This window comes from Pandoraea cepalis (assembly GCF_902459625.1).
Classification (GTDB): Bacteria; Pseudomonadota; Gammaproteobacteria; order Burkholderiales; family Burkholderiaceae; genus Pandoraea; species Pandoraea cepalis.
This window is the reverse complement of record NZ_CABPRY010000013.1, coordinates 55,822-111,518: the sequence shown is the minus strand read 5'-3', so window position 1 is coordinate 111,518 and position 55,697 is coordinate 55,822. Positions and strand designations below refer to the sequence as shown.

The window sequence follows — 55,697 nt, the reverse complement described above, 5'->3', positions numbered from 1 at the left end:
AAGTCTCCGGCGATCGAACGTCGCCCATGTCGGCCGCTTGCTGGATACCACCGGCCTGCACGTCGGCAATGCCGCTCGCGACCTGCTTTGCACCGGCCTCGCGCAACAGCTGCTGGATCACGCGTTCCGACTCGGCGTAATTGCCTTCGCCGAAGTGGTGGTAGCGCACGCGGCCCTGGGCATCGACGAAATAGTGTGCCGGCCAGTATTGATTGTGAAAGCCGCGCCAGATGGCGAAGTCGTTGTCGATGGCCACCGGGTAGTCAACGCCCAGATCGTGTACGGCCTTTTTCACGTTGCCGATGTCGCGCTCGAACGCGAATTCGGGCGCGTGCACGCCGATGACGACAAGGCCCTGGTCGCGATACTTCTGCGCCCAGGCTTTGACGTAGGGCAACGTGCGCAGGCAGTTGATGCAGGAATAGGTCCAGAAGTCGATGAGCACGACCTTGCCACGAAGCGCCTGCGCCGTGAGCGGAGGCGAATTCAGCCATTGCACGGCGCCGTCCAGCGAGGGCAACTGGCCTTCGACCGGCAACGGCGCTGGGGCATCGGCGGTGGCGGGCACCATCGTGCCGCGCACGGGCATCATGGTCGGGCCAGCGGCGTGGCTATCGGTGCTGGCATCGGCCTGGGCGGCGGCGCGGCCTGCGCCAAGCCGGTCGACGAGCCGCTGCTCGATACCGCCCGTCGACGCCGTCGAGAGCTGCGCCAGCGCACCGGTGTCGAGACCGAGGGCGATGGCGGCGACGCCCGCGAGCATCAGCCCGCCGAGCCCGCGGCGAACCCATTCACCTGCGCCGAGAGAGCGTTTCATGGTGGCGAAGACGCGTCCGCCGACCAGGAGGGCCAGCCCAAGCGACGTGGCGGCGCCGGCCGCATAGGCGGCGAGCAGCAGCGTGGTGCCGACGCTGGCGCCTTGCAGCGCCGCGCCCGTGAGCACCAGCCCGAGAATCGGGCCGGCGCAGGGCGCCCAGAGCAGGCCGGTGGCGATACCAAGCAGGAACGACGCGCCGGGACGGGCCCCTGTGTTCGCATCGCCCGTGGTGGCGGTGCTCCCTTGCGCGGACTGCGACAGACGATCACCCAGCGACACGAGCGGATGCGTGAGCCGTTCGGCGAGTTTCGGGAAGAGGAGCGTCGCACCGAACAGGGCAACGAGCGCGAGCGCTAGCCAGCGGCCATACTGGTTCGCCTGCACGACCCAGCTTCCGCCAACGGCGGCGAGCGTTGCCACCAGCGCGAACATCAGCACCATGCCCGCAAGCATTGGCAACACGCTGCGCGAGAACGATTGGCCAGCCCGCGAGAAAACAAACGGCAGCACCGGCAGGATGCACGGACTAACGATTGTCAGAATCCCGCCGAGGTAGGCGAGGATGAGCAAAGTCATGAAGCGCTCCTTGAGCCGCACCCGTTGGCCGGGCGAAGCGGAGGTGGGTAACTTGACGACGGCTGACGCATGGCGCTCAGGCGGGTTGCGGCTGGAACGTCATCGCAAGGCCGTTCATGCAATAGCGCAGGCCGGTCGGCTTCGGACCGTCGTCGAACACATGGCCGAGGTGGCCGCCGCAACGTCGGCAATGGACTTCGGTGCGAACCATGCCGAAGGTCGAGTCGGTGTGCGTGCCCACGGCATGATCCAGCGGCATCCAGAAGCTGGGCCAACCCGTGTGACTGTCGAATTTCGTGCGCGACGAGAAAAGCGGCAGCGCACAGCCGGCGCAGGCGAACGTTCCGGCGCGGTGTTCGTCATTGAGCGGGCTGGAATAGGGACGCTCGGTGCCCGCCTGACGCAAGATCTCGTACTGGGCGGGCGTCAGACGCTTGCGCCATTCGGCATCGCTGTAGGCGACCTCGAAGTGCTCGGGATCCGTGGCGCGACGGGCATCGTCGGCGTGCGCGGGGCGCATGAGGCGCGGCACCAGCCCGGCGGCGACGGCGGCGGCTGCCGCAGTGGCGCTCAGCAGGAACGCGCGGCGCGACGGCGTCGGGGCAGCCTTCGCGGCGTGCGTGCGCGACGGTTTGCGCGGTGGGTTATCGGACAAACGCATGACATCCTCCGGTCAGTAGGGCGATCCGGCGCGGAGCTGGCCCGCCGCCGCGTGTTCAGGGGAGCGCGACGGCCGTGGTTCGGCTCAGCAGACACAGCAGGCGTTCGCGCCGGATCGATAATTGAAGGGTAGTGCGCCAGCGATGGCAAAGTCCTCACGTAAAATTAAACAATTCGTGATACCTCGCGGTGCGGGAACTGCGCACAATGGGGCCCTCAAGACCCACTTTTCCAGGAGCCTTTCCTGCGATGGAATCGCCGCGCCGTATTCTGCTCGTCGAAGACGACGTGCATATCGCCGACCTGCTCGCGCTGCATCTGCGCGACGAGCGGTTCGAGGTCGTGCATTGCGCCGACGGCGACGAAGGCCTTCGGCGATTGTCCGAGGGCGGGTGGGATGCGCTGGTCCTCGACCTGATGCTGCCCGGCGTCGACGGATTGGAAATCTGCCGTCGCGCGCGGGCGATGACCCGCTATACGCCGATTATCATCATCAGTGCGCGCGCGAGCGAAGTGCATCGTATTCTCGGGCTGGAATTGGGCGCCGACGACTATCTGGCCAAGCCGTTTTCAGTGCTGGAGCTGGTGGCGCGGGTCAAGGCGCTCATGCGGCGGGTCGATGCGCTGGCGCGCAACGCGCGCATGGACGCGGGCAGCCTGGCGATGGCGGGGTTGTTCATCGACCCGATTGCGCGGGAGGCATCGCTTGGCGGCAAGCGGCTCGATCTCACGCCGCGCGAATTCGATCTGCTGTACTTCTTCGCTCGCCAGCCCGGCAAGGTGTTCTCGCGCATGGACCTGCTCAATGCGGTCTGGGGCTATCAGCACGAGGGCTACGAGCACACCGTCAACACGCACATCAATCGCCTGCGTGCCAAGATCGAGGCCGATCCGGCGCAGCCCGCGCGTATCCTCACGGTCTGGGGACGCGGCTACAAGTTCGCCAATGACGGTGGGCCCGACGGCACGGGTGCCGAGGCAGGAGGCGCATGATGCGTCGCTGGAATCTCACCCTCACGCAGCGCCTGTCGCTGGTATTCGCGGGACTGCTGCTGGTGTGCTGCGGCACGTCGGCGTGGATGCAGGTGCGCGCCAATCGCATGCACGAAGCCGAAGTGATTCAGGGACTCTCGCGCGGACTGGCGGAGCATATCGCCGCGAATGCCCAGCTCATGGACGCGAACGGCATGAAGCCCGACGCCGTGAGGCGTCTGTTCGGGCAACTCATGGTGGTGAATCCGAGCGTCGAAGTGTATCTGCTCGACATGCAGGGGCGCATTACCGGTCACGCGGCGCCTGAAGGCCATCTGCGGCGCATGCAGGTCGATCTGGCCCCCGTGCATCGGCTGATCGATGGCGAGGCGTTGCCGATCTATGGCGACGATCCCCGTAACGCCGATGTCCGTAAGGTATTCAGTGCCGCACCGCTGCGGGTGGACGGTCGCGAGGTCGGCTACGTCTACGTCGTGCTGGTCGGCGAGGCGCACGACCGCTTCGCGGCGCGCGGCGCGACGAGCGCGGCGCTCGATACGGCGCTATGGTCGATCGGCCTGGTGGCGGCGCTGTGCCTGATTGCCGGTCTGACGGCGTTCGCGCTGATTACGCGTCCGTTGCGCCGATTGACGGATTCCGTGCGCGAGTTCGATATCGACGCGGCCCCGGTGCCGCTGCCTGCCGTCTCCGCGGATGAACTGGCGTCGCAGCAGGCGCGGCCGAACGACGAGATCGTGGTGCTCGAACGTGCCTTCCGCCAGATGGTCGAGCGGCTGGGCACGCAGTGGCGCACGCTCACGCGTCAGGATCAGGAGCGGCGCGAACTCATTGCCAACATCTCGCACGATCTGCGCACGCCGCTCTCCTCGCTGCACGGCTATCTCGAGACGCTTTCGCTCAAGGACGCCACGCTCACCCCCGCCGAGCGGCGGCGCTATCTGGGCATTGCGCTCGATCAGAGCCGCAAGGTCGGCGCGCTGGCGCGGTCGCTGTTCGAACTGGCTCGTCTGGAACATGGCTTCGTGCAGCCCGAGGCCGAGCCGTTCTCCGTGACGGATCTGATCCAGGACGTCTTTCAGAAATTCGAACTGAGTGCCGAGTCGCGCGGCGTCGCGTTGCGCGCGCAACTCGCGCCGCAAATTCCCGTTGCGCGGGCCGACCTCGGCCTGATCGAGCGCGTGTTCACGAACCTGCTCGACAACGCGCTGCGCTATACGCCGTCGGGTGGTGAGATCACGGTGGCGGTGGCGCCGGTGGGCGCCGACATCGAAGTGTTGGTGAGCGACACGGGTCCCGGCATTCCCGAGACCGCGCGCGAAGGCCTGTTCGAGCGGCCATTCACGGTCGGCGGCGCCCGCCGCGAGGGCGGGCTGGGTTTGCGCATCGTGCATCGCATTCTGCAACTGCACGGACGGCGCATCACGTTGGTCGACACGCCCGGGCAGGGGGCGACGTTCCGTTTTACTTTGCCGACGTGAGTTGGTTGGACGCCGGGGCTGCCGGCGCCGCGTCGAAGTAGGTCAGCTTGCGCACGAAGACATTGGCGAACGGGTCGACCTTCTCGCCATGCGCGGCGGGCGAGGTGATCACGACGCGCACGATATTGCCGTGCGCGTCGTACTTGTAGTGGTACTCCGACACATGGCGCTCGCCAGTGGCGGCGTCGGTGCGGGTCACGCGCGTGAGTTCGTGACGCGGTGAGTATTGCGCGACCTCGTTGTCCCACGCCAGCGCGAGCCATTGGCCGTCGATGAGCGCGGCGGCGCCGTTGTCGCGGACGATGCGCCCACCGTCCGGCGTGCGCTCCACGCTGGCGAACGTCCGGTAGGAGACCCGCTTCGGCGCTGGACGCACCTTGCCGTCGGCCGTGACGACCTGACGTGCTTCGTTGGGCGCCGACCATTGACGCGAGAGCGCGAAGCACTCGTCGTCGAACCGTCGCGCCTGCAGGCTGCCCGTACGGTGGTGATGCGCGCCGTTGGCGGCAGCGATGAGGCTACGGGTCCATTCCCACTGCCCGTTGTTCTCCTGGCGCACCTGCTCCTTCCATGTGGCGCGACGTCCGGGACCGCGCACGATCCAGGCGTCGGCGCTCTGCCACTCGACGGGGGCGCCATCGATGCTCTCCAACCGGCCGCTGGCGTCATACGAATAGTGGCCGCGGTCGGTGTTCGCGAGCAGGTGACCTTGTGCGTCGAAATCCATCACGAAGCGATTCCCGTTGTCGAGCGGCCCGACCTTGCCGGTGGCGCGATCGTAGCTGGCGATGAAGCGGGTTTCTTCGATCCGGCGAACGCCGGCGGGAATGCCGCCGAAGTTGCGCATCAAGTCGTCCTCCTCGCGCAGCGAGGTCTGCACGCACCACGGCAGCGCAGCGGCCTCCTTCGGCGCGTCGGCGGCGGGCGATGGACTCGAGGAAGCGGGGGGTACCGCGCTGGCGCTCGGCGGGGTCGCCGGCGTGGCCTGCGACCGGGGACCCGCGCAGCCGGCCAGCGCGGCCGCCAGTGCTGCCAGGACAAGCGCTGCCCGGACAGGGCGAGCGGAAGGGGCTGAACGGATGAGGCGGATGGATGAAACTGACATCATCGGAAGGGTTTGGCGAAGGTATTTTGTCCCGATTGTACCGGCTCCGGGCGACGCACCCGCCGGCATCGCTCGGAACAGTACCTGACGTCGTCCCACACCCGCGCCCATTTCTTGCGCCAGGCAAAGGGCCGGCCGCAAGCTTGACACACCTTGCTGGGCAGAAACGCCTTACCGTGCTGGGTCATTTGTCGGGATCGACGCGGTCATGAGACACCCAGACAAGCGACGCCGTATCGACCCCCAACGCTTGCGCACGCGCCACAATGCGCTCCAGCTCGCTCGCGCCGAGATGCTTCTGCCTCGCGAGAATCCAGCAGTAACCGGTATTCGGCCCCACCACCAGCGCCCAGCGATAGTCGGGGTCGATGGCGGCCACGTGGTAACCGCCGTAGAACGGCCCGAAGAACGATACCTTCAGCGATGCGACAGACGGCGACCCGGTAAACAGCGCCTTGCCGGTCACCGCTTGCCACCGACCGTTCGACGTATCGAAGCCTCGGTTGAGCACGCGAATACTGCCATCTGACTGCGGCGTGTAGGTGGCGGACACGTCCGTCATGCCGCGCTCGAACGCATGGTCGAGGCGAGCCAGTTCGTACCAGTGGCCCTGATAGCGACTTACATCGAAGGGCGACACGGGGGAGACCCCAGGCGGCGGACTCGTGCTGGCGCACCCGGAGAGCAGGAAGAACGCGAACGAGAACGAGAGCGCGCTCAGCAACCGCAGCGCGACGGATCTTTTGGCGGGAACAGCGTTTGTCATATCAGTCCCTGTGTGGGTGAAGGGGAAATCTGCGTTTGCGCCCGTCGTTCATCACGGACGCCGACATCGAATGTCGGTATCGTCGACCGTGATCGATGGCGCGAATTTTCAGGACTCGAGCACATCCCGTAGCTTGGCGAGGCCTCGACGAATCCAGCTTTTGGCAGTGCCCTCCGGTACACCCAGCGTTCGGGCAAGTTCCGTGTAGGTGAAACCGCCGAAGTAGGCGATCGTAATGGCCTGCCGCTGTTGCGCAGAGAGGGCGGTCATTGCCACCGAGAGTCGTTGCCTTTCGCGATCTTTTTCGGTCAGTTCCGGCGGCGGGGCGGTATCCGCGGCGATGGACGACATGAGGGTCTCGTCCAGCGGAATCGGTTGTCGTTTGCGTAGATAGCTGATGGCTCGGTTCCGGGCAATGGCCGACATCCACGCAAGCACGTCGCCGCGTTGCGCATCGAACACAATACGACGCTGCCACAACGCCATATAGACGTCCTGAAGAATATCCTCGGCTTCGGCGCGATGATGGATCACGCGGAGGATGACGCCGAACAGCACGGACGAGGTATGCCGGTAAAGCTGCGCGAACGCGTCCTCGTCGCCGAGCTGGGCAAGCGTCACCAGACCCGTCAGGTCGGCGCAATCGCCGAGGGAAGGACGAGCCGACACGCGGGCGGCACCCGCGCTGTCACCGGCCGCGCTCGAGCACGCACTCGCGGGCGCGTTCTTCGACACGCTACCCGCGACGCCCGCGCCCGTTGGACAAGCGTATTGACTGATGTCGATGGTTGTCATCGCGGCGTCTCCAGGGAGGATGCTGCGGGATCGATGCCGTTACTGCGAGCGGTCGGGCATCAATGCCAGAAACTCGCGGCGCAACGCGGGATCTTCGAGGAAACGTCCCCGCATGACGCTGCTTACCATGCGGGCCCCGTCGTCTTTGGTCCCTCGCCAATGCATGCAGAAGTGGTCCGCCTCCATCACGACGGCGAGTCCGTCGGGGGCGATTTTTTCTTCGAGCAAGTCGGCGATCTGCTTGACGGCTTCTTCCTGAATCTGCGGTCGTGCCATGACCCAATTGAGCAATCGGGCGTATTTGGACAGACCGGGCAGGTTCGAATTTGCCGCAGGCAAAACGCCAATCCACGCGCGACCCATGATCGGGCAGAGATGATGCGAGCACGCGCTGCGCACGCGAAGTGGCCCGATCAGCGTGAGTTCGTTGAGTTGCCCGATGTTTGGGAATTCCGTGACCGCGGGCGGCGGCTCGTAACGTCCCGAGAACACTTCCCGGACGAACATCTTCGCCACGCGCTTCGCGGTTTCACGCGTGTTGTGGTCGTTGTCGACGTCGATGACGAGCGCGCGAAGCGCGTTCTCGATATGCGTCGCGACTTCGCCCTGCAATGTCTCGACATCGCCTTCGCGCAGGTAGGGGGCGATATTGTCGTTGGCGTGAAACCGGACACCGGCGTTGCGCAAGCGCTGCCGGACGACTTGCGACAACGGGACGCCCTCTGCGGCGCCCTTCGTGATGGCCGGTTGCGAATCGATAATCGCGCCCATGAGGTTCTCCGGAAAAGAAATGCGCCGATGCGTCCCGACGTTCAGCGGTCTCCGGGCGTGGTCGCCGGAATGGGCCAGCCTTCATGCTCAGCCACGGCGGCGAGGGCCGCTTCGAACATGGCAACGGCCTTGTTGGCCGCGTCGCCGAGGTGTCGATGGAGCAGCGCGTCGGCCGGTGAACGCGACTCGCATTCATCGCTATAACGCTCGAACGCGGCAATCTGCAGCACCAGTTCGGCGAGATGCTTGGGACACTCGCAAGCGATGGTCGTCGAGCGGGAAACCGCGCTGATCAGTGTCTCGTTGTCGAACCGACGCGGCGTCCTGCGCCAGATCCGTTCCTGGCCTTCGTTGCTGGAATCGCTGCGGTGCCACGTCTGCAGGTACTCGGCGAGGAGGTCGTTCGCGTGCAGCAGGGCGTTGGGGGCGCGCTTGAGGTTGATGCCCTCCAATCGCGCGAGTTCTGCGGCCCGCGTCGTACCGAATGCGTACACGACGAGCAGGTCATCGCAGTGCAGTCGCTGCGCGGCTGAGACGATCGCCAGGACCACGTCTTCGTGAAGCGCCTCGACCCGAATGACGACGCGGTTCTCGGTGGACTCGTCGCCGTCAGAGGGAGGGATCTCCTGAACGGTTTCGAGCCGGACGGTATGGATACCCTTCGGCATCTCAAGCGTCACGCTTTCACCAAATCCCACGATGAAGAGGTTCGTGTCACGCATGGGGGCGGTCGTAAGCGTGCGGATGCTGTCTCCGCTCGCCAATTGTCTCAACTGATCGCTATCCAAGTGGGCAATTGAGCTGATGGCGTGCCCTCGGTTCACCAGTGCCTTGATCGTCTTCAGACGATGGACATCGACATCGGAATATAAGCGCTGACCCGAGGCGCTGGTCGGCGGCGACACCACGCCATACCGTTGCTCCCAGATACGCAATGTCGCCGCAGGCATGTCCACGAGCTTGGCTGCCTCGCCGCTTCGATACCGTCGAACTGTGTCCACCGTCTTCTCCCCCCTGAGGCCGTTGTCGTGCAAAAGCGACTCAATGAGCCGTAAATTAACTCAAATTACCTTGTGAGTCAATAATACAAACTCAATACACGGTATTTGCCATATATGAGTCTGAATATCGACTCACATCGTCTATCTGCTTAGCCTGCGGTCGAAACACGGCGTTGTCGCTACTACGCCGATGGATTGGCACGCAGCTAATTTGTGGTTTTCGATCGCTTGATTTTGGGTTCGGCGCGCCGATGCGTCCCGCGCCCGGCGCCTGATTTACGGACGGCCTCTTCGCCGGGCGTCGAGATTGGGGGCAAGCGTTCGGCGGTCTCACGAAACAGCGACCGCAGCCAGGCGATGGCCGGATCACGTTCTTGATACTTGTGCCACTGAAGGTTTTCGACGAAGGCCGGGATGCCGACAGGGCATTCCAGCACGCGAAGGGGGAAACGTTGCGCCATCTGATGCGCCAGCCGGGAGGGGAGCGTGGCGATGCGCGAGGTACCCACGAGCAACGCGGGCACCAGCGTGAAGGTCGGCGCGATCACCGTCTGGCGCCGTGTGCGCTTGCTCGTGGACAGTGAGCGGGCGTCGAAAGTAATGCGACGCCCGCCCCCCCATTCGACACCCACATGAGCGGCGTCGAAGTACTCGTCTTCCGTCAACCGGTCGCCCGCCAATTGGTACTCGGCGCACACGAGACACGAAAACGTATCGTCGAACAAAGGCTCCGCCGGATGGCCGGCAACCTTGGCGAACTCTGGTGCGATCAGCAGTTCTGCCTCGCCGTTCTCCAGATGCTCGGGCGTCTGCGGACTGATCGCGCGCAAATCGAACTGCATCAGGGGCGCCAGCGTTGTCGCGCGCTTGACCACTTCCGACAGGAACACACTGATCACGTAGTCGGACGCCTCTATCGTGAAGCGACGTGTCGATGTCGCAGGATCGAACGTGGGACGTGCGCGCGTGATCGTCTGGATTTGGAGCAGGACGTCCCTCACGGGTTTTGCCAACTCCTCGGCTAGTGGTGTGAGTACCTGCGTTTTTCCCACCGGCACGAGCAACTCGTCCTCGAAATACTCGCGCAGGCGGGACAGCGAGCAACTGGTCGCGGGCTGGCTCAAGAACAAACGCTCGGCGGCTTTGCCGACGCTGCGAGTGGATAGAAGGGCATCTAGCACCACGAGTTGGTTGAGATCGAGTTTATTGAATCGCATGACCTGTTTGATATTTACGGTATGGATGCACCGTATTTAAACAATAAATTATATAAATGTCATGCGATACCTATAATCGGCTCATCAGGCACCCATAGCCTGGAAACCAACAAGCATCACGGAGACATGAACCTATGCAGGCGTATCGTAAGGCGGGCTCGCGGCTTGCCCAGTGGGGGCTGGTCGCCACCTTGACGCTGATGACCATGCTGGCCCAGATCGACAAGAACATCCTGGTGCTCATGGTCGCGCCGATCCAGCGTGATTTCGGTGTGAGCGACGTGCAAATCAGCTTTTTGATTGGGGCGGCATTTGCTGTGGCCAATATCGTGGTGGGATTGCCGGCGGGCTGGCTGGCCGATCGATTCGACCGTCGTCTGATCATTGCCGCCGGGGTGTTGGTGTGGTCACTGGCAGTCGCGGCCAACGCTGCAGCGACCACCTTTGCCGTCCTGGTGGCCGCGCGCGTCATTGTGGGTGGGGCCGAGGCGTTGATTCCCCCGTCGTCGTATTCACTGATTCGCGACGGTGTGGACGAGGACCGGCGCGCGCGAGCGCTCTCCGTCTATACGATGGCGTTGATGCTTGGCACCGGACTGTCGCTGGTCCTTGGCGGTCCGTTGATGAGCGTGATTCAGTCGTCCGGCATGAACACCATCCCGTTCCTGGGAAATGTGACGGCCTGGCAGATGACGCTGTTCCTGATTGGGTTGGTCGGCGTGCCGATGAGCGTGATGATTTTCCTGAGCAAGGATCCGGGGCGTCAACGCGACGGCGCGACGAACCAGCCGCGGCGCACGCACCACCTCGCCACCTATCTCTGGGCGCATCGTGCCATCTTCGGACCGTTGTTCCTCTTTGTCGTGGCGAACGCCATCATCACGTTCGGCCTGGCGGCGTGGCTCCCAACGGTGATCGTTCGACGCTTTCATCTCGGCATGAGAGAGATTGGGCTGATTCAGGGGGCCGTGCTGCTGACCATGGGGCCGCTCGGGCTCTGGTTGGCGGGAATGGCGATGGAGCGCAGAGCGGCGGCGCTGACCAGCGTTGCACGGGTGGGCATGGTGACGAGTATTGCCGTTGCGTTACTCACGGTGGCGCTGGTGCTGACGGGAACGCTGCAGACGTTCTGGATCGTCGATGCACTGGTTGTTCTTTTCTCCTGGACCTTCATGTCCGTCACGTCGACGATCGTGGCGCGCGTCGTACCCACGCAGTCGATCGGCATCGTCATGGCGATCGTGCTCGTGTTGAATGGGTTGCTTGGTCAGGGCCTTTCGCCCACGCTCATCGCCCTCGTCGGGCGACTCCTGTTCGCCGGTAGTGCAGATGCCTTGCCCAATGCCATGGCAGTTGTATTCGCCGTGTCAGGGGGGATCGCACTGGTGGCGTCTGCAGCGCTGTACCGGAGTGTGTCGCGTACCGAAAGCGTCATATCGAACGTTGCGACGCAAGTGGGTGCGCCTTGATTCGCCGTTGATCGTGCTTAACATCGCACCCGCGTGCGACCGCGCATTGCGACATGCGTGAGGTGGGAAACAAAAAACAATAGCCAGGAGACGTTTCAATGAAGCTCGTAGAAGTAAAATTTATTAGTACTGCGATATTGTTATCGGCAAGCGCATCCATTCATGCTCAATCGAGCGTGACGCTCTCTGGGCTGCTTGGTATGGGTGTCTCGTACACCAGTAACGCCAGCCCAATCGGTAGTGGAGCACTGTGGCAAGCCACCAATACCCACGCCGTGCCGTTCTTTGCGATCTCGGGTAAGGAAGTGATCGACAGCGACACCTCCGCGGTATTCCGCTTGAGCCGCTACGCTTTTCTCAATAACGGAGCCGACGCGCCATTCGAGAGCTTCGTCGGGTTGAGTTCCGCGAGCAAAGGTACGTTGACCATGGGTTCGATGTACGACTTGCTGGCCGATCTGGTGCCCTTTACCTCCGAGCGGTTTACGTCACTTCTCGCGACGCATCCGGGAAATCTTGACAGAACGGTCGGCAACGCCCTGAACAACTCGTTCAAATACAAGTCACCCCTCTATGGCGGATTTCAGTTCGGTCTGATGTACGGGATCGGGCAGGCAGGCTCGACCACCAACACGGGCCGCGTCGTCGGTGCCGAAGTGGCTTACACGGCAGGGCCGTGGCAATCCGTTGCCGTTTGGGAGTCCGTCAATGGCGTTCCGTATGCGCCGGGGCTCAAATTGGGAGTGTCGCACCTGTACGGTCTGGATTTCACGAAGGCGCCTACGGCATCGGTATTCCAGAACCAGAACACCAGCACGGTGGGCGTCGCATACGTGAACGACGGCTGGCGCGTGATGGGTAACTACAGCTACACGCGCCTATCGGCTGCTGGCGCATCGGCCACGGCGCAATCGATTGATGTGGGCGCCTACAAGTACGTGACGCCGCAGACGCGAATTGGCGGTGGCTACTCGTACACAAAACTCGAGTCTTACAAGTGGAATCAGTTTCACGGGCATATCGACTATGCCCTTTCGAAACGCACCAGTCTTTATCTCCTCGGCGTGTTTCAGTTCGCTGGGTCAGGCCAGTTTGCCGTGCTTCGAAATCAACCGCCGGCTTCGGCATCGCACCAGGCGGTGCTTGAGGCCGGTGTCACGCACTTCTTTTAACCGGCAACGTGAACATGTCGGCCGGTTCAGTCTCGGGTTCTGATGGAGAAAATGCAATGCAGTGGGATGTGATTGTTGTCGGTGGTGGCCCGTCGGGTTTGACGATGGCTGCCGAGTTGGCCGGCGCCGGCGTAAAGACGCTTGTCCTTGAGCGACGCACCGAAGGCGTGCAGTCGCGCGCAGGCACGATTTTGCCACGGGTTCTGGAGCTGTTCGATACCCGAGGCGTCGCTGATCGACTGATCCGAAAGACGCGTGAAATTGCGGACTATCCGTATCGACCATCGCACATTTGGGCGGGATTCCATCCGATCGAATGGAAGTACCTCGATACGCGCTTCGGCTTCACGCTGGGTTTGCCCCAGAACAAGACCGAGGAAGTACTGTGGGAGTGGGCCGCTGAATCGGGAGCGGTGATCCGGCGAGGCGAGGAAGTCCGTGACGTCCGCGAGGTGAATGACGGCGTGGAGCTTGCGCTATCCGATTCCACCGGCAATCTCTCGACGCTGCGCGCCCGGTACGTTGTCGGCGCGGATGGCGGGCGCAGCGTCGTGCGTTCAAAGCTGGGTCTTCCGTTCGACGGGCATTCGGGGACGTTTCGCGGCATTGTTGTCGACGCTGAGCTTGAGGCGCCGTGGCCGGGGGGGCGTATCAATGTGGACAACGAGATGGGGTGGGTGCGCGGCTACGTATTCGGCGAAGGCATTACGCGATTCAATATCGTGCATCGTGATCGCCGGCACGCACCGAAGGACGAGCCGGTTACGCTCGATGAGGTGTTGCAGTGCATTCGTGACGTGCATGGCACCGATTACGGCATCAAGGGATACCGCTGGGCTTCGCGTTTCGATGACCAGATGCGCGCGGTGCCAACCCTTCGGCAGGGGCGTGTGTTTCTGGTAGGGGAATCCGCCCGTATTCACTATCCGGCCAGTGGCGTAGGCATGAACTTCTGCTTGCAGGACGCGTTCAACCTTGGCTGGAAGCTGGCCAACGTCATCAACGGCGTGGCGGACGCCGAGACCCTAGACACCTACGATGCGGAACGCCTTCCGGTCATGCGCCGGCTGCTCGAGAGCGTAAAGGCGCAGTGCGCGTTGCAATTCAACTTCGGCCCCGAGGCCGTCGCGCTCAAGCGGCGGATGCAGGAGCATCTGATCCCGCTGCCGGAGGTGCAACGCAAATTGGTGCTCGAACTCAATGGTCTGGAGACGGCCTATCCGTGCGATCCCGGCAGCCATCCGTTGACCGGGCAGCGGTGCCCAGATATCGACCTGGTCTTGCTTGATGGCCGGTCAGTGGCGATCACGCAGGCGTTGCGCGAGCGGAAATTCTTGCTGATCGATCTGGACGGCTTTGCACGTCAGTTCGAATCGATCGACGTTACCGGTCGGCCGGTGAGCGTGCTCAGGGCTCGTGTCGCACGCATTCCTGCGGTGCTCGAAGGTGTCAAGGGATTGCTGGTGCGTCCCGATGGCTATGTCGCGTGGGCAAGCGAGGCGTTGGCTCGCGAAGAAGACATCGACGTGCAACTTGGCAAATGGCTGAAGCGGTGACCCCATGAGCGAACATCGACGATTACTGACGGGCGGCTGGGTGCTGAGCATGGACCCGGCGATCGGCGATCTGCGCGTGGGTGACGTGCTGATCGAGGGCGAGCGCATTCTGGCGGTGGCGCCACGCATTGACGCAGCGGATGCCGAACGCGTCGACGCAAGCGGCATGATCGTCCTGCCGGGGTTTGTCGATACCCACCGCCATACCTGGCAGAGCTGCGTGCGGCATCGCTACGCGGATATCGATCCGCAAATTTACTTCGCCGAAATGCTGGGCGCGAAGGGGGCTGCGTTTCGCCCGGAAGACGTTCATGTTGCCACGATGCTTGGCGCAGTGTCCGCGCTTGACGGTGGCATCACCACGATGCTGGATTGGTCTCATGTCCAGAACAGCCCCGATCACGCGGATGCCGCGATCCTTGGGCTGCGCGAGGCCAACATTCGTGGCGTGTTTGCACATGGCTGGCCGCTAGTGGACGGTGCGTCGTGGATGTTCGACAGTCAGCGGGGGCATCCGGAAGATATTCGCCGGTTGCGAACGCGGTATTTTTCGTCGGACGATCAACTGCTCACGCTTGCCATGGCGGCACGGGGCCCAGAGATGACGCGGCGCGATGTCTGGCTGGAAGATCTGCGCCTTGCGCGCGACCTCGGAATTCGATCGAGCATTCACATGGGGGCGTATGCGCGAAACGCCTCAGTACGAGCGATCGCGCAGATGCATGACGCGGGCGTGTTGGGCGACGACTTGACGTTCGTGCACTGCTGTTTTTCCGGCGCCGACGAGATCGCGATGATGGCGGACGCCGGCGTAAGCGCTTCGCTCGGCGTGCACTGCGAGTTGAACGCACAAGGCATTGGCGATATCCCGTTTGATCGCTTGCTGGCGGTGGGCATCCGGCCTAGCTTGAGCGGCGATACCGAGACCAAATGCTCGGGCGATATGTTCACGCAGATGCGTCATGCCTTCGCGTACTACCGTTCGTGGATGGGCGGGCAACACTCGCGGGTCCAGAACGCACCCGCAACGCTCTCGATGCGCGAGGTGCTGGAGTTTGCCACGCTGGCGGGGGCGCGCGCCAACGGGCTGGATCACAAAGTCGGCTCTCTGACGCCTGGCAAACAGGCCGACATCATCATGATCCGTGGAGAGGACCTCAACCTCACCCCGGTGTCGGACGCCGTGGGCGCTGTCGTGCTTGCCGCGCATCCGGGCAATGTGGACTCGGTGTTCGTCGCCGGGCGCGCAGTGAAGCGACAGGGCCGAATGATCGGTGTCGACCTGAACGTTCTGCGACAGCGTGCTGTTGCGTCCCAGCAATACATTCTTGAATTGAAATGAGTGACGCTCAATTGCCTCAGCCGTTGGACCGCGAGCTGGCGGATCTCGTGTCAGCGATGCGTGCAGCGCAAACGCTTCCGCCGTTTTCCGGAACGCCGCAGCAAGCCCGTGAACGTATGCGCCGCGGCATTATGGCAGCGCGTGAACGCAATCCATTGCCGAAGGTCGGCGCGATGGAAGATGCGATCGCCGAGTCTGCGGGGGCGCATGTCCCAGTACGCGTCTACCGTCCCTTGGATCCGAGCGCGGTGATGCCTACGGTGGTGTTTTTCCATGGTGGCGGATTTGTTCTCGGCAGTGTCGAGCTGATGGATGACATCGCGCGCAAGCTCTGCCGCGACATGCGGGCGGTGGTGGTGTCGGTTGACTATCGACTGGCCCCGGAGCATCCGTTTCCCGCCGCACATCACGACGCGTTGACCGCGACGCGCTGGGCGGTCCGCCATGTCGCGGTACTTGGCGGGGATCCGTCGCGGGTCGTGCTGGCGGGGGAGAGTGCCGGCGCCAATCTGGCAACGTCGGCGGCACTGACGTTGCGCGATTGCGGCGTCGGTATCTCCGCGCAACTGCTCGTTGTGCCCGGCGTCGACATGGCTCGCGACGTCGCGCGCATAGAGGCGAAGGGCATCGACTTCCCGATGCTTTCGCCATCCGACCTGCGAGACATCTCGCGGCTTTATATGGGCTCGGCTTTGGCGCGTGCGCGGGAGTTCCCCCCGTCGCCGCTGCGCGCTGCCGATCTGCGCGGCATGCCTGCCGCGTTGATCGCAGTCGCTGGCCATGACCCGCTACGCGACGAAGGTATTGCCTACGCGCGGCGTCTTGAGGCGGCGGGTGTGCCGGTGCAACTCCTGTGCTTCGAAGACATGTTTCATCCGTTCTTTGGCTTCTTCGAAGCCTCACGTTCGGCGCGTCGCGCCAACGACACCATCTGCCGCGCTTTTTCAGCGTGGCTCGAACAACATGCGCTGCCCCGCGATCGGTGAGCGGGCGCGCCAACCCTAAAGTCTCTGGAGAACACCCATGCGTTATGTATCGTTCGTAAAAAATGGAAAGGCGACGTTGGGCGTTCGCGATGGCGACGCCATTCGCGTGCTCGGCGAGGACACCCTGGAATCGTTGTTGGCGAGCGGGGTCGATCTCGTCGCTCATGGCCGCGCGCACGCCGGGCAGGAAAAGGTGAGCGCCGAAGGTCTCGTGTACCTGCCGCCGCTTGCCCGTCCCCCCAAGCTCATCTGTGTCGGCCTCAACTATGCTGACCACACGGAGGAAAGCCCATACGAGCAACCGGATTACCCGACGATTTTTTTTCGCGTTGCAACCAGCCTGGTGGCGCATGAACAACCGTTGGTGCGCCCGGCAGTATCCGATAGCCTGGGCCTCGACTTCGAAGGCGAAATCGCGGCCGTGCTGGGCAAGGGCGGTCGCCACATCCGCAAGGAGGATGCGCTCGAATGCGTTGCGGGCTACGCGCTCTTCAACGACGGGTCGGTTCGGGAGTACCAGTTCAAGTCACCGCAATGGACGGTCGGGAAGAATTTCGACGGCACAGGTGCATTCGGTCCCGACCTCGTGACGGCCGACGAGTTGCCACCCGGCGCCAAGGGGCTGCTTCTGGAGACACGTCTGAATGGTGAGGTCGTGCAGTCCGCCAGTACCGACGACATGATCTTCGACGTCGCTCAACTGATCAGCATCGTCAGCCAGGCCATTACGCTCGAAGCGGGCGACGTGATCGTGACCGGTACGCCTTCAGGTATCGGCTGGGCACGCACACCGAAACTTCTGATGAAGCATGGCGACCTTTGTGAGGTCAGCGTGGCGGGCATCGGCGTGCTGCGCAATCCCGTCGTTGACGAGGCCATCCGCTAAGGTGTTTCATGAACGATCGACCAACGAGTTGTCGCCGATGATTTCCGAGGAGCGAGTCATGACCGAATTCTCATCGACGCATCCGCGGGCAGCGGTGCATTCCATCGACCATTTCGCGCTGAATGTCCCGTCGATCGACGAAGCCCATCGCTTCTTCGAGGCTTTCGGCCTGACGGTCAACCGCGCCGGACTGCAGGGCGACGAACTCGAGATCAGGGCGACTGACGGCCATCGTTGGGGACGCGTGCTCGCGGGGGAGCGAAAGGAGATGGCATACCTTAGCTTCAACTGCTACGAGGACGATCTCGCGGACCTGCGTGCCCAGACGGTCGCGGCGGGCGCGAGCGTTGTCGCTTCGATGGCGGGAGGGGGCGGTGCCGGTTTTGAGTTCCGAGATCCCGACGGTAATCTGATTCAAGTGCGGGTGGGGCCGAAAACCAGCCCGAATAGCAAGACGGCGAGCCAGGCTGTCGTTGTCCCGGCGGACGCCCGCGGCGCTTGTACTCGGGCGGAGGTGGTGCGGGTGAAGCCGCGACGGCTATCGCATGTGTTGCTGTTTTCGCCAGATGTCCTGGGAGCGGTCTCGTTCTACGAACGCGCGCTGGGTCTTCGTTTGTCCGATAAATCGCTGGATCTGATCGCGTTCACGCACGCGCCGCATGGCTGCGACCATCATTTGGTGGCGTTTGCCAAAAGTCGCGCGCGTGGCTGGCATCATTCGTCGTGGGATGTCGAAGGCGTCGATCTGGTTGGGGAGGGGGCTGCCCAGATGCTGGCCGCCGGCTACGCGAAGGGATGGGGGACCGGGCGGCATGTGTTGGGGTCGAATTACTTTCATTATGTCGAGGATCCATGGGGATCCTTTTGCGAGTACTCGGCCGACATTGATTTTGTTTCGGCCGGACGAGATTGGCCCGCCGGGGATTTCGCGCCGGAGGATTCGTTGTACCTATGGGGGCCGAACATCCCGGAGAATTTTATTCACAACACCGAGGCCCAGGACTGACGAGACCCATGCCGCCGCGGTCTTGGCGCAGCACATGCCGGCCCTGAACGGTCCCGGCGTGCGGCCGTAAGCCCAATACGTTGCTCACCGCTGCGCCAATGTATTGACGGCGCTCGACCTGACCCGGCCGAAAGGGCGGCAACGATGGGCAGCGATTCGGTGGCCCACTTTTGATTGTTAAGTAGTTGATTTTGAATGTTTTGTGCGCTGCATTGGGTGTGAAAGGTTCACTGCGACATGAGCCAGACTCATCGCGACATGAATCTCGACACCCGAAATTCACCTCCGGGAAAACCCCGCGTCTTGAAATCGTCAAACCCCGTCCCTATAATTAGCACTCGTTGGCGCAGAGTGCTAACGCCATGAATTCACCAGATATGCAAATGTTTGCATATTTAGGTTTTGTCGATCTCACAGAGAGAAAGAGGAGCTTGTAATGAACCTTCGTCCCTTGCATGACCGCGTGATTGTCAAGCGCCTGGACAACGAAACGAAGACCGCATCGGGCATCGTGATCCCTGAAGCCGCTGCTGAAAAGCCGGACCAGGGCGAGATCCTGGCCGTCGGCCCGGGCAAGAAAGACGATCAAGGTAAGTCGATCGCACTCGATGTGAAGGTGGGCGACCGCGTTCTGTTCGGCAAGTACGCCGGCCAAAGCGTGAAGGTCGATGGCCAGGAACTGCTGGTCATGCGCGAAGAAGACATCATGGCCGTCGTGGCCGCCTAAGACTGTCTCCCCCAGACATCTACGTAAAGTATTCAAGGAGTTAATGCAATGGCAGCTAAAGAAGTCGTTTTCGGCGATGCCGCTCGTGCCAAGATGGTCGAGGGCGTCAACATTCTCGCCAACGCCGTCAAGGTGACCCTGGGCCCTAAGGGCCGCAACGTCGTGCTCGAGCGCAGCTTCGGCGGCCCGACCGTGACCAAGGACGGTGTGTCGGTCGCCAAGGAAATCGAACTCAAGGACAAGCTCCAGAACATGGGCGCGCAAATGGTCAAGGAAGTGGCTTCCAAGACCAGCGACAACGCCGGTGACGGTACCACCACCGCCACGGTGCTGGCCCAGTCGATCGTGCGCGAAGGCATGAAGTACGTTGCCTCGGGCATGAACCCGATGGACCTGAAGCGCGGTATCGACAAGGCCGTTGCCGCCGCCATCGAAGAACTGCGCAAGATCAGCAAGCCCTGCACGACGAACAAGGAAATCGCTCAAGTCGGCTCGATCTCGGCCAACAGCGATACCTCGATCGGTGACTACATCGCCAAGGCGATGGACAAGGTCGGCAAGGAAGGCGTGATCACCGTCGAAGACGGCAAGTCGCTGCAAGACGAGCTGGACGTCGTCGAAGGTATGCAATTCGACCGCGGCTACCTCTCGCCGTACTTCATCAACACCCCGGAAAAGCAAGTCGCGATCCTGGAAAACCCGTTCGTCCTGCTGTTCGACAAGAAGGTGTCGAACATCCGTGACCTGCTGCCGGTGCTCGAGCAAGTCGCCAAGGCTGGCCGTCCGCTGCTGATCATCGCCGAAGACGTCGAGGGCGAAGCCCTGGCTACGCTGGTGGTCAACAACATCCGTGGCATCCTGAAGACCTGCGCCGTCAAGGCCCCGGGCTTCGGCGACCGCCGCAAGGCCATGCTGGAAGACATCGCCATCCTGACGGGTGGCCAGGTCATCGCCGAAGAAATCGGCCTGACGCTGGAAAAGGCCACGCTGCAAGAGCTGGGCCAAGCCAAGCGCATCGAAATCGGCAAGGAAAACACCATCATCATCGATGGTGCCGGCGAAGGCGTGAACATCGAAGCCCGCGTCAAGCAAATCCGTGCCCAGATCGAAGAAGCCACGAGCGACTACGACCGTGAAAAGCTGCAAGAGCGCGTGGCCAAGCTGGCCGGCGGTGTTGCCGTGATCAAGGTCGGCGCTGCGACCGAAGTCGAAATGAAGGAAAAGAAGGCACGCGTCGAAGACGCGCTGCACGCTACCCGCGCTGCCGTGGAAGAAGGCATCGTCCCGGGCGGTGGTGTTGCACTGCTGCGCGCTCGCGTGGCCGTGGCCGACATCAAGGGTGCCAACCCTGACCAGGACGCCGGTATCAAGATCGTGCTGCGCGCCATGGAAGAACCGCTGCGCCAGATCGTCGCCAACGGCGGCGAAGAAGCCAGCGTCGTTGTGGCCAACGTGATTGCCGGCAAGGGCAACTACGGCTACAACGCTTCGAGCGGCGAGTACGGCGACCTGGTGGAAATGGGCGTTGTGGATCCGACGAAGGTCACCCGCACCGCACTGCAAAACGCCGCTTCGGTGTCGGGCCTGCTGCTCACGACCGATTGCGCCGTTGCCGAACTGCCGAAGGAAGATGCTCCGATGGCTGGCGGCATGGGTGACATGGGGGGTATGGGCGGCATGGGCATGGGCATGTAAGTCTCGCAAGAGACGGCATGACGGGGTGCCGCAAGGCACCCCACCTGTCTGGTCGCCGGACTTCGCCACGGAATCTTCGATTCGGCGGCGCAAGTCCGCACCGGAAACGGCAACGACTTCTTCGGAATTCGTTGCCGTTTTTTTATGCCTGGGCGATCGGCACGTCGCCGTCGCCGCGCCGCAGACCGGGTACGGCAAGCGGAGTCGTGGCCGCAATCTCATCCTGCATCCACTGCCAGAAGGCGTGAATCGCGCGCTCGCGCGGATGGTTTTCCCGCCAGCTCACGTGATATTCGAGGCTCGGCGCAATGCGGACATCGCCAATCTGCACCAGCTCGCCGCACGCGAGCGCATCGCGAACGAGCAAGCTGCGTGTGGTGGCGACACCTTGTCCGGCCATGGCGGCACGCAGGAGCAACCCGGAGTCGTCGAAAATCGGCCCGCGCGTTGGCTCATGTGGCGCCAATCCGGCGGCGACCTGCCAATCGCGCCATGATCGATAGGCGAAGCGCAGCATCGGCAGTTTGTGCGTATCGGCCACCGTGAACCCGGGCACGCGCGCGATCAGATCGGGGTGGCACACGGCGATCACATAGTCATCGAGCAGCTTGCGCGTGACGAACCCGGTCGCTTCGACCCGTTGATGCCAGATGCCGACGTCGACCGAATACGGATCGGGCGCGGCAATATCCGCGTGAATTCGCACCACCAGATCGATATGGGGCTGCTGCTCGCTAAAGCGGCCCAGCCGAGGAATCAGCCATTGGGCCGCGAGATCGGTCATGACGCTGATTTCCAGACGAACGACGGCGGGCGACGCGCCCGACGCCGTGCCCGCTCGGGCTTCATTCATCGCCTCAATGAGTTCCGACATCCCAATGCGTACTCGCTCGGCCAGACGCGCCCCGACACTGGTCGGGATCATGCGAGCCCCCACGCGGCGAAACAGCGCCGTGCCGAGTTGCTGTTCTAGCGAGCGCATGTGATGACTCACGGCGCTGTGCGTCAAATTCAATTCGTCGGCCGCCCGCGTAAAGCTACGGTGGCGGGCCGCAGCTTCGAGTGCGCGCAGCGATTGGAGGGGCGGGAGGTGAGGAATCATGATGTCAAATTCTACTCACAATACGGGCGCAAAGGTTTCGTTGGCTTCACGCCGGCGTTCCACCGACAATCGATACCCGAGCAAATGACTAAGGTATAGCTTCATGTCGAAGGCACTTCGCATCTTCGTCCTGTTCGCCTGCGGATACTTCGTCTCCTATGTGTATCGCGGCGTAAATATTGGGTTTGCGCCATACATGACGCGCGATCTCGGCCTCTCGTCGACCGACCTCGGGTTGTTGACGAGCCTCTACTTTCTTGGCTTTGCCGGGGCGCAATTGCCGGCGGGCGTGCTGCTCGACAAGTTCGGCCCGCGCCGGGTGGCGTCGCTGGTGCTGTTGCTCGCAGCCGCGGGTGCCGCGCTGTTCGGGCTGGCGCAAGGCGTCGGCGCGTTGATGGCGGGACGCTTGCTGATCGGCGTCGGCGTGTCGGTGTGTCTGGGCAGCGCCTTCAAGGCATTGGCGCAATGGTTTCCGGTGGCACGTTTGCCGCTGCTCAACGGTCTGGTAATGGCCGTGGGGGGCATGGGCGGAGTCGTGGTGGGAACGCCGCTCAACTGGCTGCTCGGGCTGACCGACTGGCGCATTGTGTCGTTCGGACTGGCGGCGTTGACCGTTTTCATGTCGGTCGCGCTGTGGTTCGGCGCGCCCGAGAAGCCGGGTTCGCACGCGCAAGGCGGGTTGTCCGAGGCGCTCAAGGGCGTGCGTCAGGTGCTGGGGAGCGGAATGTTCTGGAAAGTGACTTCGCTCTCGGGGATCACGCAGGGCGTGTTCTACGCAATGCAATCGCTATGGATGGCGCCGTTCATGCGCGACGTTGAAGGGCTGTCGGCGTCGCAAGCTGCCTCGCTGGTGTCGGTCGTGGGGCTTGCGATGATGGCCGGCAGCGTCGTGTTCGGTGCGGCTGCGCGCTCGCTCGAACGCCGTGGCGTGAGCGTGTTTGCCTTTTCCGGTGCCGGGATGGTGCTGTTCGTCGTGGTGCAGTCGCTGTTGTTGATGCGTGCGCCGATTCCACCGGTCTGGCTTTGGGCCGCCTATGGCATCTTCGGCGGCACGGGCATCCTGTCTTATGCGGTGTTGGCGGAGCATTTCCACGGCACGTTGATCGGGCGCGTAAATACGTCGCTCACGCTCGTCATCTTCCTGTTGATCTTCTTGTGTCAGGTGGGCGTCGGGGCCGTGCTCGGCACTTACGCGGCGCACAGTGCGCAAGCGCATTTCTCCGCTTGGACGGGCCTGATCGCACTGCAAGCGCTGGGGGCAGTGTGGTATTTCTGGCCCCAACGTCAGGGCGCGAGCAAGGTCGCAGCCGCGTGAGGCGGTGTGGTGTGACTTGATGGGGCGGCCCGCATAGCGGGCACGCCGTCTTGAGCATCGGGGGTCGAGTGGCGCGTGGCGCGTCGCTGGCTTAGTCCTGCGCCACCCAATCGCCCGACTTCCCGCCGTGCTTCTCCAGCACGCGCACATCGGTGATCGTCATGCCGCGATCGACGGCCTTGCACATGTCGTAGATCGTCAGCAGGCCGACTTGAACCGCGGTGAGCGCTTCCATTTCCACCCCCGTACGGCCGATGGTTTCGACCTGCGCGCGGCAGTGTACGGCGTTCGCGCCGTCGTCCACCAGAAACTCGACCGTCACACGCGTAAGCGCGAGCGGATGACACAGCGGAATCAGATCGGCGGTGCGCTTGGCACCTTGGATGGCCGCAATGCGAGCGATGCCCAGTACGTCACCCTTCTTGGCCGTGCCGGTGCGAATCAGCGCCAGCGTTTCCGGCTTCATCTGAATGGTGCCGCGCGCCACGGCGATACGATGCGTGCTGTCCTTGCCGCCGACATCAACCATGTGGGCCTGACCGGCGGTGTCGAAATGGGTGAGTTCTGCCATGAGTCGATGCTGAAAAGAGGTTGCAAAAGTGCCGGCATCGGACACGCGAGCGCCTTTCGCGACCGAAAGTTTGGCGGTGTTTCGGATGTATTTTGACGGTATCGAAGACGTTCTGGCGATGCCGCGGAACGTCTACGTCTGGCTGCTATCATAGCAGCAGCCCCGTATGATCAGCGCCACGCGGCGCCCATTTCCATGACGCGTTCGTTACGTTCGTTGCGCGCTGCCCTCGGCATGTCCGACAGGATTCCCATGCGTCGCCCGCTCCCGTCGCCTTCTCCGTGGTGCCTGTCGGGCGCACGGTGCGCATGACCGCCATGTCGAAACCCTCTGCTCAGCCGATTCCGCGCGAGCGCAACGTCGTGCGCTGGCGGCGTGTGCTCGCGTTCGCCATGCTGCCGGTCATGACGGCGATGACGTTCGCGGCCGTCGTCGTGCCCACGCAGGCGGCCGCGCAGTCGCTCCCGTCGCTCGGCCAGAGTTCCGCCGCCGACTTGTCTCCCGCGATGGAGCACAAGCTGGGCGAGCGGGTGATGCGGGAGATTCGCGCCGATCCCGATTACCTGTCGGATTTGCTGCTCTCCGACTACGTCAATGCCTTGGGTGGCAAGCTCGTGGCGGCCACTCGCAAAGTGGGGCTCGACGCCAGCCAGAGTTTCGAATTCTTCGTGGTGCGCGATTCAAGCATCAACGCCTTCTCGCTGCCGGGGGGCTTCATCGGCATCAACACGGGACTGATCGTCGCCACTCGCACCGAGTCGGAACTCGCCTCGGTGATCGGCCATGAGACGGGGCACGTTCTGCAACATCACATCGCGCGCATGCTCGGGCAACAGGCCCAGAACTCGTGGATTGCCCTCGGCGGCATGCTGCTCGGTCTGCTCGCCGGCATTGGGGCGCGTAGCCCGGATCTCGGCATGGGGATCGCAATGGGCGGGCAAGGCCTTGCCGTCGACCGGCAACTGCGTTTTTCGCGCGATGCGGAACGCGAGGCCGATCGGGTCGGCTTCCAGTTGCTCCAGGCGGCGGGCTTCGACACGTACGCGATGCCGACCTTCTTCGAGCGTCTGCAACGGGCGGATTCGATCAACGAAGCCGGCGTACCGGAGTATGTCCGGACTCACCCGCTGACGACGGATCGCATCGCCGACATGCTCAATCGCTCGCGCACTGCCGCTTATCGTCAGCCTGTGCAGTCGCCCGAATATGCGTTTGTGCGGGCGCGCTCGCTCGTCTTGCAGCAGAAGTCCGCAAGCGATTACGCGGCGATCGCCGACGCGCAACGCACAGCGATCCGCACGCAGACCACATCGAATGTGGCGGCGGCGTGGTACGCGGTGGCGCTGGCCGAGTTCAAGCAGCGTCGCTGGGTGCCGGCGCGCGAGGCGCTGGAGAAGTCGCGTGCGGCCTTCGGCGGCACGGGGCCGGGCACGCCGAGTCTGGCGGTGCTGGCGTCGGATATCGCGCGCTTGTCGGGTCAGCCGGACGAAGCCTTGCGCGTCGCCGCGCAGGCGCGTGCCGCGTTCCCACTCTCGCAGGCCGCCGATATGGCTTATGCCGACGCCTTGGTCGCCAGTCAACGGATTCCCGACGCGACGAAGTTCCTGCAAGCGCAGGTCGAGCGCTACCGGAGCGAGCCCATCTGGTGGCGGGCGCTGGCAGGGGCATTGGCCGCGTCCGGCAAGCGGGCGCGTCAGCACGAAGCGTTGGCGGAACAATATGCGCTGCAAGGGCAGTGGATGGCGGCCGTCAGCCAGTTGAAGCTCGCGCGCGAGGCCGGCGATGCCAGCTTTTACGAGATGTCGGTCATCGACGCGCGTCTTCACGAGTTCCAGCGCCGCTACAAGGACGACAAGGAAGACGAGAAGGACTTCGGCAAACTGGCCGGATAAGCGGCACGTGCTGCAAAGCTGCGTACACTTTTTCGCGCGCGAATCGCGCCGTCGCGTTTAAGTTCTCGGAAAGCGCCTGGCATGTGGAATTGGCGAAGTGAACTTGGAACATCTGACTTTTCCCATTCGGGATTCTGATGCCCCCCATTGCATACAACACTTCGATTGGCCAGTATGGCGAGTCGGTGCCGCGCTCGCTTCGCAGCGCGATTCCGCTGCGAACTTTTCTTAGCCGCCCACTAATACTCGCCTAAGGGCTGCCACGGCCGACGTTCGGTCGTGGTTGCTCTCTCACCTCGCACCGTGTCCCCATTCCGCGTTTACCTGTCGTTGGATTTTCTCCTTGCGGCCTACTTAGGCATGTGGAACGCAATGGTCCCCATCGTATTGCTCGGCCGCTTCGGTACCGCGGGCGTCGTGGCGTACGAGATAGCGCTCGCCACGAGCGCCTTCATCGCGCTGCCCATGGCGGCATCATGGACTGAGCGGTTGTCTCGCAGCAAGGTCCTGCGCTGGGCATGTTTGATCATCGTGCTATGCGGCATGTCGCGGCTGGCGATTGCGAGCGCAACGCACAGTGTCACTTTTTGGATAGTGAATGACATGGCGGCGGTCGCCGCCTTCGCGGTCTTACAACCGCTACTTAGCATCTACCCCGCGGAGCTTGTCGAGAAAGCGCGCGTGTTATCCGCGTTTCGCCTGAAGCGGGTTACGGTCAATCTCGGTCGTATTATCGGGCCATTGTTCGCCGGAGCCGCCTTACTACTCACCACTCACCAATACGCTTTGTGGTGTGTTGCATTGTTCGGGGGCGCTTTACTGCCCCTGCTGTCACGACTTCCAGTACTGCCTTCGTTGTCCCGGATCGGGACGTCAGCACCGGCCCCCGCGAGAACATGGTTTCGTGGTGCGTTTGCTGGATTTACACTGAAAATCCGGTTGCCGGCGGAACGCTTCTTCACGCTCTGCGACATGTTGCTGGTTATCGCGACGGCAGGGATCGTTCCGATGCTGATTCCTCAACTGGTTCAAAACGCGACACTACCGGACGCGCAGGTCGGTTGGTTGATTGCCGCATTCGTCGTCGGATCGATTGCGGGGGTTGTTGTTTTTCACCCCATCCTCTCCGGCGCACTGCAACACAGGCTTGGTTACATTGCGATATGGGCGGCGCTGGGCGCTAGTCTTGCCGTGGCAACGGCTGTCTATTCCGTTGTCGCACTGGGTGGGTGCTTGATGTCGGCCGGTGCATTCGGGGCGTGTCTGTCCATGAACGGCATCGATCGGCGGGTGATTGCGATGCCATCTTCCGTGCGCGTTAGAGTCGCGAGCGCAACGCTGCTGACGGGGCAGATGGCGAGCATGCTGTCATTCGCACTTTACGGCGCCTCGAACGCCTTGGGCAGCATGAGTGGGAGATGGTGGTTGTACGGCGGGCTGGTCTGCATCGCCGGATTGGCGTCGTGTCTCGCGCGTGAACCGTGGAAATTGCTCAGCGAGAATGATGCTGGCGATGGCGTTGAGCGCTTCTATACGAATCGATATCCCGATGCATTTGGCGAGCCCGCGACAGTGCGCCAAGATGTCGCGGCGTAAGGGCGCAATGACTCACGCCGATTGGTCGTCGGCCTGCGGGGTGCGCTCGAACCCATAAGTGTGCGGCAGGGTACCCGCATGAACCGTCGCGAACGGGAGCGAGTCGCCGTTGCGCCAATGCAGACGCACGGCGCCCTTGGCGTCGGCCGTATCGTCCGATGTCTGTGCAATCTCGAAGGCCTGAGCCAGATCGGACACCTGCGTGAGCAGATCGATGTCGTGATCGTGCAGCAACGCGAGCGGCGCGTTTGGCGTCGATCTCCCATCCCCTTCGGCTCCAGACACCGCCCCCACGAACGCGACGTTGCCGTCCTCGTCGAGCAGACATGCCTGCGGCACGAACGCGTGGCCCAGCTGGTCCGTCAATACCGGCGCGCCGCGACCGTCGTTCGCCATCGCATTCCATGTCAGCCGCACCACGAACGGGGCATACGCCAGCGCAACGTACACGCGTTGCGGGCCGTTCTGGAAATACCATCGCCCGGCGTCGTCGCTGGCGTAGTTGCGTGCGATGAACGCCAGCAGCGCCGCATGGCGAATCGGATCGCCAGCCGTGCCCGCCGCCTGCGCCGCTTCGTCTCGCATGCGCCACTGTCCGCGCCGGTCGAGGGCGAGCCAGCCGTAGCAATGCGGCACGTTGGGCCACTTGGCCATCGCCTGTCGAACGATCTCATCCATGGGGCACCCTTAGGCCGGAGTCGGCAAAAATTGACGGAAGTAGTCGATGACCGTATGCGGCATCCACGTCATGCCGCCCGGAAACGGCCCACTCATGAAGCCGACGTGTCCGCCGTGCACCGGCTGCAGGAGCCGCACGTGGCGACCGACGTCGTCTTCGCCCGGCAACACATTGGCCGGCTGGAACGGGTCGTTGCGGGCATTGATGACCAGCGTCGGCACTTCGATGGCCGGCAGAATCGGCTTGCTCGACGCACGCGTGTAATAGTCGAAGGCGCTGTGATAACCATGCAAGGGGGCCGTCACCACATGATCGAATTCGCCGAGATCGCGCGCGGCCATCATCCGATCGCGGTCGTACAGCCCGGGGTATTGGTCGAGCTTCGCGAGCGCCTTCTTCTTGAGTGTGCCCAGGAAATTGCGCGTGTACACCATGTTAAACCCGTGCGAGAGCGCCAGTCCGCCCGCCCGCAGATCGAGCGGCGCAGAAATCGCACACGCGGCGCTCACCACCTGCGCCGCGTGCCCCTCGCGCTCGCCAAGCCAGCGCAGCAGCACATTGCCGCCCAGCGACACGCCCGCCGCAAAAATCGGGCCCGACGCGTTCGCACGCAACCGTCGCAGCATCCAGTCGACCTCGGTACTGTCACCGGAGTGATAAAAGCGCGGCGCGCGGTTCATGCGGCCGCTGCAACTGCGGAAGTGGGGAATCACGCCGCGCCACCCCTGCGCTTCGACTTCGCGCATCAGGGTGCGGGCGTAGTGGCTGCCGGACCCACCCTCCAGTCCATGGAAGAGCACGATGAGCGGTGTCTCCACCAGCCCTTCGGGCGCGGGCGGGGCTTTCTGCGCCGCGGGCGGGGCAACCAGCCAGTCGACATCGACGAAGTCGCCGTCGGGCGTGTCCCACGTTTCGCGACGGAATTCGACGCATGGGCGTCGACCCAGCAGCGCCGGGTAGATCGTCTGACTATGCCCGTCGGGCAGCCACCGCGGTGGCCGGTAATCCAGGGGAAGGAACGTCGCGGGGCGCGCCGTCATCGTCGTACCGTCGCGCTCAGTGCAGCCCGTCCGGACGCGCGTGCATCATCAGGCTGAACTGCTCGACAGCATGCGGCGGCAACGGGCTGGAGTGGATATGGGCGAAGCGCCAGTCGCCCTGCTCGTGCACCAGCACGTAAGTCGTGTGGATGAGCTGGGCGGTCGTCTGGCCGGCGTCTTCCTTGCCGACGCGCATCGCTTCGGTCGCCGTGTGCACGACCGTGCCAACGGTGTCGTACTCGGTCGTATCCAGCGAGTCGATGAGCACTACGCTTTGCGCGAACTGGGCGACCAGACCGTTGCGGATCTGCTCCAGACCGTCCCAGCGGGTGCCGTCGGCGCGAATGTAGCTGACGAAATCCTCGTTAGCCCACATTGACATGGCGCGATCCGTCTGCCCACGGCGCAGTGCATCGTAAAAGGCCGTGATGGTTTCACTGGCGGCATCGAACAGACGGACAAAACGTGGCATGTGGATTTACCGTTGAGTGTTACCTGAATCGAGCTGAACGCGCCGCTGCCATGAACTACATCAGCGCTGCGTGAGCAGGATGTTGCGCACATTCGCGAACACGTGCTCGGGCATCAGCTCATTGAGGCAGCGTGTATGGCCCAACGGGCATTCGCGGGCAAAACACGGGCTGCACTCCAATTGTAGCCACAGGATATGCGCCTGGTCGGACAGCGGCGGTGTGTGGCGCGGATCGGACGAACCGAACAGGGCAATCTGCGGGCGGCGCAATGCGGCCGTCACATGCATCAGGCCCGAGTCGTTGCTCACCACCGCATTGGCGCGGGCCAGCAGCGCGCACGCCTCGGCCAGCGACGTCTGTCCACACAGGTTGCGCACGAACGGCGCATCGGCGGCGATCTGCTGCGCGAGCGCACCGTCCTTGCCCGAGCCGAGCGCAATGATCTGCGCATATGGGAACGAGCGGCGAACCAACTGAGCCAACTGCGCGAAATGGCCCGGCGGCCAGCGCTTGGCCGGTCCGAATTCAGCACCCGGGCAGAACACGACGAGCGGTACGCGCAGATCGAGGCCGAAGCGCGCGAAGACACGCGCCGACTCGTTCAGGTCGGCGTCGATGCGAGGCGTGGGCAGGGCATCGGGCAACTTGGCCCCGGGTGCGAACGCGAGCGCAGCGTAGTGCCGCACCATGGGCGGCCGCTCGTCTTTGCGCGGATTGGCGTGGCGCACGTTGAGCAGACCGTAGCGCTGCTCGCCCTTGTAACCAATGCGCAACGGAATGCGCGCCAGCCACGGAATCAGCGACGACTTCAGCGAGTTCGGCAGCACATAGGCGGCGTCGTACCCCTCGTCGGCGAGTACGCTCGCGAGCCGGTAGCGCTCCAGCGGCTGCAACTTGCCGTGCGCGAGGTCGGTGGCGACGACGCGCGAAATCTCCGGCATGCGTTCCAGCACCGGGGCGACCCAGCTGGGCGCGATCGCGTCGATGGTCAGACGCGGATGCAGGCGCTTGAGCAGGGTGAACAACGGCTGCGCCATCAGCGCGTCCCCAATCCAGTTGGGGGCGATCACCAAGGCTTTATGCATCGTGGCGGAGACTCTAAACGTTAAGCGTTGCGAAGATGCGGACAGTCAACCGGCGGTACAGCGCAACCGCAGGCGGCTGCGCCCGGTTGGAGCAACGGCAGCCGGCTCAGTGGTGACCCTTGAGCACGACCCCGGCCTTCACGCGATAACGCGTGCCGCAGTACGGACAGGCCGCTTCGCCATGCGTCACATCGATGAACACGCGCGGATGGGCGCTCCAGGCTTCCATCTTCGGATTCGGGCAATGGACCGGCAGATCTTCAGCGCCGACTTCGACGACCGGCATTTGTTTGACTTCGCTCATGGGGTTCGGACCGTGATGGGTATTCGGACTATTGGGGATTGCATGGCCGGTGCAAAGGACAAAGCCGTCGCCCGCACGCTTACCAAAAGTCGCTATTGTAAAGCAGCCACGGCCCTTTGCGGATGGCTCGCAGCGCCCGCAGCCGCGACGCATGCCCGTTCTTGTCACCGTCGAAGCCCCGCGTGGCGCGTACGCGACACCTCGTCCGTTGCCCTCGCAAAAACGCCTGGATATGCGCTTTCGACGTAGTAAGTAAATATTTACCCTGGCTATAATGGCCTGACGCTCGCCGCCAACGATGACGATATTCAGGAGACACTCCGGCAACCCTGGCGGGCGCTGTGACCGCCAGCGGTCATCATGGGCGTGCCGGGCGCCGTCGGGACCGCTTTGCCCCGCAATGCCAGACACTGCGCCGAACGGCTCGGTGCTCGCCCCCCAAGCCGACCATGCCAATGCTTCGTCTGCCAGCCGCTGAACGTGACGGGTTCAGGGCCGGTTTCCGCATTATTTCGCCGCTGTTGCCTGCCATCTTCTCGTGGGGACTCGTGACCGGGGTCGCCATGGGCAAATCGATACTGACGGTGCCCCAGGCCATCGGCATGAGCCTGATGCTCTACGCCGGATCGGCCCAGTTGGCCTCGTTGCCGCTGTTCGCCGCCGGCATGCCGTTGTGGACGATTCTGCTCACGGTCGGCATCGTCAATCTGCGCTTTGTGATCTTCAGCGCCGCGCTCCAGCCGCATTTCTCTTATTTGTCGCTGCCGCGTCGCATCGTGCTCGGGTACGTCAATGGCGACCTCGGATTCGTGATGTTCATGAACCAGAAGTTCGCGAGCGGCTATGTCCCGGGCAAGGAGGGGACCTACTACGGCATCACGCTCAGCAATTGGGCGGTCTGGCACGTGTCGTCGATTCTCGGCATTCTGCTCGGCGCGCTCGTGCCGGATAGCTGGGGCCTCGCCTTCGCGGGCACGCTCGCCCTCATTCCGATGATGGTTCACACGATCTCCAGTCGCTCGACGATGCTGGCGGTCACCCTGGCATCGGTCCTCGGCCTGCTCGCCTTCGATTTGCCTTATCGGCTCAATCTCGTGCTCGGGGTGGTCGGCGCGCTCGCCGCCGGCATGGTTTGCGACGAACTTTCGGCGCGTCAGGCGAAGCGGCTCGCGCAGGCGAATCCCCCCGCGGCTGCGCGCGACGGCGCCCAGCCCAGTCGTTCGGGAGAGCGTCGCTCATGAGTACGGTCGAAATCTGGCTCTCCTTCGTGGCGATGACGGCCATCACCATCGTCACGCGCACGTTCTTTCTGCTCGCGGGAGACCGCGTGACGCTGCCGCAGCGCCTGCAACGCGCGCTGCGCTATGCGCCGGCGGCGGCGCTCGCCGTCATCGTGGTGCCCGAGGTGCTGCTGCTCGATCACCAGTTCTCGCTGCATCTGCACAATCCCAAGCTGGCCGCGGCCGTGGCCGCCACCGGCTGGTTCGTCTGGCGACGCAACATGATCGAGATGATTGTCGTCGGCATGGCCGTCTACACGCTCTGCCGTCTGTTCCTGTAGGCGGAACCCTCGTCGGCCAAAATGGGCATCTGGACAGGCGGATCAGTTAAAATGCACGTTTTTCCCACCATTTATTCCGGATTCTCATGGCTTCCGTCGTACGTCTTTCCGATTTGATCGCCCAGGGTCGCCTGGCAGGCAAACGTGTCTTCATCCGCGCCGATATGAACGTGCCGCAAGACGATGCGGGCCGCATCACGGAAGACACGCGTATCCGCGCCTCGGTGCCGGCCATCCAGATGGCGCTCGACGCCGGTGCGGCCGTCATGGTCACGTCGCATCTGGGCCGTCCGACGGAAGGCGAATTCAAGTCCGCCGACTCGCTTGCACCGGTTGCGCAACGCCTGTCCGAACTGCTGGGCCGCGAGGTGAAGCTGATCGCCAACTGGGTCGACGGCGGTTTTGAGGTGGCGCCGGGCACGGTCGTGCTGCTGGAGAACTGCCGCGTCAACAAGGGCGAGAAGAAGGACAACGACGAGCTGGCGCGGAAGATGGCCGCGCTGTGCGACGTGTACGTGAACGACGCGTTCGGCACCGCCCACCGCGCCGAAGCCACGACGCACGGCATCGCCAAGTATGCGCCGGTCGCCTGTGCCGGCCCGCTGCTCGCCGCCGAACTCGAAGCGCTCGGCAAGGCGCTGAACGCCCCGGCTCGCCCGCTCGTGGCCATCGTAGCCGGCTCCAAGGTCTCGACCAAGCTCACCATTCTGCAGTCGCTGGCCGACAAGGTCGACCACCTGATCGTGGGCGGCGGCATTGCCAACACGTTCATGCTGGCCGCCGGCCTGCCGATCGGCAAGTCGCTCGCCGAAGCCGATCTGGTCGGGCAGGCCCGTTCGATCATCGACGCGATGGCCGCGCGTGGGGCCTCGGTGCCGATTCCGACGGACGTCGTATGCGCCAAGGAATTCAGCGCGACGGCTGAGGCAACGGTGAAGGCCGCCAGCGATGTGGCCGCCGACGACATGATTCTCGACATCGGTCCGCAAACGGCTGCCAAGCTGGCCGAGCAACTGGCGGGCGCGGGCACGATTGTGTGGAACGGCCCGGTGGGCGTGTTCGAATTCGATCAGTTCGGGCACGGTACCGAGACGCTGGCGCGCGCGATTGCCGCCGCCAAGGGCTTCTCGATCGCCGGGGGGGGCGATACGCTCGCCGCCATCGCCAAGTACGGTATTGCCGACCAGGTCAGCTATATCTCGACCGGTGGCGGCGCGTTCCTCGAATTCCTCGAAGGCAAGACACTGCCGGCCGTCGACGTACTGCAACAACGCGCCAGCGAGGTCAACTGATCGCGCAGCGCCAGGTGCAGCGGGGCTCGCAGGCCGGTTTGCCGGTCGACGACGGGCGCGAACGGAGCCGTTTCGACCGGTTTATTGCGAACATCTAAGATCGAATCAAACGATTTCGTACGGACAATACGAACTTTTTGGTTAACCTGTGGCGGCCTAAATGCGCTACAAATCGCTAAGCGCCAGACATGTCGAATGCGCTGTTACCCAAAGAGGATGAAGAGATGGATGTAATGAACCGCTCCACCAAGATCGTCGCCACCATCGGTCCGGCATCGAGCACGCCGGAAGTGCTCTCGCGCATGATCGCCGCCGGCGTCGATGTCGTTCGCCTGAATTTCTCGCACGGCAAGGCGCAGGACCACATCGAGCGCGCCGAGATGGTGCGCGCGGCCGCCAAGGCGGCCGGCCGCGAAGTGGCCATCATGGCCGACCTCCAGGGTCCGAAGATTCGCGTCGGCAAGTTCGAGAACGGCAAGGCCACGCTCGAGGCGGGCGCGAAGTTCATCCTGGATGCCGATTGCGAAGTCGGGAACGAAGAGCGCGTCGGGCTGGACTACAAGGAACTGCCGCGCGACGTGCGTACGGGCGACGTGCTGCTGCTCAACGACGGCCTGATCGTGCTGATCGTCGATCGCGTGCTCGGCAACGAGATCCACACGACCGTGAAGGTCGGCGGCGACCTGTCGAACAACAAGGGCATCAACCGCCAGGGCGGCGGGCTGACGGCGCCGGCGCTCACGGCCAAGGACATGGAAGACATCAAGACCGCGATGGCGCTGGGCGCCGATTACGTCGCGGTCTCCTTCCCGAAGAACGCCACCGACATGGAAATGGCGCGCCGTCTGGCCAATGTGGCCGGTGAGCCGTATGGCATCAAGCCGCTGATGATCGCCAAGATCGAGCGGGCGGAAGCCATTCCGGCGCTCGAAGAGATTCTGGCGGCATCGGACTGCATCATGGTCGCACGCGGCGATCTGGCGATCGAAGTGGGCAATGCCGCGGTGCCGGGGCTGCAGAAGCGCATGATCAAGCTGGCGCGCGAGATGAACAAGACCACCATCACGGCCACGCAGATGATGGAGTCGATGATCCACAATCCGGTGCCGACCCGTGCCGAAGTCTCGGACGTCGCCAACGCCGTGCTCGATGGTACCGACGCCGTGATGCTCTCGGCCGAGAGCGCGGCGGGCAAGTATCCGGTGGAGACCATCGAGGCGATGGCGGCGATCTGCGTCGAAGCCGAGCGCTCGGAGATGGTGGAACTCGATCGCGACTGGCTCGACCAGACTTTTACGCGCATCGATCAAACGATTGCGGCCGGCGCCTTGTTTACCGCGTATCATCTTGGCGCGAAAGCCATCGTGGCGCTGACCGAATCGGGCGCGACCGCGTTGTGGCTGTCCCGCCACAAGATCCATGTGCCGATTTTTGCGCTGACCTCGCAGCTCGGCAGCCATCGCAAGCTGGCCCTGTACCGCAACGTCTACGCGATGCGTGCCGACGCCACGCTCGACCGCGATCACGCGCTCAAGCAAGCCGAGCAACTGCTGCTCTCGCGCGGGGTGGTCAAGCGCGGCGACACGATCGTGCTGACCGTGGGCGAGCCGATGGGACAACCCGGCGGTACCAATACGCTGAAAATCGTCCAGGTGGGCCTGGCATGACGAAGGAGGCCGCGCGAGTGCGGCAAGGCGCCAACGCCGCGCCGCCCGCGAGCCGTCGTCATCAGGGGCACCTCTGGATCGAGGAAAGATTTGCTTAGTTTTGTGATTCCAAGGAGAACATCATGCCCCTAGTCTCTATGCGACAGCTGCTCGACCATGCCGCCGAAAACGGCTACGGTCTGCCGGCCTTCAACGTCAACAACCTGGAGCAGGTTTCCGCCATCATGGCCGCCGCCGACGAAGTCGGCGCGCCGGTCATCATGCAGGCCTCGGCAGGTGCTCGCAAGTACGCTGGCGAAGCGTTCCTGCGTCACTTGATCTCGGCGGCCGTGGAAGCGTATCCGCATATCCCGGTGGTGATGCACCAGGATCACGGCCAGTCGCCGGCCGTGTGCATGGCCGCCATCAAGAGCGGCTTCTCGAGCGTGATGATGGACGGCTCGCTCGAAGCCGACGGCAAGTCGGTCGCCAGCTACGAGTACAACGTCGAAGTGTCGAAGAAGGTGGTCGAGTTCTCGCACTACATCGGCGTGACGGTGGAAGCTGAGCTGGGTGTGCTGGGTTCGCTCGAAACGATGAAGGGCGACAAGGAAGACGGCCACGGCGCCGACGGCACGATGACCCGCGAGCAACTGCTGACCGACCCCGATCAGGCCGCCGACTTCGTGAACCAGACGCAATGCGACGCGCTGGCCATTGCCATCGGCACCTCGCACGGCGCTTACAAGTTCAGCCGCAAGCCGACGGGCGACATTCTCGCCATCGACCGCATCAAGGAAATCCACCGCCGCATTCCGAACACCCACCTCGTGATGCACGGTTCGTCGTCGGTGCCGCAGGAACTGCTCGCCGAGATCCGTGAATTCGGCGGCGACATGAAGGAAACCTACGGCGTGCCGGTCGAAGAGATCGTCGAAGGCATCAAGCACGGCGTGCGCAAGATCAACATCGATACCGACATCCGTCTGGCCATGACCGGCGCGATCCGTCGCTATCTGTTCGAAAACCCGAGCAAGTTCGACCCGCGCGACTACCTCAAGCCGGCCCGCGAAGCCGCCAAGCTGGTTTGCAAGGCGCGCTATCTGTCGTTCGGTTGCGAAGGTCAGGCTGGCAAGATCAAGCCGGTTGCGCTTGAGAAGATGGCCGAAAAGTACAAGAGCGGCGACCTCTCGCAGATCGTGAAGTAATCGCACGCATCATCGCCATGCCGGGCTTGTCCCGCATGGCTTGCTGCCCGGCCGGGGTGGCGTGGCGCCGACGAGGCAATCCGCTCGAAGGCACACGACGCTCAGGTCGCAGGCCCGGCTTTGGCCAGCACACGCTGGAACAGAAGCCGGGCTTTTTCTTTTGGCATCTGCAACTGAAACTTGCCGCCCAACTCCGAGCGGATCGTGGCGGTAAGCATTTCCACGCCGTCGACGATCAGCGTCATCGGTTCGTTCATATGCTGACGGGAGAAATCACGCATCCGTGCGGTGGCACCGTCGCGCAGGCTCATCGTGATGACGACCTCGACGTCTGAGGGGGCGACGCCGTCCTGCGCCGGAAACTGCAAACCCAACTGTTCGATATCGCGCGCGGCAAACAGGGCGAAACGCGGAATGCCGTCGTCGTTTTCCGGCGTGGCGGTCGCCACCAGCCTGGGTAGCGTGGGTCGCTCGGTGGTGTCTGCGGTGGCCGTCGTGCTCGACGTTCCGGATGGCGCGCGCGCCCCACTGGCCCGATGGGCGTGCGCATGGGCCCCGGCAGACGGCGGCGCGGCCGCTTGCGGCGCTGCCGTTTGCGCGAGCACGGGCAGGCTCGCGAGCGCCAGCAAGGCGGCGAGGGTTGCGACGCATTGCCCTGAGCGGGCCGGCCAGACAGGTCCGGGTGTCGATGTGATCGTCATGGCAGCGCCTTGGTTCGGGTGAACGCTTCCATTCTAGGCAACATCCGGCGCGGAGGCAGGCGGGGAAAGCGCCCGCATTGCGGCGGTGCAAAACGACAGCGATCCGCCGAATCCTGAAGTCCGGTGCGACATCGCGTGGCAGTCTCCGGTGCCCCCCGCCAATCCGCCCATGCCAATGATGGGCCACCCGGAGATATCGATGCCATTGAATCGCCTTCCCAAGACCGTCGCCTGGTGCCTCGGACTGTCCAGTTCCGAAGAGACGTCCCGTACGCCGACGCAGCGTTCGTCAATGGCGACGACGATGACCTCAGCCGCTAACCGAGCCACTCACGTGCGCGTCTCGCAACCGAGCCCTGATGAGGCCGATGTCGCTGCGCCGGTTCCGGGGCCGTCGGTGCGCTCGGCGTCGATGCACTCGATGGCCGCCGACTGGCGCGGGCAGATGGCCTCGACGCAGGGCGCGCCCGAGCCGATTGCGCTTTGGGGGATGGAGGATCCGGCGCCCGAATGGGCCGGGGGCGTCTCGGCAAATCCGTGGGTCGAGGCGTATGGCGTGAATACATCGACGCTCATCCGCGTGGACGGCCAATGCACGCGCTTCGGACTGATCGAGCTGGGCGGGCACCGATTCATCGTGGGCCCCACGGCCACACCGGCAGAGGCGCCGGTACTCACCCGCATGCTCAAGACGCACCCCCAGATCGGCGCGATCTTTTGCGTCGAGCCCGGGACCATGCACGTTCGCGACGCCCCCGTCGAAACGGCCGGCGAGCCGGACTATCGCGAGCGCCCGATCGACGGATACATCCATAGCGTGATGCAAGGCGCGCGAGGCGCTCGCGGGTCTGCCGCGCCGCAGGCGTTGGCGTCGCCCGTGGGCCTCGACGGCGGTCTGTCGCATGTGCAGTTCATGGAGTTTGCGGGCATGGAGCGATTCGACGCCCAGATTCCCCGCGAGGTGCTATGGCGCGCCGGTCGGGGCGTGGCGAAGTTCATGCGAGAGAACCCGGGCAAGATCGCGCTGGTGTGCTCGGAGCGTGGCATCGCGCGTCCGAGTGCCGTGGCGGCCAGCGCGGCGCTGCAACTCCAGCGCGGCGATGCGCGCCTGCGTAACGACCTGGCAACAAAGGTCGCCGCGCAGCGTTCGGAGGCGAGCGACCACCATATCAACGTCGCCACTCGCAGCTTCGATCTCATTGCCGAATTTGCCCGGTTGCTCGACATGCTTCGCAGCCCGGGGCGAGGGGAGCCGCGCTGGGAGCGCAAAGTGCATCTGCTCCGGCAGCGGCTGCCGGAACTGACCGGCGCTCGCGGTGCCGCCATCGATTGGCAGACCGATGCCGGCCGTCGCCATGCGGCCGACATTCTGGAAGCGAACTTCGACAGCGTTGCCCCGTTGCTGGCCTCGGGCGGCTTGCCGGCCGGCATGGCGCTGCTCTGGCTGCGAGACGAAATCAATGTTCTGAGCGGGGTGCGGTTCCTGAGTCCAGGCTATGTCGACGGGCACATCGACCGGATCTCGCACGACGATATCGACCCGGAGAGTCCGGACGCCGTGCGCCTGGTGTCGTTCGACGATTACGGGTTGATGTGCGACAACAAGTATTACGATGCGTCGTCGGTGGCCGGCTGGTACCGGTCGTGCCTGCGCCAGGACGGCTATTTGACGAACCCGATCTCTCGGGCGCCGGTGGTCGCCTTGCTGATTCACGAGGCCGAAAAAGCGCGGCTGGAACCACAGTTCCTTGACGGCATGCGGTAATCCGCGGCGCATGGGGGTACCTCGGGGGGCGCGTTCGGGCGAATTAGGTCGTATTAGGTCGCGCTGGGTCGCGTTGCGCTGCCTTGGATGGCGCCGAAGGTCGACGGTGAAGGGCCCCGGCGAGTTGCCGGGTCCACATCTTCGTGAAACGTCGCCCGACGCGCGTATAATTACGCCTTTGCCCTTCCTGATATTGGGTCCCGCCGTGACTACCCCCGCTCCGAACGCCCTGTACGAATCCTCCCTCAAGAGCCTGCCGCTGCTCTCACGCGGCAAAGTGCGCGACAACTACGCCGTCGGTGACGACAAGCTGCTGATCGTGACGACGGACCGCCTCTCGGCGTTCGACGTGATCATGGGCGAGCCGATTCCGGGCAAGGGCCGCGTGCTCAACCAGATGGCCAACTTCTGGTTCGACAAGCTCGCGCACGTCGTGCCGAATCACCTGACGGGCGTGTCGCCGGAGTCGGTCGTCGCGAGCGACGAAGCGGCCCAGGTCGCCGGCCGTGCGGTTGTGGTCAAGCGCCTCAAGCCGATCCTCGTGGAAGCGGTGGTGCGCGGCTATCTGGCCGGCAGCGGCTGGAAGGACTATCAGGCAACGGGCGCCGTGTGCGGCGTAACGCTGCCCGCCGGTCTGCAAAATGCGCAGCAACTGCCCGAGCCGATTTTCACCCCGGCGGCCAAGGCCGAGTTGGGCGAACACGACGAGAACATCAGCTTCGACGAGATGGTGAGCCGTATCGGCCGCGAACTGGCCGAGCAGATTCGCGAGATCTCGATTCGTCTGTACAAGGAGGCGGCGGCCTATGCGGCCACGCGCGGCATCATCATCGCCGACACGAAGTTCGAATTTGGTCTCGACGACAACGGCAAGCTGCACCTGATGGATGAAGCGCTGACGGCCGATTCGTCGCGTTTCTGGCCGGCCGATTCGTACGTGGTGGGCAGCAACCCGCCGTCGTTCGACAAGCAATTCGTGCGCGACTGGCTCGAGACGCAGCCGTGGGGCAAGACCCCGCCCGCCCCGAAGCTGCCCGACGAAGTGGTCGAGAAAACGGCCGCCAAGTACCGCGAGGCGCTCGAGCGCCTGACCGGCCAGCAACTGGCCTGAGCGGGACGTTACGACATGAGCGAGAAACAAACCGTGGCCCCGCGCGTTGGCGTGGTAATGGGGTCCAACTCGGACTGGGAAGTGATGAAGAACGCGGCCGCCGTGCTGGCCGAGTTCGGTGTGCCCTATGAGGCACAGGTCGTCTCCGCGCACCGCATGCCGGACGACATGTTCCGCTACGCCGAAGCCGCGCGCGAGCGCGGACTCGTCGCGATCATCGCGGGTGCGGGCGGTGCTGCCCATTTGCCGGGCATGATCGCTGCCAAGACGTCCGTGCCGGTGCTGGGTGTGCCGGTGCCGAGCAAGTATCTGCGCGGCGAAGATTCGCTGCTCTCGATCGTGCAGATGCCCAAGGGTGTGCCCGTCGCCACGTTCGCCATTGGTGAGGCGGGCGCGGCCAACGCGGCATTGTTTGCGGTTGCGATGTTGGCGGCCGACGACAAGACGCTCGCCGGCAAGCTCGACGCGTTCCGTGCGAAGCAGACCGAAGCGGCGCGCGGCATGACCCTGCCCACGCTGTAAAAGAAAAGCACGTCCCTGCTACTGTCAGCGCCTCAACCAAGATGAATTCTGCCTCCGCTGCGCCCGTTCTTCCCGGTCAATGGCTGGGTATGCTGGGCGGCGGCCAACTCGGCCGCATGTTCTGTTTTGCCGCCCAGTCGATGGGTTACAAGGTCTGCGTGCTGGACCCGGATCCGCGCTGTCCCGCCGGTGCCGTGGCCGACCGCCTGATCGTGGCCGATTATCGTGACGAGACCGCGCTCGCCGAACTCGCGTCGCTCTGCCCGGCTGTGTCGACCGAGTTCGAGAATGTGCCGGCGCAGTCGCTCGACTTTCTCGCCGCGTCCACGACCGTGAGCCCCGCCGGGCGCTGTGTCGCCATCGCGCAGGATCGTGTGGCGGAGAAGCGCTTTATCGAAAGCTGCGGCGTGCCCGTGGCCCCGCATCTGGTCATCGAATCGAACGAAGCGCTCGCGGCCATCGGCGATGCGGCCATCGAACCTGTGCTGCCGGGCATTTTGAAGACGGCGCGCCTGGGCTATGACGGCAAGGGCCAGGTGCGCGTGAATTCGGTCGCCGAGGCCCGCGACGCTTACGCGGCGCTTGGCGGCGTTCCCTGCGTGCTGGAAAAGCGTCTCGCGCTGGCCTTCGAGGTGTCGGTGCTTAGCGCCCGTGGTGCCGACGGCGCAGTCGCTACCTATCCGCTCGCGCAGAACGTGCACATCGACGGCATTCTCGCGACCACGACGGTGCCCGCGCCCGACGCCGCGCCGGCGCTGGCCGATGCCGCACGCGCTGCGGCTGCCAGCATCGCGTCGCAAATGGATTATGTGGGCGTGCTGTGCGTCGAGTTCTTCATTCTCAAGGATGGCTCGCTCGTCGCCAACGAAATGGCGCCGCGCCCGCACAACAGCGGTCACTACACCATCGATGCCTGCGCAGCCAGCCAGTTCGAGCAGCAGGTGCGCGCGATGGCCGGGCTGCCGCTCGGCGAGACGCGTCAGCACTCGCCCGCGGTGATGCTCAACGTGCTCGGCGATGTCTGGTTCGACGGTGCCGCCAAGGATCATCCTCGCACGCCCGCATGGGCTGACGTGGTGGCGCTGCCGTCGGCGCGCCTACATCTGTATGGCAAGGAAGACGCCCGTGTCGGCCGAAAGATGGGCCACATTACGTTTGCCGGTGCGTCGCTGGACGAAGCGCGCCAGGCGTGCGTGACGGCGGCGGCGAGCCTCGATATTCCGCTGGAAGACTGAGCGATGACGTTGCCTCAAGCGCCGCGCATCGTCATGCCGCCGGCAGACGCGATCACGAAGGCCGCCGAACAACTGGCGGCCGGTGAGCTGGTCGCGTTCCCGACTGAAACGGTCTACGGTCTTGGCGGCGACGCGGAGAACCCGACGGCCATCGCGGCCATCTATGCCGCGAAAGGCCGCCCGGCGAATCATCCGGTCATCGTGCACTTCTGCCCGGAAGGGGACCCCGGCTACTGGAGCGACGACGTCACGCCGGCCGCTCGCAAGCTGATGGATGCCTTCTGGCCCGGCCCGCTCACATTGATTCTCAAGCGCGCGCCGCATATCCCCGATGCCGTCTCCGGCGGGCAGGATTCGGTGGGGTTGCGCTGTCCTTCGCATCCTGTGGCGCAGGCACTGCTGCGCGAGTTTGCCCGGATCAAGGGGGGGCAGGGCGGTGTGGCGGCTCCCTCGGCCAATCGTTTCGGTCAGGTGAGCCCGACGGCGGCGCAGCACGTGCGCGACGAGTTTGCCGGACTACCGGGCGTCATCGTGCATGTGCTCGATGGCGGCGAGGCCGCCGTGGGGATCGAGTCGACGATCGTGGATCTGTCGCGTGGGTTCCCCTCGTTGCTGCGTCCCGGGCATATCACGCCCGAGCAGATTGCCGAAGTACTCGGCGAGATGCCGCGTCTGCCGGGGCAGGACACCGACGCACCGCGCGCCTCGGGCACGCTCAAGGCGCACTACGCGCCGCGCACGCCGTTGTATCTGTGCGATGCCGGGCAGTTCGGCCCGGCGCTGGCGGTGCGTCCCGAGGGCGAGCGCGTCGCGGTGGTAGCCTTCGCATCGACGCTCGTAACGCTGCCCGCCGAGGTGTCCGCGTCGGCCGCGATCGTGAAGGTCGAGTTGCCGGGCACCCCCGCCGCGCTCGCGACCGACCTGTACGCCATGCTGCGCCGGCTCGACCGCGCCAACGTCACACATATCCTGTTCGAGCGTCTGCCGGACACCCCGGCATGGGCGGCGGTCGGTGACCGCCTGGGCCGCGCAGCAGCGGCGTTCGAGCGCGCATAACGCGCAGTGACGGGCTGGCGAGGCGATCGCGCCTCGTCAAGGATCAAGGCGTGTGGCGCGACGCCCCAACGTCCCCGACATTTCCCATATTTCCCGATAATCCGCCCGCCGACGGCGTGACCGTCTGTCCTGCCGCGACCTGTGCCGCCTGCCACGCGCGTCGCCACTCGGGCGGCCCGAACAGCGCCATTGCCTTGTTGCGCCAACCCGGCATCGTGAGCGCATCGCGCGCCATCGCCTGCCATTCGTGAAATGTCAGCGTGATCGGATTGTGCGTGCGGATCGGATCGACGATGCCGAATTCGCATGGCTCGGCCTCGCTTTCTTCCACGTAAGACCCGAACATCCGATCCCAGACGACCAGCACCCCGGCATAGTTGCGGTCGATGTAGCGCGGATTGCGCGCGTGATGGGCACGGTGAATCGACGGCGTGTTCAGCACGTATTCCAGCCAGCCCAGTTTCGGAATCGCCTGGGTGTGTACGAAGAACTGGAACGCGAGGTTGAGCAGGACCACGCCGACGATCTGTATCGGCGTGAAGCCGATGAGCGCCATCGGCGTCCAGAACAGCCACATGCCCGCGACCGGATACATCAGGCTTTGCCGGAAGGCCGTCGACAGGTTGAGCCGCTCCGACGAGTGGTGCACGACGTGTGCCGCCCACAGCCAGCGGATTCGGTGACTGGCGCGATGAAAAACGTAGTAGAGAAAGTCCTGCACGACGAAGAGCAGCGCGAAGCCGAGCCATCCGCCCGGCATCGTATAGAGGCGGTGATGGTCGTAGAGCCAGGCGTAAAACGGCACGATGAGCAGCCAGGCAAGTTTGTCCGCGCCCTGGTGCATGAGCGCGAGCGTGGCGTTGCTGACCGTGTCCTTCAGGCTGTACAAGCCGGGGCGGCGGCGCCGCCAGTACCAGGCTTCGATACCGATGCACAGCACGAACACCGGCGCGAGCGCCAGCAGGATCAACTCGACGTTCATGACCTCGCGTCTCCTCACGATGGGGTCATCGGAACCGGTGCCCCGGCGTCTTGGCGACGGTGGCACCGATGGAACGTCTATTCTGACGCGAATGGTACGCGACAGCGCGGCGGTTAGAGGGAAACGTCAAATGCGCTCAGGCGAACCGCCTTTTCGGACGGCGCGCCGCTTCCCCATCAAGGCGCGTTCTCGTACACCCACGAAATGAGCGCGTCGTTGAACCCGCGGGCCTGGCTCGCCCGCGGATCGTTCACGAGCGAGACCACAACGTAGATGTTGCCGGAGCGCGAGCCGACATAGCCGGCCACGGCGCCCACATCGTCGAGCGTGCCCGTCTTGATATGCGCGTTGCCGGCGACGTCGCGATTCATCAGGCGATTGCGCATGGTGCCGTCGACGCCGACGGTCGGCATCGATTCGATGAGCACCTGGGCGGTCGGACTGTTGATGCCGTGTTGCAACAGACTGGCCAGCTCGGTCGCGCTGATACGTTCGATGCGCGACAGACCCGAGCCGTTCTCCACCACGAGCCCCGGCATGGCGAGATCATTTTTGTCGAGCCAGCGGTTCAATACGTCGCGCGAGCGCGTCAGGCTGGCCGGCGTGCGGTTGTTGTCGGCGGCGAGACCCAGCGTCAGAAACAGCTGCCGGGCCATCACGTTGTTGCTGAACTTGTTCATGTCGTGCACGACTTCGGCCAGCGTCTGACCCCGATGCGTGACGAGCAGGTGGGCGCCCGGGGGCACGACGCCGGTGCGCACATTGCCGTTGAACTGTCCGCCCGAGGCTTGCCACAGGGCGCGGAAGCCCCCCAGGAAGAATTGATCGCGATCGGGGGCGGCCACGTTCCAGCCCTTGTCTTCGCACGAGGCCGGATACGTGCCTGAGAAGTGGGCGACGTAGCTGCCGTCGGCCATCGCATTCAGCGTGGGGTGAATGCGGGCGAGCCAGTCGCCGCAGTGGCCGGAGCCGGTCGACGACAGGTTGTTTGCCACTTGCAGATTCGCCAGCGGTGGCAGCACGCCGACCTCGACGGTGCCGTTCGGATGGCCGGTGAAGCTGAACGAAACCGCCTTGAACGAGTACAGCAGGGGATCCGGTGCGACGTTGTACGGCCGGTCGTCACCGCCGTCGATGGCCCCGGTGTCGCCGATGTCTGCACTGTAGGCGGAGCGGTCGAGCACGATGTCGCCGTTGATGTTCGTCACCCCGGCGTGGTGCAACTCGGCGACGAACTTCTCCATCTCCTCGGGCACGAGCTTCGGGTCGCCCGAGCCCTTGAAATACAGATTGCCGTTGAGCGTGCGGCCGTCGGACGTGCCGTCGGTGAAGGCCTGCGTGCGCCAGCGATAGTCGGGGCCGAGCGTGTCGAGCGCCGCAATCGTCGTGACGAGCTTCATCGTCGAGGCCGGGTTGCGCGGCACGTTGGCATTGACGGCAAGCAGCGGCGGCCCGATGCGGCCACGCGTTTGCAGCGGGTTGTCGACCTTCGCGACGATCACGCTCACATGGGCGGCGGGTACCTTGCTGGCCGCGAGCGCGCGCGCCAATTCGGGCGGCAGCGGCGTGGCGCGCGCGGCGCTCGCCGGTACCCTGGGCATCTTCGCGTGCTTGAGCGGCTTTGCCTGGACCGGGGCGCTCACGATCATCGCGAGTGCCAGCGCCGCGCAACACGCGCGAGCGACGTTGCGCATGAGGCGGCCCGATGACGGCGAATGAAGAGGGCTGCGCAGTGAGCCCGAAAGGTCGGGGGAGCGACAGGCGCTGCGAAGCAGGCGAGGAACGCGCATGACGGGCGAGGGTCTCCAGTGTTGCGCGCAGCGAAACCGTACGGCCTGAATGCGTGACGGGCACAGGCAAGGCGATGCGGACGCGGCGGCGAAGCGATAAGCGGGTTGCGGGGCCGCGACGTGCGTCTGCCATGCGCGGCCCATGCGTGCCATTGTAAGACGGTCATGCAACGAACTGTCGCTACAATGGGTCGAATTCCGGCGAGTGTCACGTCAAGGCAACATCAAGCAAGCGCAAACAACGTTGCGTCGGCCGCCAGTGTCACGCCAAGAGATGGTCTCAACCGGTGCCCAAGCCATGCGAATTTTGTTGGTGGAAGACGATGCGATGATTGCCACGGCCGTCATGAAAGGACTGCGCCAGGACGGCTGGACCGTCGATCATGTTGGCGACGGTCAGCGTGCGCTCGACGTGCTCTCGCTCGAGTCGTACGACGCGCTGCTGCTCGACCTGGGCTTGCCTCGCCGCGACGGTATCGACGTGCTGCGCACGTTACGCGCGCGCGGCCAGACGTTGCCAGTGCTCATCGCCACGGCGCGCGATGCGGTGGCCGACCGCGTGAAAGGACTCGACGCCGGCGCCGACGATTACCTTGTCAAGCCGTTCGATCTCGACGAGCTGGCGGCGCGTTTGCGTGCGCTGGTGCGACGTCAGGCGGGGCGCAGCGAGCCGTTGCTGCGTCATGGCGGTATCGTGCTCGACCCCGCGACGCGCCAGGTCACGTGCGGCGGCGCATCGGTGGGGCTCTCCGCGCGCGAGTACGCCGTGCTTGAAGCGTTGCTCAATCGGCCGGGCGCGGTGCTGTCGAAGGCGCAACTGGAAGAGCGCATTTATGGCTGGGGAGAAGAAGTGGCGAGCAACGCGGTGGAAGTTCACATCCACGGGCTGCGCAAGAAGCTGGGCGCGGACGCCATTCGTACGGTGCGTGGCGTCGGTTACATGATGCCCGCGCAAGCGGGTGAGACGCCGCCTGCGGCCGGCATGACGGCACCGGAGGCGAACTGATGCGCTCGATTCGCCGTCGTCTCCTTTTCGGATTGCTGATCACGCTCGCGGTAGCGCTGCTGCTCGCGGGCATCGCCATCTTCCGCCAGTCGCGCACGGAGGCCAACGCGCTGTTCGATTTCCAGTTGCAGCAAATGGCCCTGTCGCTGCCGGCCGAGCCGTTCTCGAGCGTGCCGGGCGCGCACAACGAGTCAGGCGGACTCGTCATCCAGATATGGAGCCGCAACGGCGTGGAGTTGTACTACTCGCACCCGAGCACGCCGTTGCCGCCGCGCGCGGAACTCGGTTTCACGACGGTGCAGACGCCCGAAGGCGACTGGCGTGTCTACGCGGCGCTCGTGGGCGACAACGTCGTGCAGCTCGCGCAGCCGATGGTCATTCGCGATTCGCTCGCGGTCTCGATGGCGGTGCGCACGCTGTTGCCGCTGGTGGTCGCGATGCCGGTGCTCGCGTTGCTCGTCTGGATCGTGGTGGGGCGCGGTTTGCAGCCGCTGCGACGCGTGACGAAGGCGCTCGACAGCCGTGCGCCGGGGGCGTTGGATGCCTTACCCGAGGTCGGCTTGCCCGACGAGGTGCGTCCGCTCGTGCGCGCGCTCAACAGTCTGCTCGGCAGACTCGACGCGTCGCTCGCACAGCAAAAAGCCTTCGTGGCCGACGCCGCGCACGAATTGCGTACGCCGCTCGCCGCGCTGCAACTGCAAGTTCAACTGCTTGACCGTGCCCACACCGACGCGGAGCGGGCCGAGGCGATGCGGGATCTGCGCGACGGCGTGCGACGTGCTTCGCACATGGTGGCCCAGTTGCTCACGCTCGCGCGACAGGAGCCGGACGCCGCGCGTGCGGCCGCGGCATTCGTCGAGGTGCCGCTGGCCCCGTTGCTGAGTGAGGTGGTGGCGCATCATGCGGCGCTGGCGGTGGCGCGCGGGATCGATCTCGGGCTGGACGCTCCCGACGCACTGGCGGCCGTCAGTCGCGTGCACGGCGAGGCGAACGCGTTGCACACGCTCTTCGGCAATCTGGTCGACAACGCGCTGAAATACACGCCGCGCGGCGGTCATGTCGACGTGCGGCTGGTGGCGGCAACCCCGGCACCGGTCGTGGAGATCGAAGACACTGGGCCGGGCATTGCGCCCACCGAGCGCGAGCGCGTGTTCGATCGGTTCTTCCGCGGCGGTGCGGCGTCGGTGGAGGGGGCCGCGCCCGGCCATTCGACGCCGGCGAGCGACGCGACGCAAGACGATGCCGATACCCCGCGTGCGCAGGGCAGCGGTTTGGGGCTGGCGATTGTGCGCAACATCGCGCAGGCGCATGGCGCGCGCGTCGAGTTGTTCGATGCCTCCAACGGCCAGGGGCTTCGCGTTCGCGTGAGCTTCGGCGGCGCGACATCGGCGCCGCCGCCTGCGCTTTGATACGTCTGTCGCACGTGATGTCTCCGGCCCTCACCCCCGTGTCACGCTCGTGACCTTGTCATTGTCGATCGTGAGCGTGCGGCGATCCGGGCGGTAGTCGCGCGTCGTCGGCATGGCTCTGCCATCTTGCGTGCCGATGCGCCACGGGCAACCTTGCAGCATCGATTTGGCTTCGCTGAGCGACTTGCCGACGATGGCCTGATCGGCTGGCGCGTCCGGAGCGCAGGCACTGTTTTGGCTCGGCAGGGTCATCGCGTTCGGCATCGAATCGGCCGGGCCTTGTGTTCCCATCCCATCGCCATGGCCGCCGGGCGCGGCGTGCACGGAAGCCGCGAAGGCGAGGCACAGAATAGCCCCGGCGCATCCCATCCAGCGAGCGGCGCGGCCATGCACGGACCGGCGATAAAGCGGCGTGTCGATCGTAGACATCATGATTCTCCTGTAGACGAAGACTCGCGGCGCGGGATCGCGCCGCTTCGACACCGTAGTCAGCGGAACGCAACATTCGCAAGGCGAACCACGCGAGTTGTCCCTCCAAACGCTTGGTGCCGTAACGCATAGCACTCAATGCATCATCTGTTGGCAGCCGATGGGTCACTTTTCAGACCGTCTTAAGGTTGCCTTAAGGGAGCCTCTCTACCATCACAGTCATGTCAAACGTGGTGTCAGTCAGGAGAGACTCATGCGGACCTCGAAGCTCACTCGTACGCTGGTTGCCAGCGCTGTGCTCGTCGCGTTGACGGGCGGCTATGTTGCCGGACGTCAGCACTGGCAGGCGCCGCTCGCCTCGGAGATGGTCGCCGACGCCAATGCGGCCAACCCGGCGACGCCAGCCGCCAATGCACCGAACCCCCCGAATACCGCGCCACGCATGCTCGTGCCGGACTTCTCGCAACTGGCGGAACAATACGGACCGGCCGTAGTCAACATTAGTGTGACGCACGATGGGAAACCTTCGGCGGGGGGCGGTGCCACGGCGATGCCGATGCCGCCGGGCATGGATCAGAACGATCCGCTGTTCCAGTTCTTCCGTCACTTTTACGGCGCGCCGGGCAACGACGGCGGCGACGGCAGTGGCGATGGTGGCAGCGCTCCGACGCGCAGTCTCGGTTCGGGCTTCATCGTGAGCGCGGACGGCTACATCCTGACCAACGCGCACGTCGTGGACGACGCGAGTCAGGTCACGGTGAAGCTCACCGACAAGCGCGAATTCAAGGCGAAGGTCGTGGGCAGCGACAAGGCGAGCGACGTGGCTTTGCTCAAGATTGCCGCCACGAATCTGCCGACGGTGAAGATCGGCGACCCGTCGAAATCGAAAGCGGGCGAGTGGGTGGTGGCCATCGGGTCGCCGTACGGCTTCGACAACACCGTGACGGCGGGCATCGTGTCGGCAAAGGCGCGTGCGTTGCCGGACGAGAACTACACGCCGTTCATTCAGACGGACGTGCCGGTCAACCCGGGTAACTCGGGCGGACCGCTGTTCAACCTGAACGGCGAAGTCATTGGCATCAACTCGATGATCTATTCGCGTACCGGCGGCTTCCAGGGGCTGTCGTTCGCGATTCCGATCGACATGGCGATGAAGGTCAAGGCGCAGCTCCAGCAGTTTGGCAAGGTGAGCCGTGGCCGTATCGGCGTGACAATTCAGGAAGTGAACCAGTCGCTGGCGAAGTCGTTCGGCTTGCCCAAGCCCGAGGGGGCGCTGGTGTCGTCCATCGACAAGAACGGTCCGGCCGCGAAGTCGGACCTGAAGCCGGGCGACGTGATTCTGGCGGTCAACGGCACGACCATCGAGGACTCGGTGCAGTTGCCGGAGAAGATCGCCGATATGCGTCCGGGCGAGAAGGCGACGCTGACTGTCTGGCGCAATGGTGCGAAGCAGGACGTAAGCGTGACGGTGGCGGCGCTCAACGAGAAGAAGGACGTCGCGAGCACGGAAGACTCGGCCACGCATGGCCGGCTGGGACTCGCGGTACGCGACCTCTCGCCCGACGAGAAGCGCGCGGCACAGGTGACGCACGGTTTGCTGGTGGCCCGTGTCGGCGGACCGGCCGAGCAGGCGGGCGTGCAGGCGGGCGACATCATCCTGTCGCTCAACGGCACGCCGGTGACGAGTGCGTCGCAACTGAGCGATAAGCTCAAGAAAGCGGGCAATAATGTCGCGTTGCTCGTACAACGCGACGGGCAACAGATTTTCATCCCGGTCGATCTCGGCTAAGCGCCGGGCGAGGCACTCACGGGATGCCACGCACTACCTTGTGTGCCGGTGCTCGGCAGCGATGGCTTCACGGCTGCCGTGCCACCGGTGCGATCCTGCATCGTGATGTCATGAACGGGAGGTCGAACATGGGGCAACAATGGCAACGCTGGTCGATGGCAGCCGCGACGGCCGCGGCATTGGTCGGAGGGCTTGGCATATCGGTGGCGCATGCGCAGGGCGGCATGCTGCCGCCGTCGATGCAGCAGGGCGACGTGACCTACGTCTCGGGCGGTATCGACAGCGATCAATCGGGGGCCTTCAAGCGCGAAGCGTCTCACTGGCCGCTGTCCATCGAGATGGCGGCTCGCGGCGACGGCGCGAACGAGTACATCGCCGACGCTCAGGTGCAGATCATGCGCGGTAGCAAGACGGTATTCGACGCACGCGCGAAAGGGCCGTTCATGCTGGTGAAGCTGCCGCAAGGCAGTTACACCGTGAAGGCGACGTACGACGGCAAGCCGATGACGAAGGATGTGAAGGTGCCCGCAAAGGGGCATGCAGCGGTAACGTTTCTGTGGCCACATGACTGATGTGCCGATCGGTCGTGTCGGGTAAGGCGCCACGGATGACGAGGTAACCCAGGTAGTACTCCGTAGCAACGAGTGAGCGAGTTGCGCCGCCGAAAGGCGGCGTTTTTTTGTTCAATGGGAAGGGGAAGCGGGCGGTCAGCGCGGGGCGCGCGTGGCGGGTCAAACCGTGTCGCGGCACACCGAGGTGTCGTCGCCGACAGTCTCCTCGCTCGTGCGCACGGAGAATGTTTGTTTGACGTCAATGCCGTTCTTGATCGCCGTCATTTCGGCGAGAATCGCCACGGCGATCTCTGCCGGCGTGCGCGCACCCAGATGCATGCCGACGGGCCCATGCAGCCGTGCGATTTCCGCCGAACTCAGATCGAACAGCGACAGCCGTTCGCGGCGTCGCGCGTTGTTCACCCGCGAGCCGATGGCGCCGATGTAGAACGCCGGGGACTTGAGCGCTTCGAGCAGCGCCATGTCGTCGAGCTTCGGGTCGTGCGTGAGCGTCAGGACAGCACTGTGCGAGTCGAGTTGTTGCCGCACGATCAGGTCGTCCGGCATTTCGCGAGAGAGTTCGGTGCCGGCCACGTGCCATTCGTCTGCGTATTCGCTGCGCGGGTCGCAAACGATCACGTGATAGTCGAGCGCGCACGCCATGCTCGCAACGTACTTCGAGAGCTGCCCGGCACCGATCACCACCAGCCGGTGGCGCGGGCCGTGCGAGGTGATGAGGCGCGCGCCGTCGAATTCGAGCGGCGGGGTATGGTGCCCGGGGGCGATGCGCACCGCACCGGAGGTCATGTCGAGTTCGCGCACGACGAGGCGGAATCGCGAGATGGCATCGAGCAGTTCCGAAATGCGCGAGGCGTCGCGCACCGGCTCCAGCACCAGTTGCAGCGTGCCGCCGCAGGGCAGTCCGAAGCGATGCGCTTGCTCGGCCGTCACGCCGTAGCTGGTGAGTTGCGGGCGATCCTGCGGCCAGTCGCCGTCGCGCAGCCGGGCGATCAGGTCGTCCTCGACGCAACCGCCCGACACGGCGCCGACCAAATGGCCATCCTCCCGAATCGCGAGCATCGAGCCCACCGGACGCGGGGCGGAGCCCCACGTGCGAACCACCGTGCCCAGCGTGACGAAAAAGCCCGCGCGGGTCCACTGTACGGCGGACTTCAGCACTTCCAGATCGACACTGTCCATCCCACGGTTCCTTGGTCAATACGCGAGCGGTCGCGCATCGGCCAAGGCATGGGCCGCCGTCATGTCACCGCTCGATGTGATGCGCCGAGTATAGCGCGCCTTGGCTTGCGCTGTATCCCACGGAATATTGCGCTTGGTCTTCCCTTTGCGTGACCTGGCGAAGCCTTGTGCGGCGCGTTGCGGACCGCGGGCGAGCGGTCGCGGCGGTGATCTGGCGCGGGGAACTCGTGTCACAATAGTTCGCAGGTCGAGATGACGCCGCGTGACCGACGAGCGACCGCATCACGTTTGGGGAGGGGCAATGGAGCTACATGACAGACGGCAATTGCCGGTGGCGCGAGACCTCGCGTGGATCGCGCTGAACGACCCGGGCATCTTGCAAGGGTGCATCCCAGGCTGCGAGTCGATCGAGCGGCTCGACGACACGACGTGGACGATCGTCGTGAGCGTCGCGCCGGGTCCGTTGGGCGGTCGCTGGTCGGGCCGAATCACGGTGACGGACGTCATGGCGCCGACATCCTACACATTGAATGTCGACGCCCTGGGCTCGGCTGCCGGACACGCACGCGGCAGGGCGACCATTACGTTGCAAGCGCCGGGACCGATGCACACAATACTGACGTACGACCTCACGACGCACCTGGGCGCCGAGTCCGCGCATCTGGACACGCCCCAGGCGCAGGCGGCCGCCCGCAAGCTCATCGATGAATGCCTCGCGCGGCTGACGGCGGCCATTGCCCCGCATGCCGCAACTTATCCGCCGATTGCCGCCGACGGCGAAGTGGCCGCCGCACTCGCAACGGATGCCGCGCTGCGCGACATGCCGTCCACGCGGGGCAGGCTGGCGCGCTGGTGGCCGTGGGCCGTGGCGGCGCTCATTGCGATCGTCGTCTTCCTGTGGGGCAGCCATGCCAGTTGAGCGTCGTCGAGGCAAGGTGGACGTCGCGCCCGCCGGGGGCGCCCACGCGCGCAGGCAACTGGCGACGGCCGCGGCGCTGGAGGCACTGGAAGCCGCGGGGAAAGTGCCGGCGCCGGCCGGCGAGGCGGGCTACGACGTGCGCGTGCGCGTGCGGGATGGCGATACGCCAGTGTTCGGGCCCGGGCGCCTGGCGTTGCTGCGGGCCATCGAAGCGACGGGGTCGATTTCCGCCGCCGCGCGCCGCATGGGCATGTCGTACCGGCGTGCGTGGCTGCTCGTCGAAGCGATGAACCACGAATTCCGTGAACCTCTCGTCACCCGACATATTGGCGGTGTGGCCGGGGGCGGCGCGCAGCTCACGCCGTTCGCGCAGAACCTCGCCGCGCACTACGACACGCTCATCAATGAAATACGTCTGCTGCTCGACGCCCACGTGCCGACGTTCGACGCGTATCTCAGAAGCGGCACGGCGGATGACCCGGAGACCGATTCGGTACCGTCGCATCGCCCTTGATGCCCGGACTCGCCGAATATCACGAAAACGTTATTTCTCCGTGAGGACTTCGTCACCGTCTTGAAGTGACACTGGCTCCATCGACGCAAACCCAGCGATGGAGGTCTCCATGTCACCCTTGACGAAGTCCGTGCCGCCCGCCGCACAGCCCCCCGTGCGAACCGGTCCGGTCCAGCCGGGTTGGCTGCGCGTCACCCATTGGCTGAACGCGCTGGCAGTTCTCGCGATGGTCACGAGCGGCTGGCGGATCTACAACGCGTCGCCGATCTTCGGCTTTCGCTTTCCCAACGAACTCACGCTGGGCGGCTGGCTGGGCGGTGCGCTGCGGTGGCATTTTGCCGCGATGTGGCTGCTGGCGGCCAACGGGCTCGTCTATCTGCTCTTCAATGTGTCAAGCGGACGCCTGTCGCGCCGCTTCTTTCCGTTGACGTTGCGCGGTGTGGTGCGCGACGCGTTCGCCGCACTGCGTGGCCGACTCGCCCACGACGATCCCCATCAATACAACCAGGTTCAGCGTATCGCGTATCTGTTCGCGGTGCTCGACCTCGTGCTGCTCGTGGCGTCGGGACTCGCGATCTGGAAGCCTGTGCAGCTTGGCTGGCTCTGCGCGCTGTTCGGCGGATTCCAGGGGGCGCGCTGGGTGCATTTTCTCGCGATGGCGGGCCTGGTGGCATTCGTCGCGATTCATGTCGTGATGGTCGCGCTGGTGCCGCGCACGTTGCGCACGATGATTACCGGACGCTGAGTGCGCCGACGACAAGACACGGAGCTGCCATGACCCTCGATCGAAAGCCCAGCCACCTGCCTGCCGACGCCCTGGTCGTCCGCGACGGCGAAGCGATTCTCCATGAGGCGCGTGCGTTGATGACGCGCCGCGTGGCCGAGCCCTCGCGCCGCGCGTTTCTGACGCGTACGCTGTCGCTCGGTGGCGTGGCGCTGCTCTCGGGTTGCTCGCTGGACGACAACGCGGGTGTCTCGTCGGCGCTCGACACGATCTCGCGATGGAACGATCGTGTGCAGGCCGCCTTGTTTCGTCAGAATGTGTTGGCGCCAACGTTCCCGGCGTCGCGCATCACGCGACCGTTCCCATTCAACGCGTTCTATTCGATGGACGAAGCGCCCGTCGTCGAGGAAAGCGATTACCAACTGGAGTTGTCCGGCCTCATCGCGGACAAGGCCCCTTGGCAGCTTGACGCGTTGCGCCGTTTCGCCGCCCCGCGCGCGGCCGAGCAAATCACGCGTCACGTGTGCGTGGAAGGCTGGAGCGCCATTGGCCGCTGGGGCGGGGTGACGTTCGCCGACTTTCTGCGTCGTATCGGCGCAGACACCACGGCACGCTACGTCGGCTTCAAATGCGCCGACGACTACTACACGAGCATCGATATGCCGACGGCGCTGCATCCGCAGACGCTGCTCGCGTTGACCTATGACGGCCAGACGCTACCCAGGGAATACGGATTTCCGATGAAGCTGCGGATTCCCACGAAGCTCGGCTACAAGAATCCCAAACATATCCGCGCGATTTTCGTGACCAACACGTATCCGGGCGGGTATTGGGAGGACCAGGGCTACAACTGGTTCGGCGGCAGTTGACGCAACCGCTCGACTGCATGATTCACGGGGCGCTCGCGTGACGCTCCGGCAAGGCTCACTCACTCTTTGAGGACTACGGCGATGAAAATGCGATATCTGGCGGTCATGACAATGGGACTGGCACTCGGCACCGGTGCGGCGTTCGCGCAGGACGCGATGGGCAAGGGCGACGCGATGTCCAAAGGCGGCGCGATGAGCAAGGGCGATGCGATGTCCAAAGGCGGCGCGATGAGCAAAGGTGATGCCATGAGCAAAGGTGATGCCATGAGCAAAGGCGATGCCATGAGCAAGGACATGGACAAGAGCGGGAAGATGTCCAAGTACGACGCGAAGTCGAAGGGCG

General features: G+C 64.3%; 54 protein-coding genes (2 of these 54 only partly in view). 33 read left to right on the top strand and 21 right to left on the bottom strand.

The genetic code is table 11. From position 1 onward, the window contains the following. Both PCE31107_RS20740 and msrB read right to left on the bottom strand, forming a co-directional pair. Positions 1-1,393, bottom strand: partial view of a cytochrome c biogenesis protein DipZ gene (locus PCE31107_RS20740; protein ID WP_150610509.1) — the 5' portion only. Its footprint begins 431 nt before the window's first position; 1,393 of the gene's 1,824 nt are visible here — the first part of the coding sequence; the start codon lies at positions 1,391-1,393; its stop codon lies off the left edge, out of view. Positions 1,394-1,469: 76 nt separating this feature from the next. Continuing rightward, positions 1,470-1,913 carry a peptide-methionine (R)-S-oxide reductase MsrB gene (msrB, locus tag PCE31107_RS20735; RefSeq protein WP_370364011.1) on the bottom strand — a complete coding sequence of 148 codons (444 nt, stop codon included), beginning with the start codon at positions 1,911-1,913 and terminating at the stop codon, positions 1,470-1,472. Between the two features lie 389 nt (positions 1,914-2,302). On the opposite strand from msrB, the gene PCE31107_RS20730 reads away from it, so the two are divergent. Further along, complete coding sequence (locus PCE31107_RS20730) at positions 2,303-3,046, top strand: response regulator transcription factor (protein WP_150610508.1); 744 nt, start codon at positions 2,303-2,305, stop codon at positions 3,044-3,046. After that, on the top strand, positions 3,043-4,524 hold the full coding sequence (locus PCE31107_RS20725; protein WP_150610507.1) for a sensor histidine kinase: 1,482 nt from the start codon (positions 3,043-3,045) through the stop codon (positions 4,522-4,524). The genes PCE31107_RS20730 and PCE31107_RS20725 overlap by 4 nt, the downstream gene beginning before the upstream one ends. Here the strand turns inward: PCE31107_RS20725 and PCE31107_RS20720 are convergent. The 7 genes from PCE31107_RS20720 to PCE31107_RS20690 all read right to left on the bottom strand — a co-directional run bounded on the left by PCE31107_RS20720 (position 4,508) and on the right by PCE31107_RS20690 (position 10,179). Beyond that, complete coding sequence (locus PCE31107_RS20720) at positions 4,508-5,632, bottom strand: hypothetical protein (RefSeq protein ID WP_150610506.1); 1,125 nt, start codon at positions 5,630-5,632, stop codon at positions 4,508-4,510. The two genes, PCE31107_RS20725 and PCE31107_RS20720, sit on opposite strands and share 17 nt — an antisense overlap. Beyond that, entirely contained in the window at positions 5,629-5,817 is a 189-nt protein-coding gene (locus PCE31107_RS20715) for a DUF2256 domain-containing protein (protein WP_150610505.1), read from the bottom strand. Before PCE31107_RS20715 ends, PCE31107_RS20720 begins: the two co-directional genes overlap by 4 nt. After that, positions 5,814-6,395, bottom strand: coding sequence for a lipocalin family protein (locus PCE31107_RS20710; protein WP_150610504.1), 582 nt, complete (start codon positions 6,393-6,395; stop codon positions 5,814-5,816). Before PCE31107_RS20710 ends, PCE31107_RS20715 begins: the two co-directional genes overlap by 4 nt. A gap of 108 nt (positions 6,396-6,503) precedes the next feature. After that, positions 6,504-7,190 carry a sigma-70 family RNA polymerase sigma factor gene (locus PCE31107_RS20705; RefSeq protein ID WP_150610503.1) on the bottom strand — a complete coding sequence of 229 codons (687 nt, stop codon included), beginning with the start codon at positions 7,188-7,190 and terminating at the stop codon, positions 6,504-6,506. 39 nt (positions 7,191-7,229) lie between these two features. Continuing rightward, entirely contained in the window at positions 7,230-7,961 is a 732-nt protein-coding gene (folE, locus tag PCE31107_RS20700) for a GTP cyclohydrolase I (RefSeq protein WP_130026698.1), read from the bottom strand. 41 nt (positions 7,962-8,002) lie between these two features. Next, positions 8,003-8,995, bottom strand: a complete 993-nt coding sequence (locus tag PCE31107_RS20695; RefSeq protein WP_150610502.1) for a MerR family transcriptional regulator — start codon at positions 8,993-8,995, stop codon at positions 8,003-8,005. Positions 8,996-9,168: 173 nt separating this feature from the next. Then, complete coding sequence (locus PCE31107_RS20690) at positions 9,169-10,179, bottom strand: LysR family transcriptional regulator (protein WP_150610501.1); 1,011 nt, start codon at positions 10,177-10,179, stop codon at positions 9,169-9,171. Positions 10,180-10,313: 134 nt separating this feature from the next. Here PCE31107_RS20690 and PCE31107_RS20685 point away from each other — a divergent pair, with 134 nt between their 5' ends. The 9 genes from PCE31107_RS20685 (at position 10,314) to groL (ending at position 21,018) form a co-directional block, all read left to right on the top strand. Beyond that, complete coding sequence (locus PCE31107_RS20685; protein ID WP_150610500.1) at positions 10,314-11,648, top strand: MFS transporter; 1,335 nt, start codon at positions 10,314-10,316, stop codon at positions 11,646-11,648. Positions 11,649-11,746: 98 nt separating this feature from the next. Then, positions 11,747-12,820: a porin gene (locus PCE31107_RS20680; protein WP_150610499.1), complete on the top strand. Its 1,074-nt coding sequence runs from the start codon at positions 11,747-11,749 to the stop codon at positions 12,818-12,820. Between the two features lie 56 nt (positions 12,821-12,876). After that, complete coding sequence (locus PCE31107_RS20675) at positions 12,877-14,376, top strand: FAD-dependent monooxygenase (protein ID WP_150610498.1); 1,500 nt, start codon at positions 12,877-12,879, stop codon at positions 14,374-14,376. A gap of 4 nt (positions 14,377-14,380) precedes the next feature. Continuing rightward, a complete protein-coding gene (locus PCE31107_RS20670) occupies positions 14,381-15,718 on the top strand; it encodes an amidohydrolase family protein (protein WP_130026693.1) in 1,338 nt (445 codons plus the stop codon). After that, on the top strand, positions 15,715-16,704 hold the full coding sequence (locus PCE31107_RS20665; RefSeq protein ID WP_246181913.1) for an alpha/beta hydrolase: 990 nt from the start codon (positions 15,715-15,717) through the stop codon (positions 16,702-16,704). The genes PCE31107_RS20670 and PCE31107_RS20665 overlap by 4 nt, the downstream gene beginning before the upstream one ends. A 37-nt stretch (positions 16,705-16,741) precedes the next feature. Continuing rightward, entirely contained in the window at positions 16,742-17,590 is an 849-nt protein-coding gene (locus PCE31107_RS20660; protein WP_150610497.1) for a fumarylacetoacetate hydrolase family protein, read from the top strand. 58 nt (positions 17,591-17,648) lie between these two features. Then, positions 17,649-18,596: a VOC family protein gene (locus PCE31107_RS20655; protein WP_150610496.1), complete on the top strand. Its 948-nt coding sequence runs from the start codon at positions 17,649-17,651 to the stop codon at positions 18,594-18,596. 436 nt (positions 18,597-19,032) lie between these two features. Then, positions 19,033-19,323, top strand: coding sequence for a co-chaperone GroES (gene groES / locus PCE31107_RS20650; RefSeq protein ID WP_017231613.1), 291 nt, complete (start codon positions 19,033-19,035; stop codon positions 19,321-19,323). A gap of 48 nt (positions 19,324-19,371) precedes the next feature. Beyond that, positions 19,372-21,018 (top strand): chaperonin GroEL, encoded by a 1,647-nt coding sequence (gene groL / locus PCE31107_RS20645; protein WP_130026692.1) that lies wholly within the window; start codon positions 19,372-19,374, stop codon positions 21,016-21,018. Positions 21,019-21,160: 142 nt separating this feature from the next. Here groL and PCE31107_RS20640 read toward each other — a convergent pair whose 3' ends face one another. Then, positions 21,161-22,120 (bottom strand): LysR substrate-binding domain-containing protein, encoded by a 960-nt coding sequence (locus PCE31107_RS20640; RefSeq protein ID WP_130026691.1) that lies wholly within the window; start codon positions 22,118-22,120, stop codon positions 21,161-21,163. Positions 22,121-22,223: 103 nt separating this feature from the next. On the opposite strand from PCE31107_RS20640, the gene PCE31107_RS20635 reads away from it, so the two are divergent. Further along, the gene (locus PCE31107_RS20635) at positions 22,224-23,435 is read left to right on the top strand and encodes an MFS transporter (protein WP_150610495.1); all 1,212 of its coding nucleotides are present in this window, start codon (positions 22,224-22,226) and stop codon (positions 23,433-23,435) included. Between the two features lie 91 nt (positions 23,436-23,526). Here PCE31107_RS20635 and moaC read toward each other — a convergent pair whose 3' ends face one another. Then, a complete protein-coding gene (gene moaC / locus PCE31107_RS20630) occupies positions 23,527-24,006 on the bottom strand; it encodes a cyclic pyranopterin monophosphate synthase MoaC (RefSeq protein WP_130026690.1) in 480 nt (159 codons plus the stop codon). Between the two features lie 317 nt (positions 24,007-24,323). Between moaC and PCE31107_RS20625 the strand changes: the two genes are divergently transcribed. Together PCE31107_RS20625 and PCE31107_RS20620 are read left to right on the top strand one after the other, a co-directional pair. Then, positions 24,324-25,898: a M48 family metalloprotease gene (locus tag PCE31107_RS20625; RefSeq protein WP_246181912.1), complete on the top strand. Its 1,575-nt coding sequence runs from the start codon at positions 24,324-24,326 to the stop codon at positions 25,896-25,898. Positions 25,899-26,270: 372 nt separating this feature from the next. Beyond that, a complete protein-coding gene (locus tag PCE31107_RS20620; protein ID WP_130026687.1) occupies positions 26,271-27,494 on the top strand; it encodes an MFS transporter in 1,224 nt (407 codons plus the stop codon). A 12-nt stretch (positions 27,495-27,506) separates the two neighbouring features. Here PCE31107_RS20620 and PCE31107_RS20615 read toward each other — a convergent pair whose 3' ends face one another. The 5 genes from PCE31107_RS20615 to PCE31107_RS20595 all read right to left on the bottom strand — a co-directional run bounded on the left by PCE31107_RS20615 (position 27,507) and on the right by PCE31107_RS20595 (position 31,075). Beyond that, complete coding sequence (locus tag PCE31107_RS20615; protein WP_150610494.1) at positions 27,507-28,172, bottom strand: DUF2946 family protein; 666 nt, start codon at positions 28,170-28,172, stop codon at positions 27,507-27,509. Between the two features lie 9 nt (positions 28,173-28,181). Next, positions 28,182-29,213 (bottom strand): YheT family hydrolase, encoded by a 1,032-nt coding sequence (locus PCE31107_RS20610; RefSeq protein ID WP_130026686.1) that lies wholly within the window; start codon positions 29,211-29,213, stop codon positions 28,182-28,184. Between the two features lie 16 nt (positions 29,214-29,229). Continuing rightward, positions 29,230-29,685 carry a nuclear transport factor 2 family protein gene (locus PCE31107_RS20605; protein ID WP_130026685.1) on the bottom strand — a complete coding sequence of 152 codons (456 nt, stop codon included), beginning with the start codon at positions 29,683-29,685 and terminating at the stop codon, positions 29,230-29,232. Between the two features lie 60 nt (positions 29,686-29,745). Beyond that, positions 29,746-30,771, bottom strand: coding sequence for a lipopolysaccharide heptosyltransferase II (gene waaF, locus PCE31107_RS20600; protein WP_130026684.1), 1,026 nt, complete (start codon positions 30,769-30,771; stop codon positions 29,746-29,748). A 106-nt stretch (positions 30,772-30,877) separates the two neighbouring features. After that, entirely contained in the window at positions 30,878-31,075 is a 198-nt protein-coding gene (locus PCE31107_RS20595; RefSeq protein ID WP_010808463.1) for a zinc-finger domain-containing protein, read from the bottom strand. A 455-nt stretch (positions 31,076-31,530) separates the two neighbouring features. Between PCE31107_RS20595 and PCE31107_RS20590 the strand changes: the two genes are divergently transcribed. From PCE31107_RS20590 to fba, 5 genes are all read left to right on the top strand, one after another. Next, positions 31,531-32,316 (top strand): AzlC family ABC transporter permease, encoded by a 786-nt coding sequence (locus tag PCE31107_RS20590; protein WP_150610493.1) that lies wholly within the window; start codon positions 31,531-31,533, stop codon positions 32,314-32,316. Then, complete coding sequence (locus PCE31107_RS20585; protein ID WP_017231600.1) at positions 32,313-32,636, top strand: AzlD domain-containing protein; 324 nt, start codon at positions 32,313-32,315, stop codon at positions 32,634-32,636. The genes PCE31107_RS20590 and PCE31107_RS20585 overlap by 4 nt, the downstream gene beginning before the upstream one ends. An 86-nt stretch (positions 32,637-32,722) precedes the next feature. Next, positions 32,723-33,928, top strand: a complete 1,206-nt coding sequence (locus PCE31107_RS20580) for a phosphoglycerate kinase (RefSeq protein ID WP_150610492.1) — start codon at positions 32,723-32,725, stop codon at positions 33,926-33,928. A gap of 233 nt (positions 33,929-34,161) precedes the next feature. After that, positions 34,162-35,595, top strand: a complete 1,434-nt coding sequence (pyk, locus tag PCE31107_RS20575) for a pyruvate kinase (RefSeq protein ID WP_130026682.1) — start codon at positions 34,162-34,164, stop codon at positions 35,593-35,595. A gap of 122 nt (positions 35,596-35,717) precedes the next feature. Beyond that, the gene (fba, locus tag PCE31107_RS20570; RefSeq protein ID WP_026131529.1) at positions 35,718-36,782 is read left to right on the top strand and encodes a class II fructose-bisphosphate aldolase; all 1,065 of its coding nucleotides are present in this window, start codon (positions 35,718-35,720) and stop codon (positions 36,780-36,782) included. Positions 36,783-36,883: 101 nt separating this feature from the next. Here fba and PCE31107_RS20565 read toward each other — a convergent pair whose 3' ends face one another. Further along, complete coding sequence (locus PCE31107_RS20565) at positions 36,884-37,483, bottom strand: hypothetical protein (protein WP_150610491.1); 600 nt, start codon at positions 37,481-37,483, stop codon at positions 36,884-36,886. A gap of 199 nt (positions 37,484-37,682) precedes the next feature. On the opposite strand from PCE31107_RS20565, the gene PCE31107_RS20560 reads away from it, so the two are divergent. The 5 genes from PCE31107_RS20560 to PCE31107_RS20540 all read left to right on the top strand — a co-directional run bounded on the left by PCE31107_RS20560 (position 37,683) and on the right by PCE31107_RS20540 (position 43,172). Then, positions 37,683-39,248: a hypothetical protein gene (locus tag PCE31107_RS20560; protein WP_150610490.1), complete on the top strand. Its 1,566-nt coding sequence runs from the start codon at positions 37,683-37,685 to the stop codon at positions 39,246-39,248. A 205-nt stretch (positions 39,249-39,453) separates the two neighbouring features. Beyond that, on the top strand, positions 39,454-40,359 hold the full coding sequence (locus PCE31107_RS20555; RefSeq protein WP_174966746.1) for a phosphoribosylaminoimidazolesuccinocarboxamide synthase: 906 nt from the start codon (positions 39,454-39,456) through the stop codon (positions 40,357-40,359). 15 nt (positions 40,360-40,374) lie between these two features. Further along, complete coding sequence (purE, locus tag PCE31107_RS20550; protein WP_150610489.1) at positions 40,375-40,881, top strand: 5-(carboxyamino)imidazole ribonucleotide mutase; 507 nt, start codon at positions 40,375-40,377, stop codon at positions 40,879-40,881. A gap of 41 nt (positions 40,882-40,922) precedes the next feature. Beyond that, positions 40,923-42,116 carry a 5-(carboxyamino)imidazole ribonucleotide synthase gene (locus PCE31107_RS20545; protein WP_150610488.1) on the top strand — a complete coding sequence of 398 codons (1,194 nt, stop codon included), beginning with the start codon at positions 40,923-40,925 and terminating at the stop codon, positions 42,114-42,116. A gap of 3 nt (positions 42,117-42,119) precedes the next feature. Beyond that, positions 42,120-43,172 carry an L-threonylcarbamoyladenylate synthase gene (locus PCE31107_RS20540; RefSeq protein WP_150610487.1) on the top strand — a complete coding sequence of 351 codons (1,053 nt, stop codon included), beginning with the start codon at positions 42,120-42,122 and terminating at the stop codon, positions 43,170-43,172. Between the two features lie 43 nt (positions 43,173-43,215). Here PCE31107_RS20540 and PCE31107_RS20535 read toward each other — a convergent pair whose 3' ends face one another. After that, positions 43,216-44,154: a sterol desaturase family protein gene (locus tag PCE31107_RS20535; RefSeq protein ID WP_130026677.1), complete on the bottom strand. Its 939-nt coding sequence runs from the start codon at positions 44,152-44,154 to the stop codon at positions 43,216-43,218. A gap of 176 nt (positions 44,155-44,330) precedes the next feature. Then, complete coding sequence (dacB, locus tag PCE31107_RS20530; protein ID WP_174966745.1) at positions 44,331-45,848, bottom strand: D-alanyl-D-alanine carboxypeptidase/D-alanyl-D-alanine endopeptidase; 1,518 nt, start codon at positions 45,846-45,848, stop codon at positions 44,331-44,333. 394 nt (positions 45,849-46,242) lie between these two features. Here dacB and PCE31107_RS20525 point away from each other — a divergent pair, with 394 nt between their 5' ends. Further along, the gene (locus tag PCE31107_RS20525) at positions 46,243-46,950 is read left to right on the top strand and encodes a response regulator (RefSeq protein ID WP_130026676.1); all 708 of its coding nucleotides are present in this window, start codon (positions 46,243-46,245) and stop codon (positions 46,948-46,950) included. Next, on the top strand, positions 46,950-48,359 hold the full coding sequence (locus tag PCE31107_RS20520) for an ATP-binding protein (RefSeq protein ID WP_130026675.1): 1,410 nt from the start codon (positions 46,950-46,952) through the stop codon (positions 48,357-48,359). Before PCE31107_RS20525 ends, PCE31107_RS20520 begins: the two co-directional genes overlap by 1 nt. A 30-nt stretch (positions 48,360-48,389) precedes the next feature. Here PCE31107_RS20520 and PCE31107_RS20515 read toward each other — a convergent pair whose 3' ends face one another. Beyond that, positions 48,390-48,791 carry a hypothetical protein gene (locus PCE31107_RS20515; RefSeq protein WP_150610485.1) on the bottom strand — a complete coding sequence of 134 codons (402 nt, stop codon included), beginning with the start codon at positions 48,789-48,791 and terminating at the stop codon, positions 48,390-48,392. Positions 48,792-49,041: 250 nt separating this feature from the next. Here PCE31107_RS20515 and PCE31107_RS20510 point away from each other — a divergent pair, with 250 nt between their 5' ends. After that, positions 49,042-50,577, top strand: coding sequence for a DegQ family serine endoprotease (locus PCE31107_RS20510; protein ID WP_150610484.1), 1,536 nt, complete (start codon positions 49,042-49,044; stop codon positions 50,575-50,577). 128 nt (positions 50,578-50,705) lie between these two features. Next, a complete protein-coding gene (locus PCE31107_RS20505) occupies positions 50,706-51,149 on the top strand; it encodes a carboxypeptidase regulatory-like domain-containing protein (RefSeq protein ID WP_246181911.1) in 444 nt (147 codons plus the stop codon). Positions 51,150-51,308: 159 nt separating this feature from the next. Here PCE31107_RS20505 and PCE31107_RS20500 read toward each other — a convergent pair whose 3' ends face one another. Next, positions 51,309-52,328 (bottom strand): XdhC family protein, encoded by a 1,020-nt coding sequence (locus tag PCE31107_RS20500; protein WP_150610483.1) that lies wholly within the window; start codon positions 52,326-52,328, stop codon positions 51,309-51,311. Positions 52,329-52,629: 301 nt separating this feature from the next. Between PCE31107_RS20500 and PCE31107_RS20495 the strand changes: the two genes are divergently transcribed. From PCE31107_RS20495 to PCE31107_RS20475, 5 genes are all read left to right on the top strand, one after another. Further along, positions 52,630-53,247, top strand: coding sequence for an SRPBCC family protein (locus PCE31107_RS20495; protein ID WP_150610482.1), 618 nt, complete (start codon positions 52,630-52,632; stop codon positions 53,245-53,247). After that, entirely contained in the window at positions 53,237-53,761 is a 525-nt protein-coding gene (locus PCE31107_RS23880; RefSeq protein ID WP_217425219.1) for a winged helix-turn-helix domain-containing protein, read from the top strand. Before PCE31107_RS20495 ends, PCE31107_RS23880 begins: the two co-directional genes overlap by 11 nt. Positions 53,762-53,870: 109 nt before the next feature. After that, the gene (locus PCE31107_RS20485; protein WP_150610481.1) at positions 53,871-54,506 is read left to right on the top strand and encodes a cytochrome b/b6 domain-containing protein; all 636 of its coding nucleotides are present in this window, start codon (positions 53,871-53,873) and stop codon (positions 54,504-54,506) included. A gap of 119 nt (positions 54,507-54,625) precedes the next feature. Continuing rightward, positions 54,626-55,354 carry a molybdopterin-dependent oxidoreductase gene (locus PCE31107_RS20480; RefSeq protein ID WP_370364007.1) on the top strand — a complete coding sequence of 243 codons (729 nt, stop codon included), beginning with the start codon at positions 54,626-54,628 and terminating at the stop codon, positions 55,352-55,354. Between the two features lie 87 nt (positions 55,355-55,441). After that, positions 55,442-55,697, top strand: the 5' portion of a protein-coding gene (locus tag PCE31107_RS20475) for a hypothetical protein (protein WP_217425218.1). 68 nt of this gene lie beyond the right edge of the window; the window shows 256 of its 324 coding nt (coding positions 1-256); its start codon is at positions 55,442-55,444; the stop codon falls past the right edge of the window.

Excerpts from the sequence above, each read along its gene's own strand:
- PCE31107_RS20720 (WP_150610506.1), bottom strand. The coding sequence starts at position 5,632 with ATGATGTCAGTTTCATCCATCCGCCTCATCCGTTCAGCCCCTTCCGCT.
- PCE31107_RS20545 (WP_150610488.1), top strand. The coding sequence starts at position 40,923 with ATGAATTCTGCCTCCGCTGCGCCCGTTCTTCCCGGTCAATGGCTGGGT.
- waaF (WP_130026684.1), bottom strand. The coding sequence starts at position 30,771 with ATGCATAAAGCCTTGGTGATCGCCCCCAACTGGATTGGGGACGCGCTG.
- PCE31107_RS20590 (WP_150610493.1), top strand. The coding sequence starts at position 31,531 with ATGCTTCGTCTGCCAGCCGCTGAACGTGACGGGTTCAGGGCCGGTTTC.
- PCE31107_RS20610 (WP_130026686.1), bottom strand. The coding sequence starts at position 29,213 with ATGACGGCGCGCCCCGCGACGTTCCTTCCCCTGGATTACCGGCCACCG.
- PCE31107_RS20655 (WP_150610496.1), top strand. The coding sequence starts at position 17,649 with ATGACCGAATTCTCATCGACGCATCCGCGGGCAGCGGTGCATTCCATC.
- purE (WP_150610489.1), top strand. The coding sequence starts at position 40,375 with ATGAGCGAGAAACAAACCGTGGCCCCGCGCGTTGGCGTGGTAATGGGG.
- fba (WP_026131529.1), top strand. The coding sequence starts at position 35,718 with ATGCCCCTAGTCTCTATGCGACAGCTGCTCGACCATGCCGCCGAAAAC.
- msrB (WP_370364011.1), bottom strand. The coding sequence starts at position 1,913 with ATGCGCCCCGCGCACGCCGACGATGCCCGTCGCGCCACGGATCCCGAG.
- PCE31107_RS20480 (WP_370364007.1), top strand. The coding sequence starts at position 54,626 with ATGACGCGCCGCGTGGCCGAGCCCTCGCGCCGCGCGTTTCTGACGCGT.
- groES (WP_017231613.1), top strand. The coding sequence starts at position 19,033 with ATGAACCTTCGTCCCTTGCATGACCGCGTGATTGTCAAGCGCCTGGAC.
- PCE31107_RS20620 (WP_130026687.1), top strand. The coding sequence starts at position 26,271 with ATGGTCCCCATCGTATTGCTCGGCCGCTTCGGTACCGCGGGCGTCGTG.
- PCE31107_RS20670 (WP_130026693.1), top strand. The coding sequence starts at position 14,381 with ATGAGCGAACATCGACGATTACTGACGGGCGGCTGGGTGCTGAGCATG.
- PCE31107_RS20690 (WP_150610501.1), bottom strand. The coding sequence starts at position 10,179 with ATGCGATTCAATAAACTCGATCTCAACCAACTCGTGGTGCTAGATGCC.
- PCE31107_RS20500 (WP_150610483.1), bottom strand. The coding sequence starts at position 52,328 with ATGGACAGTGTCGATCTGGAAGTGCTGAAGTCCGCCGTACAGTGGACC.
- PCE31107_RS20560 (WP_150610490.1), top strand. The coding sequence starts at position 37,683 with ATGCCATTGAATCGCCTTCCCAAGACCGTCGCCTGGTGCCTCGGACTG.
- PCE31107_RS20525 (WP_130026676.1), top strand. The coding sequence starts at position 46,243 with ATGCGAATTTTGTTGGTGGAAGACGATGCGATGATTGCCACGGCCGTC.
- PCE31107_RS20625 (WP_246181912.1), top strand. The coding sequence starts at position 24,324 with ATGTCGAAACCCTCTGCTCAGCCGATTCCGCGCGAGCGCAACGTCGTG.
- PCE31107_RS20580 (WP_150610492.1), top strand. The coding sequence starts at position 32,723 with ATGGCTTCCGTCGTACGTCTTTCCGATTTGATCGCCCAGGGTCGCCTG.
- PCE31107_RS20725 (WP_150610507.1), top strand. The coding sequence starts at position 3,043 with ATGATGCGTCGCTGGAATCTCACCCTCACGCAGCGCCTGTCGCTGGTA.
- PCE31107_RS20515 (WP_150610485.1), bottom strand. The coding sequence starts at position 48,791 with ATGATGTCTACGATCGACACGCCGCTTTATCGCCGGTCCGTGCATGGC.
- PCE31107_RS20665 (WP_246181913.1), top strand. The coding sequence starts at position 15,715 with ATGAGTGACGCTCAATTGCCTCAGCCGTTGGACCGCGAGCTGGCGGAT.
- groL (WP_130026692.1), top strand. The coding sequence starts at position 19,372 with ATGGCAGCTAAAGAAGTCGTTTTCGGCGATGCCGCTCGTGCCAAGATG.
- PCE31107_RS20615 (WP_150610494.1), bottom strand. The coding sequence starts at position 28,172 with ATGGATGAGATCGTTCGACAGGCGATGGCCAAGTGGCCCAACGTGCCG.
- PCE31107_RS20565 (WP_150610491.1), bottom strand. The coding sequence starts at position 37,483 with ATGACGATCACATCGACACCCGGACCTGTCTGGCCGGCCCGCTCAGGG.
- PCE31107_RS20640 (WP_130026691.1), bottom strand. The coding sequence starts at position 22,120 with ATGATTCCTCACCTCCCGCCCCTCCAATCGCTGCGCGCACTCGAAGCT.
- PCE31107_RS20505 (WP_246181911.1), top strand. The coding sequence starts at position 50,706 with ATGGGGCAACAATGGCAACGCTGGTCGATGGCAGCCGCGACGGCCGCG.
- PCE31107_RS20715 (WP_150610505.1), bottom strand. The coding sequence starts at position 5,817 with ATGACCCAGCACGGTAAGGCGTTTCTGCCCAGCAAGGTGTGTCAAGCT.
- dacB (WP_174966745.1), bottom strand. The coding sequence starts at position 45,848 with ATGCGCAACGTCGCTCGCGCGTGTTGCGCGGCGCTGGCACTCGCGATG.
- moaC (WP_130026690.1), bottom strand. The coding sequence starts at position 24,006 with ATGGCAGAACTCACCCATTTCGACACCGCCGGTCAGGCCCACATGGTT.
- PCE31107_RS23880 (WP_217425219.1), top strand. The coding sequence starts at position 53,237 with ATGCCAGTTGAGCGTCGTCGAGGCAAGGTGGACGTCGCGCCCGCCGGG.
- PCE31107_RS20485 (WP_150610481.1), top strand. The coding sequence starts at position 53,871 with ATGTCACCCTTGACGAAGTCCGTGCCGCCCGCCGCACAGCCCCCCGTG.
- PCE31107_RS20680 (WP_150610499.1), top strand. The coding sequence starts at position 11,747 with ATGAAGCTCGTAGAAGTAAAATTTATTAGTACTGCGATATTGTTATCG.
- PCE31107_RS20585 (WP_017231600.1), top strand. The coding sequence starts at position 32,313 with ATGAGTACGGTCGAAATCTGGCTCTCCTTCGTGGCGATGACGGCCATC.
- PCE31107_RS20730 (WP_150610508.1), top strand. The coding sequence starts at position 2,303 with ATGGAATCGCCGCGCCGTATTCTGCTCGTCGAAGACGACGTGCATATC.
- folE (WP_130026698.1), bottom strand. The coding sequence starts at position 7,961 with ATGGGCGCGATTATCGATTCGCAACCGGCCATCACGAAGGGCGCCGCA.
- PCE31107_RS20595 (WP_010808463.1), bottom strand. The coding sequence starts at position 31,075 with ATGAGCGAAGTCAAACAAATGCCGGTCGTCGAAGTCGGCGCTGAAGAT.
- PCE31107_RS20520 (WP_130026675.1), top strand. The coding sequence starts at position 46,950 with ATGCGCTCGATTCGCCGTCGTCTCCTTTTCGGATTGCTGATCACGCTC.
- PCE31107_RS20510 (WP_150610484.1), top strand. The coding sequence starts at position 49,042 with ATGCGGACCTCGAAGCTCACTCGTACGCTGGTTGCCAGCGCTGTGCTC.
- PCE31107_RS20710 (WP_150610504.1), bottom strand. The coding sequence starts at position 6,395 with ATGACAAACGCTGTTCCCGCCAAAAGATCCGTCGCGCTGCGGTTGCTG.
- PCE31107_RS20660 (WP_150610497.1), top strand. The coding sequence starts at position 16,742 with ATGCGTTATGTATCGTTCGTAAAAAATGGAAAGGCGACGTTGGGCGTT.
- PCE31107_RS20535 (WP_130026677.1), bottom strand. The coding sequence starts at position 44,154 with ATGAACGTCGAGTTGATCCTGCTGGCGCTCGCGCCGGTGTTCGTGCTG.
- PCE31107_RS20705 (WP_150610503.1), bottom strand. The coding sequence starts at position 7,190 with ATGACAACCATCGACATCAGTCAATACGCTTGTCCAACGGGCGCGGGC.
- PCE31107_RS20675 (WP_150610498.1), top strand. The coding sequence starts at position 12,877 with ATGCAGTGGGATGTGATTGTTGTCGGTGGTGGCCCGTCGGGTTTGACG.
- PCE31107_RS20540 (WP_150610487.1), top strand. The coding sequence starts at position 42,120 with ATGACGTTGCCTCAAGCGCCGCGCATCGTCATGCCGCCGGCAGACGCG.
- PCE31107_RS20495 (WP_150610482.1), top strand. The coding sequence starts at position 52,630 with ATGGAGCTACATGACAGACGGCAATTGCCGGTGGCGCGAGACCTCGCG.
- PCE31107_RS20605 (WP_130026685.1), bottom strand. The coding sequence starts at position 29,685 with ATGCCACGTTTTGTCCGTCTGTTCGATGCCGCCAGTGAAACCATCACG.
- PCE31107_RS20685 (WP_150610500.1), top strand. The coding sequence starts at position 10,314 with ATGCAGGCGTATCGTAAGGCGGGCTCGCGGCTTGCCCAGTGGGGGCTG.
- pyk (WP_130026682.1), top strand. The coding sequence starts at position 34,162 with ATGAACCGCTCCACCAAGATCGTCGCCACCATCGGTCCGGCATCGAGC.
- PCE31107_RS20635 (WP_150610495.1), top strand. The coding sequence starts at position 22,224 with ATGTCGAAGGCACTTCGCATCTTCGTCCTGTTCGCCTGCGGATACTTC.